Raw genomic sequence first — 57251 nt, forward strand, 5'->3', positions numbered from 1 at the left:
CCTACGGACTGACCTTCGCCGGACTGCTGCTCTTTGGCGGACGCCTCGCGGACCGCTGCGGCGGGCGGCGCGCCCTCACCGCAGGCCTGGTCCTCTTCGCCGCCGCCTCGGCCGCCGCCCCGCTCGCCCCCGGCATCGGGGCACTGCTCGCAGCGCGCTTCGCGCAGGGCGCGGGGGCGGCTCTGATCGCGCCCGCCGCCATGGCCGTGCTGCGCGCCGCCTTCCCCTCCCCCACCGCCTACGGCAGGGCGATGGCCACCTGGGGCGGGCTCTCGGTACTCGGCGCGACCGCAGGCAATCTGCTCTCGGGCGTCATCTCAGCGCTGCTGTCCTGGCGTTGGACCTTCGCCGTACCACTCGTGGTGGCCCTCGCAGCCCTCGCCCTCACGCCCCGGCTGCTGCCGAACACCACGCCGAGCCGGGGCAGGACCCTCGACCTGCCGGGTGCTCTGCTCGCCACCGCCGGGATCACCCTCGCCAGTTACGGGCTCGTCGTCACCGATACCCACCCCTGGTCGTCGGTCGGCGTCTTCGTGCCGCTGCTCTGCGGGGCCGCGCTGCTGGCCGCGTTCTGGTACGCCGAGCGCCGCGCCCGCGACCCGCTGCTGCCGCCCCGCTTCCTGCTCGACCGGCGGCGGGTCCTCGCTCTCGCGGCCATCGCACTGAGCGCTTGCGGAACCGCGATGGCCTTCGTGGTTCTCTCGCTCCACCTCCAGCAGGCGCGCGACTGGTCACAGCTGCAGACCTCGGCGGCGTTCGTACCGTTCGCTGTTGCGCTGATCGCCTCGGGCCGCGCGGCAGGACCGCTCATCGGCCGGTACGGGGCCCGAACCGTCACAGCCGCCGGGCTCGGCACCGGCGCGGCCGGGCTCGCCCTCCTCGCGCTCACCGGGATCGACGCACACATCTCCTACAGGTATGGACTGCTGCCGGGCCTCGTGCTGCTGCCGGCCGGCACGGCGGCCTCCTTCGCGGGAGCCGCCGTGCTCGCCATCGAAGGCGTGCCGCAGCAGCAGACCGGGCTCGCGGGCGGCGTGCTGAACACCGCGATGGAATTCGGCCCGACCGTCCTGTTCGCGATCCTGCTCACGCTCGGCAGCGATGCCTCGTCCCTGGCCGCAACAGGGGCCGCTCTCGCCGCCGTCGCCCTCCTGAATCACCGCACCAAGTAATCCATCACTCAAGGGAGCCGCCGAAATGAACCGCTTCACCGGCAAGACCGTCCTCGTCACCGGCGCAGGCTCCGGCCTCGGCCGCGCAATCGCGCTCGCGTTCGCAGCCGAGGGCGCATCCGTGGTCGCCGCCGGGCGCACCGCGGCCACACTGAACGAGACTGTCGGCCTCATCGAGGCCGAAGGCGGCACGGCCGCCGCCGTCACCGCCGATGTCACCGACTCCGGCCAGCTCCAGAACCTGGTACGCGAGAGCGTTACCCGCTTCGGTGGACTGGACATCGCGGTCAACAACGCCGGGATACTCCGCGGCACCGTGGCCGTCGGAGAGGTGAGCGAGGAGGACTGGGACGCGGTGCTGCGGACCAATGTCACCGGCGTCTGGCTGGCCATGAAGCACGAGATCGCCCACATGAAGGACAACGGTGGCGGCGCCATCGTCAATATCTCCTCCAACCTGGGCGCACACCTGCGGATCCCTCACGTTGCCGCGTACATCACCTCCAAGGCAGCGGTCTCTGCGCTGACCCGTGCCGCCGCTCTCGACCACATCCACCAGGGCATCCGCATCAACGCGGTCAGCCCCGGCGCCTCCGCCGCTCCCATGTCGCTGCGGCCAGGCGAGACCGAGGCCGACCGTGCCGAGCGAGTGAAGACAGAAAACCCGCTCGGCCGGGTCGCGGAGGCAGAAGAAGTGGCAGCCGCGGTGCTCTACCTCGCCTCGCCCGCGGCCGGCGCGGTGGTCGGCGCCGACCTGGTCATCGACAGTGGATCCTCGGCCTGACGGTTCGTAGGCTTCGGCGACACCCTTCCCCAGCACGGAACTTCGCCACGACGGGCTGGAACGCGAGCCACATCCCGCCCAGAGCGGCCGCACTGCCGTGCCGCCGGCGCCAACAGCGGCATCGACTCTGCGGAGCACGGAACTGGCCCGTCGTGGCCCTCGGATGGTCCTCGCCTGCCGCAGCGAGGCCCGTGGCAAGGCGGCCGAGGCACGATTGAAGGGTGGAATCCCGGTCTCCAAGGCACACTTCGTGCGTCTCGACCTCACAGCACGGACCTGACCTCAATACCGGACTTCGCGGCCTTGACGCTGCCGGACACTCGCCGACCGTCACCGTCCATGACCGACGCGGGGTCTCTCGTGCCGCGGTCGGCTCGGTTCCTCCGCGTCGAGTCGACGTCCAGGTGCGGGTCGAACGCTGGCGGTGCGGTGTTCGCCGCGGTCGACCCGACGCATTCGGCTCGCTGGTGGGCCGGGCACTGCGCCCAGACCGCAGCCCGTGCGGCTGAGCCCAGGACGACGCAGAGGACCCCGGCGATCAAGCTGCCGTGGGCCCTCTGTTGTCCAACCTTCGATCCGCAGGCTACTGGCGGGTTACTTGTCGGTTGGTCCGCCGCTCGTCAACGGCACCCCCTTCCGCCCGCATCCCGCTCCATCGGCACGTTCAATCGGCAGGGGCGGCACGGGCGTTGACCCGTCCCAGGAGCACCAGCAGAATGAGCCCGCACGCGCTTGAGAGCGCTCTCAGAACTCGACTCCGGGCATGCCCTCAGGCCCGCACTTCCAAGGGAGACCCATGACCGGCAGCATCGGCAGTCCCGGCAGTCCCGGCAGCCCCGGTAGTCCTGGCAGTCCCGGTATGACCGGCGGCCCCCGCAGACAGGGTGCCCCGGCGTTCGGCCGCCGGGCGCTCCTCGGCGCCGGTCTCGGGACGGCGGCGGCGCTCACCGTCGTCGGCTCGGGTCCGGCCCACGCGGCGCCCCGGGCGGCCGAGGCCTCGGCCCGGCGGCGCGGGCACGCCTTCCTCGCCGCCGCCATGGACGCCTACCCCGACCACGGCGACCTCCGGCTGACCCAGAGCTACACCGACCAGGCGGGCCTGTTCAGCACGGCGTTCACCTACGACAACGCCCTCGCGATCCTCGCCCACCTCGCCGTGCGCACGGAGGACGGACGGGCCAGGGCGGTGGCGCTCGGGGACGCGCTGATCCACGCCCAGGAGCACGACCCGGCGTACGACGACGGCCGGCTGCGCCAGGCGTACAACGTCGGGCCGTACGTCTACTACGACGGCGTACCGCAGCCGGACGGGTTCGTCCGGGCGGACGGGACGGCCAACGTCGGCACGCAGTTCGGCTTCACGGGGACGGCCGTCGGGGACATGGCCTGGGCGGGGATCGCGCTGAGCGCGCTGGCCCGGCGGACCGGGGCGCGGCGCTTCCTCGCCGCGGCGGTGCGGATCGGGCAGTGGATCGAGCGGACCGGCCGTACGGACGAGCCCCTCGGCGGCTACAAGTTCGGTGTGAACGGGGCGAACGAGAAGCTGCCGTTCACCTCGACCGAACACAACACCGACCTGGTCTGCCTGTTCGGACGGCTCGCCCGGCTCACCGGCGACCGGGTGTGGTGGGAGCGCCGCGCGCGGGCCGAGGCCTTCGTGAAGCGGATGTGGGAGCCGTCGGAGGGCTCGTCGGGCGGCGGCTTCTTCTACACCGGCACCAACGACGGGGTGACCGTCAACAAGTCGCCGATCCCCGAGGACACCCAGACCTGGACCCACCTCGCCCTCGACGCGAACCGCTACTCGGACCGCTACTCCCGCTCCCTGGACTGGGCGGCCGCGGAACTCGCCGTCCTCGACCACGCCGAGCGGCGCAACAGCACGGTCCCCGCAGGACAGTCGTACGAGGGCGTCACCTTCAGCTCCGCCAGTCTCCTCGCGAACGAGGACGCGCCCATCGCCGAGTTCCAGCCCAAGCCGAACCGCAACGGCGTCTGGTTCGAGGGCACCGCCCACCTCGCGCTCGCCCTGCGCGACCGGGGCGCGCGCGGCGACGAGTCCCGCGCCCGGCGCCTCCTCGCCTCCCTCGAACGCGCCCAGGACCACCTCGGCACCGCCCAGACCGTCGGCGGCCGGCCCCTCCCCGCCCGCTCCGGCATCGTCTCGGCCAGCAGCCCCCTCGACACGGGCTTCGGCTTCGGCTACTACCCCTACCGGCACACGGGCGCCACGGCCTGGTACCTGATGGCGGCGGTCCGCGCGAACCCACTGCGGGCCTGATACCTGCGTCCGCACCGGGACCTGGAGCGCTGACCAGTGCTCCAGGCACGGGAGTTGACACGTCCCGTCACCGTGGGAGAGGGCGTGTGACGCCGGCGGTCAGCCCTCTCCGCGCCTCGCCGTGCGCTCCCGGTGTCCCGCCCGGTCGGGCCGTCCCGCGTACGACGGCGGCTGCGGCACCACGCCGAACCACAGCTCGGGCGCCCACCGGCGCAGGGCCTGCTCGTAGGGCCTGTGGGCGTGGGGGAGGCGGATGCGGTAGCGCAGGCGGGGCAGTCCGGGCCGGAGCGGTTCCGTGTCACGGACGAACTGCCACAGCAGCGGGTCGTCGCGGTCGATCTCGTCCCGGGGGCACAGTTCGACGGTGGAGATCTGGTGCGTCCAGTAGACACCCACTCCGGCGAGCGAGTCCCAGCGGATCAGCGCGATCTCCTTGCCCCGGATCCACCAGAATCCCGTCGCGTCGAAGGCTGCCACCCATCGGCGGGTCCGCCAGGCGGAGACGACCGGAACGGCGAACAGCAGCGCCATCAGGAGGAACAACACGGGGCCCCAGAAGGCGAACAGGCCGTCGCTGTCGCGGCCGTACACCGCCTCGACCACGCCGAGCCCACCCGAGACGAGCGTCACCGGCACGAACAACAGGCTCCAGAGAAACCGCCGCCGACCGTACCGCACGACCGTCGCGTCGACAGCCGGCTCTGCCCCAGAGATCATGGGGCGGGACCCTAGCCGAGGAACAACACCCCCACCAGAGCCGCGACTGCCCCGGTCCGCTCGCACCTGTCCACCGGAGTCGTCCTCGGCCTCCCGTCACCTCAGCCGGGCGACGCGGTGCCGCCGTCGAGGAAGTCGTCACCTCAGTCCGGCGTGGTCCAGCCGTCGGCGAAGTCGCAGAGGCGGGTCATGCCCGTGAGCTCCCGGTCGGAGGCGTACGCGGGGCGGTCCGACTCGTGGACGACGGTGTCCACCCAGCGTTGGTAGGGGCCGCCGGGCGCGGCGAAGGGCGCCGCGTGGGTCGTGCCCAGACGACTGTCGACGTACAGGAGGGCCCCCATGGCCACGGGCTGGTCGTAGCGGAGGTCGGTGCGGGGCAGATAACGGTTCAGGTAGGCGGCGAGGATCTCCGCGTCCTCGTCGGTGCCGAAACGGGCCAGGGCGAAGCAGTAGCCCAGGCCCGCGTACACCGTCTCGCTGGCCAGCAGCAGTTCACCGAGGCGGGGGCGGTAGGAGGTCCGCCGGGATATGCCGATCAGCCACGCGGCGGTGAGACGGGGCCGCCAGCCCTCGAAGAGCAGGGCGTCCAGGTCGGCGTCCGGGATGGACGCGGCGTCGGCGAGCAGAGGGTGCAGGAACCGCCTCCGGGTGGCCCCCTCGAACCGCAGGAACCGGCCGCTCAGCAGTTCCCCGTAACGGCCGATGCTCCGCCGGTCGGCGCGCGGCTGGACGTACCGCTTGACAGCGTTCCACCGGACCGCCTCCTCCGGCGTCATGACCGGCACGCGCCACACCCGCGACCCGCGCAGCTCTCTCCGCCATCTCCGCTCCACCATGCCGGAAGCGTAGATCCAGGCAGCCGGCTCCGGAGAAGGCCGTGAACGCGGTGAGGGCCGTGCGGACCGTCGCAGGGCGGAAACGGTCGCGCAGAGCGGAAACGGCCGAGAATGACCGGCGTCGGCGGGGGCCTGATCCGTAATCAAGTGCGCGGGGGACAAATGGAGTCGGTGGAGTGGCGCGGGCCGCGCGGCGGGACGGCGAAGGGCCTGAACAGCGAAGTCGAGGAGTCGATGCGAAGTCTCCGGCGTGAACGACTAGCATCCCGGCCGTAAACAGTCGGTGGAGGACGGGAACCGGGTCGACGGTCGTCGGCCGCGCCGGTCGTCGTCGGCGGTCCGTGGACGGAATGGGGTTGGTGTCGTGGTGGAGGCCGGGCCTCGGGTCGCTGTCGCCGTGGTGACGATGGGCAATCGGCCCGCGGAGGTGGACGCGTTGCTCGCCTCCGTGGCCAAGCAGGACGTCGCGCCCGAGCGGATCGTCGTCGTCGGGAACGGGTGCCCCCTCCCCGAGTTCGCCGAACGGCTCCAACTGCCCGGCGAGGTCACCCTCATCGAGGTGGACGAGAACCTCGGCTGCCCCGGCGGCCGGAACGTCGCCCTGGAGCGGCTGCGGGCCTTCGGTGACGTCGACGTCGTCGTCGAACTGGACGACGACGGGCTGCTCGTCGACGCCGATGTGCTGCGCCGCGTACGGGACTTGTACGCCGCCGACCCGCGCCTCGGCATCGTCGGGTTCCGGATCGCCGACGAGCACGGCGAGACCCAGCGGCGGCACGTACCGAGGGTCGGCGCGAAGGACCCGATGCGCGGCGGTCCGGTCACCGGGTTCCTCGGCGGCGGGCACGCCCTCTCCATGACCATGCTCGGTGAGACGGGCGACTGGGCCGCCGAGTTCTTCTTCGCGCACGAGGAGACCGACCTGGCCTGGCGGGCGCTCGACGCCGGCTGGACCGTGCTGTACGCCCCCGAACTGCTGCTCCAGCACCCGAAGACCTCACCCGCGCGGCACGCCATCTACTACCGCGTCAACGCCCGCAACCGCGTCTGGCTCGCCCGCCGCCGCCTCCCGCTCCCGCTCATCCCCGTGCACCTGGGGGTCTGGGTCCTCATCACCCTGCTGCGCACGCGCTCGGCGGGCGGCCTGAAGGCGTGGTTCGGCGGCTTCGTGGAGGGTTGGCGCGAGTCGGGCGGCGAGCGCCGGCCCATGAGCTGGCGGACCGTCTGGCGCCTGACGCGGCTCGGCCGTCCGCCGATTCTGTAGGGCGGAACCGCCCGTCGATCCCGTGGCGCACAGCCGCCCGTCGATCCCGTAGGGCCGCCCCACGCCACATCCCGCACACACGAGTGCCCCGGTCGTTCACCCCCGCCGACCGGGGCACAGCGCTTTGTGCGGTTCCCGGATCCGGCGACGGCGGCGGCACTCCCCCGAGCTACGCGTCTCACGCGTGCGCCGTCGTCGCCGGATCCGATGAAGTGATCACATCAGGTCCCGCCAACGGATCGCTAACATGAGCCCAACGGTTCCACGAGGAGCCGTACGGGAGGCGGCGGCAGGTCGCCGTGGGGTGGGCCCGGAACGACGGTGCGGAAAGGCAGCGGACGGGTTCTATGCGGGACGGGCTGCGGTTCGGACTGCTCGGTCCGCCGGTTCTGTACGGGGCCGGGGGCGCGGATGACACCGAAGTCGCCGGGGACGCCGCGGGTTCCGGTGGCGGCCGTGCGGCCGGTGGCTCCGGTGGCGGCGTACGGTCCGTCGGCAGCGGCAAGATGCGAGCCCTGTTCGTCGCACTGCTGCTCGAACCTGGGCGGGTCGTCTCCGTCGACACCCTGAAGGACGTGCTGTGGGACGCGGCGCCACCGCCCTCCGCGCAGGCCTCCCTGCAGAACCATGTGACCCGGCTGCGCAGGTTGTTGGACGACCCCGAGCGGTTGCGCGCGATCCCGCCCGGTTATCTGCTGCGGGTGGACGAGGGCGAGTTGGACGTCCGCGTCTTCGAGAGCCACGCCCGTGCCGCCCGCACCGCCCACGCCGAGCGCGACTGGGCCCGGACCGTACGCGAGTCCACCGCCGCGCTCGCCCTCTGGCGGGGGAAACCGCTCGGCGGTCTGCCGGTCGAGGAGTTCCGCGCCCAGGCCTTCGTCCAACGCCTGGAGGAGGCACGGCTGTTGCTCCTGGAGCGACGGTACGACGCCGAACTCCACCTCGCGGCCGACAGGGCGGGACCCGGCGGGGCGGGACCCGGCAGGGCGGAGGCGGAACCCGCCGGGGCGCACGCGCTCGGCGCGCTCGCCCCCGAACTCGCCGCCCTCGTGGCCGAGCACCCCCTGCGCGAGGCCTTCCACCGGCTCCTCATGCTCGTCCTGCACCGCACGGGCCGCCAGGCCGAGGCCCTCGCCGTGCACCGCGACCTCCGAGCCCGCCTCCTCGACGAACTCGGCGTGGAGCCGGGCCACGCCGTACGTGACGCCCACGTGGAGATCCTGCGCGAACAGCCCGCCGAGCCCCGCCCGACCCCACCCGACCCCCCTGCCGAGGAACCCCCGCCCCGCCCGGCCCAACTCCCGCCACCCCCGGCCTATTTCACAGGCAGGACAGAGGTACTGGCGGAGCTGCGCCAGGAGTTGGCCGGGGGCGCATGTGACGAGACCTGCGCCCCCACCCCGCCAGGGGCGCGGGGAACTGCGCGACCAGCCACAACGAGCCCGCATCCGCCGACGCGCAGTCTCCCCCGAGCCCAGAGGCGCCCCGCTTCGCCGACGGCAGTCATCAGCGGCATGGCCGGCGTGGGCAAGAGCGCCCTCGCCCTCCACCTCGCCCACGAACTCTCCGAACACTTCCCCGACGGCCAGCTGTACATCAACCTCCACGGCGCCACCCCGGGCATGACCCCCCTCACCCCGGCCCAGGCCCTCGCCGCCCTGCTCCGAGACCTCGGCACCGCCCCCCGCCGCATCCCCGAACACCCGGACGCGGCGGCCGCGTTACTCCGCTCGACCCTCGCCCCCACCCGGACCCTGATGGTCCTGGACGACGCCGCGAACGCCGCCCAGGTGCGCCCCCTGCTCCCGGCGGGCCCCGGCTGCGCGGTCATCGTGACGAGCCGTTCGCCGCTCACCGCGCTGGACGGCGCCCACCGCTTCCCGCTCGCCCCGCTGTCGGACGACGAGAGCGCGGCCCTGCTGCGGGCCGCCTCGGGCCGCGCGGCGGGTCTGGACGCCGCGCACCCCCTCGTCGAACTCACCGGCCGCCTCCCGCTCGCCCTCCGCGTCGTCGCGGCCCGCCTCGCGGCCCGGCGCGCTCTCACCCCGGACGCGCTGGCAGGCCAACTGGCCGCCACGGAAGGGCGGTTGCAGCACCTCGAATATGACGACCTGAGCGTCCGCCGCTCCCTCGCCGTCGCCCACGAGGCCCTGCACGCCTCCGACCGCGAGGCCGACCGCGACGCCGCCCACGCCCTCCGCCGCATCGGCGCCCTCGACCTGCCCGCCTACGGCGCACCCCTCCTCGCCCGCCTCACCGGCACCGACGAGTCCCGCGCCGAGGCCGCCCTCGACCGCCTCGTCGACGTGGCCCTCCTGGAGGAGACGACGTATGGCCGGTACGTCCCCCACGACCTCGTACGTCACTTCGCCCGTGAACTCGCCGACTCGGCCACCGCCACCGAGACCGCCGCGGCCGTGGAGCAGGCCCTGCGCTGGTACACCGGTCGCGCCCGGCAGAGCCTGCTGGTGATGCTGCCACCGGGGTACGAGCGCGACGAACGCCTCCGCACGAGGCCGGAGACGTCCGAGCCGGCGGGCGCGGCCCCGGCTGCGGAATCCCCCGAGGAACGCCCGCCCACGGAACCGCCCTTCACCTCCGCCGAGGAGGCCTTCGCCTGGGGCGACCGCGAACTCCCCACCATCGTCGCCCTGGTGGAACGCTGCGCCCGCGACCACGGCGACGGCCGCACCGCAGGCACGGCCGGGACGGGCGCGGCGGCACTCGTCCCCACCCTGGTCCGCCACCTCTTCCCCTATCTGCACCGGGGCGGCCGGCTCGCCGAGCTGGACGTGCTCGGACGGCACGCGCTGAACGTGGCGCGGTCCCTCGGCGAAGACGAGGCGGAGGCGTTCGCCCTCACCGACCGCGCGGGGCTGCACTTCATGTCCGGCCGGGCCTCGGAGGCGCTCGCCCTCAACGACGAGGGCCTGAAGCTGTGGCGCCGCCTCGGAGTGGTGTCGTGCGTACGGCGCTGCCTGAACAACCGGGGGCTCGTACTGGAGAGCCTCGGCCGGTACGAGGAGAGCGAGGAGACGCTCCGGCAGAGCCTGGAGCTCTCCCGGCAACTCGGTGACCCCTACGGCGAGGCGGTGACCTTCAGTCACCTCGGCAACCTGTACAAGCACACCGACGCGCGCGCCGCCATCGCCCACCACGAACGGAGCCTGGCGCTGGGCGAGATCGCTGACAGTCTCGTCGTACGGCACACCGCGCACTGCAACATCGGCTACGCCCACCTCCGCCTCGGCGAACCGGCCGCCGCCGTACGCAACTTCGAGCAGAGCCTGCGCATCCTCGGCGACGACGAGGACTGGCAGGGCGAGTCCAAGTCCCGGCTCGGCCTGGTACGGGCCCTGCGCGAACTCGGCCACCCGGACCGCGCGGCCCAGGAGTGCGCCGTCCTCCTCGACCTCGCCGAGCGCCGCGCCGACCAGTACGCCGTGGGCCTGGCCCGGCACCAGCGGGGGCTGCTGCTGCGGGCCGGGGGCCGTATGGAGGAGGCGTACCGCGAATGGGAGCGCGCACAGTCGATCCTGGAGGGCACGGACTCGACGGTGGCGGTGGAGCTGAGAGAACTGCTGAAGGACCGCGCTGTATAAGGGGCGCGGGGAGTGGTTGACCAGCCCGGGCGCGGCGGATCACCAGGGCACGGTCCTGCCCGGAGCGCGGCATGGTGATCGCACCGCATCCGGCAGGACCGTGCCTGACTGTGCACGGGTCGGCTTATTTACCGACTACGCCATGTGGTTCTGTTCTCTACCACTCGACTGTGGCGGTTCGCGTACTGCCGTTCTTCGCATCCGCCGGAAGGATGTAGCCACGGCCGGTCCACCTGTCCGTGTCGGGGTCCCAGCGGGTGGGGAAGGTGCTGATCTTCACGTTCTGGCCGGTCTTCCACCACCAACTGACGGTGTGGCAGCCGCCGTTCGCCTTGATGGTGTCACCCTCGTAGTAGCTCGTCCATGCGTTGTCCTGGTTCAGCCCCTCGATCTGGTACACGCGGTCCCGGTCCGTCGCGTTGCAGACCTTGACCTTGACCGACGGGTACGTCGCGGCCTGGGCCGTTCCGGACAGGGCCAGGCCGGTGATGCTGACAGTGGTAAGAGCGACTGCCGAAATCGTGCGCAATATCTTCGCCATTTGATTACACGCCTCTCTCCTGGATATATCCAGGATCGTTTTCTGTGGGGGTGGCGGCGTTATGTGGGCCAGATAAACAGGGGTAGGTGCTGCTGAATGGCCCACTCATGGGCTCCCTCGGTGTTATCGAGGAAGTGAGGAAAACAATTGCGCATTGATACTTGAAGTGTCAAATGATCACTTGGCCTTCGCTGACGAGCCGTCATGTACCCTTCAGGGCCTGGACTTTCGTCGTTCTCGCGGTCGGTCCGGCGCAGCCGGTCGGGTCCTGTCGGCCATGATGGTGACTCGCACTGGACCAGCAGGTTCACGCGAAGGCACGGCTCCCGGTGGTCATGGAGTATCGAGTTCGCCGATCACCACAAACGTACGAGCGCGGGGAACGGCGCGACCGGTTCCCTGCAACCCGCGCCCATGAGCCGGTACCGCTGTTCCTCGGTCGATCGTGCTCACTTCGCCTCCGCATAACACTCCACCACCGCCGTGGTGAACGGAAACCGCACCGGCGTCTCCCCGAACGTCAGCCGTCCCGACAGTAGCGACGCCTCCCGGATCGCCGCCACGACCGCCTCCGCCTCCTGAGCCGGGCAGTGCACGATCACCTCGTCGTGCTGGAAGAAGACCAGCTCCGCGGCCATGCCGTCGAGGGCGCGGCGGAGGGCGGCGAGGAGGAGCAGGGTCCAGTCGGCGGCGCTGCCCTGGACGACGAAATTGCGGGCGAAGCGGCCTCGGGCGCGGGAGTTGGTGGAGGCGTACCCCGGCACCCACTCACTCCCCTGTCCCTGTCCCTGTCCCTGTTCCGAGGGTCCGAGGTCGCTGTCGGCCTGGGGGAGGCCCGCCTCCTCGCCCGCCGCATCCGAAGCCCCGGCCGCCGGTGGACACGTACGCCCGAGCCAGGTCCGTACGAGCCGGCCCTCCTCGCCCGCGCGGGCCGCGTCGTCGACGTACCGCACGGCGCGGGGGAACCGTCGGCGCAGCGCGGCGAGGTTCTTGAGGCCGTCCCCGGAGGTCTGCCCGTACACGGCACCCAACACGGCGAGCTTGGCCTGCGCCCGGTCCCCGGAGAAGGCGCGGTCGGAGACGGCCTGGTAGAGGTCGGTCGCGCGGCCCGCGACCTCCATGAGCCCGGGATCGCGGGAGATGGCGGCCAGCACTCTCGGCTCCATCTGGTCGGCGTCGGCGACGACGAGCCGCCAGCCGGGGTCGGCGACGCAGGCGCGGCGGATCACCTTGGGGATCTGGAGCGCGCCCCCGCCGTTGGTGACCCACCGCCCGGTGACGGTGCCGTGCGCGAGGAACTCGGGCCGGAACCGCCCGTCCCGCACCCAGTCCTGCAGCCAGGACCAGCCGTGGGCGACCCAGATCCGGTACAGCCGCTTGTATGCGAGGAGGGGTTTCACGGCAGGGTGATCAAGGGTCTCGATCTCCCAGCGGCGGGTGGAGCCGATCCGGATCCCGGCCTGCCCGAAGGCCTTGACGACATCGGCGGGCAGATCGGGCCGCACCCGCCGCCCGAAGGCGTTCGACACCTCCTCGGCGAGCTCCGCGAGGCGACGTGGTTCGCCCCCGCCCGGGTACCGCTCGCCGAGCATCTCGTGCAGCACCTCCCGGTGCACATCGGCCCGCCACGGCAACCCCGCCCTGTTCATCTCGGCGGCGACGAGCATCCCGGCCGACTCGGCGGCGGTCAGCAGCCGCATCCGGTCCGGGTGGGCGGTGGCGTCGTGCCGTCGCTGCTGGTCCGCGTACACCTCGACGAGGTCGGTGAGGGGGACGTGGACGGGGCGGGGTTCGAAGAGGGAGGGCTGGGCACCGGGGTCGGCGGAGCGGAGGGGCGGATCCGGCGGGACGGGTGCGTTGCGCAGACGGGCGAGAGCGGCGGCGGCGGACCGGGGTTCCCCGAGACGCCCCTCGTGCCCCAGGAGCAGGCTCTCGGCGTCCTCGATGTCGTAGCACCGCTCCACGCGGATGCCCTCGGCGAGCAGACGGGGGTAGATCTCGGTGGTGGCCCGCCACACCCACCGACCGACGTCCGGCTGCCGCCGTCGCACAGCCTCCGCCGGATCCGCCTCCCAGGTCACCGGCCCCGCGAGCACGCCGTCGGCCCCGAGGGGGGCGACCTCCACGCCACCGTCCTCGGTCGTCGCGAGCGCCCACCGGTCGGTCATGGGTGCGAGTGTGGCAGGGGGGTCTGACAATGACCGGGAGCGGCGGGCGGGCCCGGCGGTGGGCCGGCCGTCGTGGACGAGCGAGCACCCCGACAGCACGGGCACACACGTCTGTCGGGGGTGCTGCTGGGCCCCGGACGGGGACCGGCTACGCCCGGCCCACGATGTGGGCGTTGCCGCGCGAGGTCTGAACAGGCTGGCGGCACTCCGGCGCGGCCGGGGGCGCCGGGTGCCCGTCGAGGGCGCGGCACAGGGCAGCGTGCAGATGCTCGGCGTCGACCAGGGACAGCATCAGCTCCACCTCCGTCGCATCGCATCCATTCCGCTCCTGGCCGCCCGGGCATCGACGAACGGCGGTTGACTTACTGGGGCTGACAGAGGCGGACGGCTCCCAGAATCACCTGCCCTGTGCATCATGGCGACCGATTCTTCTGCGACGCGTAGCGACCGGAGCTGCCTTCAAACGGTTTGAACCGACCGGACCCGGAGTTCGGTATTTCAGTGCAAGGGCCGCACCGCCGCAGGAACATGAGTAGTCGTCAACTGCGGCTAGAAGTCAGCGGATTGCGTCGGTCGGCGGCGTGTAGTGTCCCGTTGCGTGCTGGCTGAACGACGACACCAACTCATTTTGCGGGCCCTCCGTTCTGGCGGCACCGCCTCCGTGGCCGACCTCGCCGAGCAGCTTGATGCCAGCGGAGCGACAATCCGCCGTGACCTCCTCAAGCTGGAGGCGGACGGACTGCTCACTCGTGTCCATGGTGGAGCGGTCATCGACGAGGAGCGAGCTCCCTTCAACGAGGCCGCCGAGATGCTGGTGGCGGAGAAGGACGCCATTGCCGCCCGAGCGGCCGCAATGATCGAGGACGGTCAGTCGATCATTCTCGACAGCGGCACAACGGTTCACCGGCTGGCACTGCAACTGCACGGTCGCCGACTTACCGTGATCACCAACAACCTCGCCGTGTATGACGAACTCATCGATGACGAGAACATCGACCTGATGCTGCTCGGGGGCATGGTCATCCGTGAGTCACGCATGCTGGACGGTTTCATGACGGAGGACAACCTCCGCCAAGTTCACGTCGACTGGCTGTTCATGGGCGCTTGTGGCCTCCGCCCCGGGGGCCAGATCATGGACACCACAGTGGCCGAGGTGCCAGCCCGACGCGCCATGATTGCCGCCGGCGACAGGGTGGTGCTCCTGGCCGACAAGAGCAAGTTCCCCGGAACCGGCATGGTGAAGATCTGCGGACCCGAGGACCTGGATGCGCTCATCACCAACGCATCTGAAGACGATGCGACCTGTATGGCCCTGCGTGAGGCCGGTGTGAGGGTGATCCTGACAGGTGAGACCACAGGCAGCGACTAACAAATCGACTTGTGCTGCCGGCAGACGATGAGGCAGCGGGCGAGCTCAAGGAACGTTTTGTGTATTTGGGCTCGCCGTTCCCATCGGATCCGCAGGCGCCCGGAAGCCGCCCCGCCATGCGAAACTCCGCTCTACGCCCCCTGCCAGCACGAGTCCTTCAGCCTCGACTCACACCATAGGCTTGACCAGGCAATTCAGAATGAAACGATCTCAGTAGGTGCCAAGGCGAGATTCCGCACAGCACCTTGCTGACAAGGGCTCAGTGACCCCGTCCCTCTTCCAGCGCCCGCAGCGCATCCGCCACGTCCGCCTCCGTGGCCTCCTTGGTCACGCCAAGGCCGCTCAGCACGCCCTCCCCGTTCTCGAACTCCAGCAGGGCGAGCAGGATGTGTTCCGTGCCGATGTAGTTGTGGCCGAGGCGGAGGGCCTCGCGGAAGGTGAGTTCGAGGACCTTCTTGGCTTCGGAGCCGTAGGGGATGAGCTCGGGCACCTCGGCGGAGGCCGGCGGCAGGACGGCTGTGGCGGCTTCCCGTACGGCCTCGGGGGAGACGCCCTGCGCGACGATCGCCTTGGCCCCGAGCCCCTCCGGTTCGGCGAGCAGGCCGAGGACGAGGTGGGCGGGCAGCCCCTCGACGGCGCCGGCGGCCTTGCCCTCGTTGTGCGCGGCCGTGACCACGTTCCGGGCGCGCGGGGTGAAGCGGCTGAACCCCTGGCTGGGGTCGAGATCGCCCTCGCCCTTCGGCACGAACCGCTTCTGCGCCGCCTGCCGCGTCACCCCCATGCTCTTGCCGATCTCCGTCCAGGACGCGCCCGAACGCCGGGCCTGGTCCACGAAGTGGCCGATCAGGTGGTCGGCCACTTCGCCGAGGTGGTCCGCGGCGATCACCGCGTCCTGGAGCTGGTCGAGCGGTTCCGGGTGGACCTTCTTGATGGCGTCGATGAGTTCGTCGAGACGGATGGACGCGGTGATGCGCGGGTTCGTCGTCATGTGTCAACCGTAGGTTGACGGTGGAGGGGTGTCAACCTGAAGTTGACACTTGGCGGGCGTCCGGCTCCGCCCTCACTTCGGCGAGGTCGCCAGCCGCACCGCCAGCCCCGCGAACACCGTCCCGGTGAAGATGTTCAGCCCCCGTGCCACCCGGCGACTGCGGCGCAGCACCCGCGTGAGGCGACCGGCGACGAGCCCGACCGAGCCGTCCCACAGGAAGCCCATCACCACGATGGTGCAGCCGAGCAGCAGGAGTTGGCCGGGTACGTGGCCGAGGGAGGGGTCCACGAACTGCGGCAGGAACGCCACGTTGAAGAGGATCACCTTGGGGTTGAGGAGATTGGTGACGGCGCCCTGCCAGAAGGCCCGCCGCAGCCCGGCGCCCGCACGGCCGTCCGCCGCCGTTCCGGAGCCGGCGCCGCCGTCGTCCCCCGGCACCGACCGGTCCCGGAACGCCTTCACCGCGAGGTACAGCAGATACGCGGCCCCCAGCCACCGCAGCACGTAGTAGAGCACCGGCAGCGCCTCGAACAGCACCGAGAGCCCCAGCGCCGCCGCCACGGTGTGCACCAGCATCGCGCTCGCCACGCCCGCCGCCGCCATCACCCCGACCGCCGGCCCGCCCCGCCCCCCGACAGCCACGATGAACATCATGTCGGGCCCCGGCGTCACACAGAGCGCGAACGCCGCCACCAGAAACGCCACGTAAAGAGATCCGTCAACCATGAGGCCATGCTTGACAGTTCGGGCAGGGGAGGGCGACCCCGTTCCACCCACTGGGACATGGCACGCAGGCTGAACAACGGGGCCCCGCAAGGGGCGCGGGTGTTGCCCGGCGTTGAAGATGCCGACGAAGGCGACGTTCACGATGCCCATGGACTCTGACGGCGACGCCCCACCGTTGGGTGTTCAGGTGGGGCCGTCGTCGGCAAGGTGTCGTTTTCATCGGCGAAATGCCGGTGGTTCACCATCTGTATTCGGTACTCAAGATCAGGCCGTCATCCGCCGGATGTCGTCGGTGATGCTCTCCAACGGCGCCGTGTTGCGGATGGAGGCGAGCCAGTCCCACAGCTCCAGAGCGTGGTAGAGGCGGTAGAGGCCGACCCGCTCGCTCCAGTCGGCGGGCAGCGTGCCGTAGCCGTCGCAGAGCGCTTCGCGCTTGTCCTGGTCGTCGTGGACGGAGTAGTAGTCGGTCTTGGCCACGTCCATCAGCGGGTCCGCGGCGATCGCGTTCTCCACGTCGATGAAGCCGCTGACCTGCCATCCGCCGCCTTCCTCGGCGACCAGGACGTTGCCCTCGTGGAAGTCGTTGTGGCACAACACGGCATGTCGGCACGCGCCGAGCAGGTCGGCCTGCCGAGCGACCTTCGCTTCGATGGCCGTCGCGAGTGCTGCATCGCCCCCGTGATCGGCGTACTCCCTGAGCTTCTTGTGGAACTGCCTTGTCATATAGGCGGTGTTCGTCGGCTCGGGATCCAAAACCCGCGTGGTGAGGTATCCGTAGGCGCCCTGCGGGATCTGGTGGACCGCAGCCATGCAGCCCCCGATCTGGCGGTAGATCTCCCGCAGCGATGCCCTGTCGAGGGCGTGGCTGACGGCGGACAACGGCTGGCCCCTGAGCATCGTCATCACCGTGTAGCAGCGCCCGAGCGCGTTGTCGGCGTCCCCATGGTGCAACACGGCCGGCACCGGCCCGACACCGTGCTGCTGAAGCAGCTGGTAGACGTAGATCTCCTTCTCCTGTTTCCAGCGCCATTGATCGTCATAGATCTTGATTACGACCGGCTCGGCCGCCCCGACGAACCGGATCTCGAAGATCGTGCTCAGCTCCCCACCAGTACGCAGAACGACCTCCCCGACGGGCGCAGTGGGAAGGACGGGATGCAGGAGTTCCTCGGCCATCGCCGGCGGCAGCGCTGTTGTAGCGGACATGCTGAAACCGTAGACGCCAGAGCGACAGGATCAGACGAAGGCCGCCCCTACGTCCGGCGAACGCGCAGGTGAGCGACCTAGTTCGAGAATCATTTCGACCTCAGACCATAAAAACCAAGGTGAGGTGCACGAGTGGGAGTTCGGCGGGCGGCGGTGACGGCGGGACCGACACCGAGAAGGACGGCTGAGGCCAGGCGCCCCGCGTCAGTATTCGGCGGCGGTGATGTCACCGACGGGGATGCAACTGACATCCGAGATTCCCCGCTCGCACAGTGTGGCGCCCTCCAGGTTCGCCTTCTCCGACACGATCTGCCAGGCCCAGTGGTAGTACACGGTGTTCGGCTGGAGGGTGCCGAACACCGAGTCGATACCCTTCGCTCCCTCGCCGCCGTAAAGCATCTGGTCCTCGGTCATGTACGGCGTTGCGCCGTCGAGTACGCCCCCGATGTGCGAATCAAGCTCGTCCTTGAGGCTCGGATAGTCGATCGCCAGCGCCGCGTAGGGCGCGTGAATGCTGCGGTTGCGGGGCTCGGCCTCCACGCGCAGGAGCAGGGTGAGCGCCATCGTGCCGGCCGGCGGAGGAGTGCCTGGGACGTTCACCGCGGTCTCGGCTTTGAGGATCTGGACGGTGTACGTGTACTTGCCGTCCACGTGCAGCACGGGCTCGCGCGCCGAAGGCATCTTCTTCGGTTCGGGTTGGGCGGTCGCGTTCTTGCCCGGCGAGGGGGTCCCTGACGCTGCCGGCGACTCGTCTCCTCCGGCTTCGGCCGTGTCCGCCGTGTCGCCGTTGCCGCACGCCGACAGTGCGGTCATGACGACGACAGCGGCACACGCCCACCGCCTGGGCGCGCGGATCCGTCGGCCATCCCTCATTGAGCTACTCCCCCGGTTACCACACATGAGAAAATCCAGTAACTAGGCGATCACCTTAGGGGATGGCCATGACAACGCGGGCGTCCGGGCCTCAGCCCTTGCGGCCGGTCGCGGCGACGGTGATGCCCAGGCCGATCATGGTGAGGCTGCCGACGCCGCCGACCGGGGGAGAGCCGCCGGGGTGAGCGGGCGAACCAGTCCCGGGCGGTGGCCCCATCAGCCAGGCGTGGGCGGCCGCGATGGAGTTCTTCGAATGGGTGAACCGGGCGCCGCTCGGGAAAGCGGGGGAGACCAGAGGCGACGCGGGCCGGAGTCAGCTCGGGTCTCGGGCTCGGGACCTTGATCGCAGCCGGCAGCATCCAGGACAACTATGGCGGCGCCATCTTCGCCGTCGTGACCTGTGCGGTCGTCTCGCTTGTCCTGCACGTCAGGTCCAGCCGTACCCAGGGGCGTTGAGCGCGGTACTCGATACTCCAGAACCCCACCGCTCGTAGCTGACGAGACGCGGCGGGCGGGACGGGATCGGGTCCGGTGTCGACCAGCAGCATCGTGAAGTACACGCGAACGTGCTCAGCCTGCTGCTCGAACCGCCGCAGCCAGCCCCGCACCGTCTCCACCGGCCGTCCCAACACCGCGGCGATCGTCCTCGCACCTGCACCAGACGCCTTCGCCACCCGAACCCGCACTCGCCCCCCCGACACGCACACCCACCCCGGTTGACGCCCCTCACCTCACCGCCGCCCCACCGCCCCGGCGACCGCGACCACGGCCACGACCCCGCACACCCCCACGCACGCCCCGGCCACCTCCCACGGCACAGCCACCCCCACCGGCGCCGACACCATCCCCAACGCACCCACGACCCCCGCCAGGTTCACCGCGGTGACCGCCACTCCCAGCACCACTCCCACCAGGACCGCGACCAGCGCCTCACCCACCACGACCACCCGCACCTGCCCGCGAGTGGCCCCGGCCAGCCGTAGCGACCGCAGCTCCGCACCCCGCGCCGACGTGGCCATCAACAGCGTCCCGGCCAGCGCGATCCCCGCGTACACGAGGGCGATGCCCAGCACCACGAGGAACCCCAGCCGGGTGTGCGCCCTGGTGCCGGGCCGGTTCGCCGCGAGCCACTCCTCGGCCGACCGCACCGTCCCGCCGGCCCCCGCCGCCGCCCCCTCCAGCGCCGCCGCGACCCCCGCCCGGTCCGCCCCGCTCCCCACCCGCACCTCGACCCGGTCCACCACCGCCCCGCCGGCGTTCGCGGCCGTCACATACGCCCCGTTGTCCCCGGTGCCCCGCGCGAGCACCGCCACGATCCGCAGCCGTACCGGACGCCCGTCCCCGAGCCACACGCGCACGCTCTGCCCGACCTCATGCCGTTCCCACTCCTCGTTCACGACGATCGACCGGTCGTCGAGCTCCCGCACGTCACCGGCGACCACCGGCAGCCGCGCCACCGACGCGAAGGCCGCCACATCCGCCACGGCCCGCGCGTCCGACCGCACGAGCGCGCTCCCCTCCTCCACCACATACACGGCGGTCGAAGCCGACCCGGCCACAGTCGCCGTCGCCCCGGTGCCCCTGGCCACGTCGGTCCGCAACCCCCCACCCGGTTCACCCGTGACCACGAAGTCCGCCCGGGTCCGTGCCTCCGCCTCCGCCCCCTTCGCCCGTGCCACGGTCCCCGCGGCCCCCAGCAGCGAACCGGCCAGCGCGACGGTCACCAGCACGGGCGCGGCGACGGCGGCGGTACGGCGTACGGACGTGGCCGCGTTCTCCCGGATCAGCAGCCCCGCGGCCCCGGGCAGCACCGCCCCCACCAGCCGTACGACCGGCCGGACGAGCAGCGGTGCGAGCGCGGCCGCCGCCGTGATCAGCAGCATGGGCTGGGTGGTGTACGTCTTCCGCTTCAGCAGTTCGGCGGGGTCGGTCCCCACCTTCCAGGCCAGCAATCCCAGTCCACCCGCCAGCAGGACAGCACCGATCACCCGGCGCGACAGCGGCAGCACCCCCGTGTCCACGGACGCCTCGCGCAACGCCTCCACGGGCCCGATCCGCCCGGCCCGCCGCGCGGCCACCCAGGCCCCCGCGAGCGCGACCGACACCCCCGTCCAGAAGGCCACGTGGTACGGCCACACCACCGCACCCGGCACCGCGAACCACGTCGGCGCGACCCCGCCGTCCACCAACGCCCGTACCAGCACGGGCGCCCCCCACGCCCCCAGCGCACACCCGGCGCCGGACGCCACGACCCCGACCGCCAGAGCCTCCCCGAGCAGCAGCCGCCGTACCTGGCCCGGTGTCGCCCCCGCCATCCGCAACAGCCCGAACTCCCGCCTCCGCAGCGCCACCACGAACGCGAACGTCGACGCCGTCACGAACACCGACACGAACGTGGTGACCCCGCCCGCCGTCCCCAGCAGCGAGTTGACGGCGACCAGCGCCTCCGCGTCCCGCTCGTACGACGGATCCACCCGCCGCCGCGCGTCACCCGTCAGCACCCGCGCCCGATCCCCGACCACCGCCCGTACGTCGGCGACGGCCGCGTCCACCCCGGCCGCGTCCACCCCGGCCGCGTCCACCCCGGCCGCGTCCACCCCGGCCGCGTCCACCCCGACCGCGTCCACCCCGACCGCGTCCACCCCGGCCGCGTCCACCCCGGCCGCCCGGATCTCCTCCTGCGACCCCATCGTCACCGGCCCCAGCTTCCGCAGCTCGGCGAGCAGTCGTTCGTCCACAGGGTGTGGATACGCCAGCTTCTGTGACACCCGGGCCGTGCCCGGCCCCCGCCGCACCTCCACCGTGAGCCTGTCCAGGCCCGCCACCACGACGGGGGAGGAGCCGAAACGCTCCGGCGCACGCGCGGGCGGGTCGAGCGTCGCCGCGAGCCCGAGCCCCATGGCGGTCATCACCCCGACCCCCAACGCCACCGCGACGAACGATCCGATCAGCGCCGCCCACCGCGTACGCAACGACGCCAGGGTCAGCACGTCACACCCCCGACCGCCCCGTCCCCGACCGCCCCGGCGATTTCCCGAACCGCGCCCCGGGCCGCCCCCGCGACCCCGTCGCCCGGCGCCGCGGCCCTCCGCTCCAGCCCCGCCATGTACGCCGCCACCCTCTCCACGGACGGACGGGTCACCTCCCCGCTCACCCGCCCGTCGACCAGGAACACCACCCGGTCCGCGTACGACGCGGCCACCGGATCGTGCGTGACCATGACCGTGGTCTGGCCCTCCCGGTCCACCAACTCCCGGAGCAGCCTCAGCACTTCACGGCTGGTCGTGGTGTCGAGCGCCCCGGTGGGCTCGTCGCCGAAGAGGACCGCCGGGCGGGTGATCAGCGCCCTGGCCAGGGCGACCCGCTGCTGTTGTCCGCCGGACAGCTGGGCCGGCCGGTGTCCGGCCCGCTCCGCCAGCCCCACCCGGGCCAGGGCCTCGCGCACCGCTCCACGCGCGGGCCGCCGCCGGGCGAGCCGCAGCGGCAGGGCGACGTTCTGCGCGGCGGTGAGGGAGGGGAGCAGGTTGAAGGCCTGGAACACGAAACCGATCCGCTCCCGGCGCAGCAGCGTCAGCCGCCGCTCGCTCAGCCCGGCCAGCTCCACCCCGTCGACCCGCACCGTCCCGCCCGACGGCCGGTCCAGCCCCGCCGCACACTGCAGCAGCGTCGACTTCCCCGACCCCGACGGCCCCATCACCGCCGTGAAGGTCCCGGCCCCGAGGTCGAGGTCCACCCCGTCGAGGGCGACGACCTCCCCGTACGACCGCCGCAGGCCGCGTACGCGTACGGCCGCGAACCCCGTCTCTTCCGCCCCTGCCGAGGCCCTGTCCGTCCCTGTCGTGGTCATGCCCCAAGCGAACCGTCCGAGCCCCGCCCGCACACGACCCCTGGGGGGCGTCCTCGGGGTAGGGCCGGCCCTACCCCCGCCCCCGTCCACCGCCTTGGACGACCGCCCCCGTCCACCGCCTGGGCCGTCCCCGTCCACCGCCTTGGGCGACCGCCCCCCTCCACCACCCCCACGCCATGACACGATCGAACACGTGAGTACGACCAGCACGGTGGACCGCGCCTTCGAGGCGGCCCTCTACGCCGACACCGACGCCGCCCTCGACACCGGCGCCTCCCTGCTCGCCGCCGACCCGGCGGCGGACGTGGAACTCGCCCGGCGCGGACGGGAGTTCGTCGCCGGGGCCTGGCGGCGCGGCTGGCAGCCCGCCGACGTCGTACGGTTCGTGCGGCGCGAGCTGGAGGACGAGCACCTACGACTCCTCGCGCGGCTCGTCGTCGAGGAGCACGAGCAGGAGCACGAGCAGGGGCCCGAGGCGGGCAAACGACAGCCACCGCCCGGCCCCCGCTGGGCCGCCCAGCTCGACGAGGTCAGGGAACTCGCCGCGCACCCCACCCGCGCGGACCGTTTCTCGCACGCCACCGCGGCCCTGGAGCTGTACCGCCTCCTCCTGCGCCTCCCCACCCTCGAACCCCTGGACCGCCCGCAGTCGACCGGCGGCGCACAGAACTCGCCCCACCCCGAATCCCGCATGCTCAGCCGGATCCGCGCGCTCCTCGCCAAGGCGGAGGCGACCGGTTTCCCGGAGGAGGCGGAGGCCCTCAGCGCGAAGGCGCAGGAGCTGATGGCGCGGCACAGCATCGACGAGGCGCTGATAGCGGCCCGCGCGCACAGCAAGAACGCGCCCGGCGCGTGCCGGATCGGTGTCGAACCGCCGTACGAGACGGCCAAGGCGGTGCTCCTGGACGCGGTCGCCCGGGCCAACCGCTGCGAGGCCGTCTGGAACGAGGACCTCGGCTTCTCCACGGTCGTCGGTTTCGAGGCCGACCTGGAGGCGGTCGAGCTGCTGCACACCTCGCTCCTCGTCCAGGCCACCACCGCCCTGACGAAGGCGGAGGCCGCCCAGCGCAAGGGCGGCCGCAAGCGGACCAAGACCTTCCGGCAGTCCTTCCTGGCCGCCTACGCCCACCGCATCGGCGACCGGCTGGCGGCGGTCGCCGAGGCCCAGGTCGCCGAGGCGGAGGCCGAGAGCGCGGGCACGGGCGGGGCGGGCGCCCCGGAACAGGACCTGCTGCCCGTGCTCGCCGCCCGCGATGTCGCCGTCCGCGAGCAGGTCACCCGTATGTTCCCGGACACGGTCACCACCCGCGTCCGGGGCGTCAGCGACCTGGCCGGCTGGCGGCAGGGGGCGGAGGCGGCCGACCGTGCCCAGGTCGGGGCGCGGCCCCGGCTGCCGTCATGACCCGTACGCGGCGGTTCAGTCGCCCGCCGGCAGGAACGGCCCCACCGTCGCGTCCAGCGTGCTCTCGGACTTCACCGCGACCTCGGGGTCCGGCCACTTGAAGCTGCTGACCTTGCTGTCTCCGGGCAGGGTGAGCCTCAGCTCGTCCACCGCGGCGCTCTTCTCCGAGTCCCCGGCGACCCCGTGCACGTAGGTGATGGTGAAGGTCATCGCCTGACCGGCCTCCAGCGTCACCTCGGTGTCCGGGGACGCGCCCTCCTGCGGCTGGAGCGCCCAGGACCTGCCGCCGGCGACCAGGTCGACCCCGGCGAGGCCTTTCAGCGTGCAGGCGGCGTCGCCCTTGTTGGTGACGGTGACCGGCACGCCGCCCTCGTCGCCGGCGGCCGGGGCGGCGCTGCTGGGCCCGACCTCGAACCCGGCCTGCGCGGCCGTACAGGCGCTCCCCTTCGCGCTCTCGGGGGTGGCGGCACTGGTCTTGCCGTCGTCACCTCCGTCACCCCCGTCACCCCCGCCGCAGGCGGTGAGTGCGAGGGCCGCGAGGAGGGCGGCGGCGATGGCGGTCGGAGCGGTGCGCATGGGGATCCCGGTGGAGTTCGTGGCTGTCACAGCACAGCCGGTGGTGGTGTGAACGTGCGGACGGGCCGCGAAACCCGGAGGTTCCGCGGCCCGTCCGACACATGATCTACGATCCGCGGCTCGCCGTACGCCCGATCTACGACCCGGCGCTCGCCGTGGGCAGATCCGTCGGCAGCCCCGACGGCATGGACCCCTCCGCCTTCTGGAACGTCTCCTCGCCGACGCCGCCCTCCCACGTGATCGTGAGGGACTTGGCGCTCACCTTGTCCACCATGCCCTCGGTGCGGTCGTCGCTGCCGTCCTGGCACGTGAGGCTGATCATCTGCATGTTCGCCGCGTCGGAGACCTTGCCGCCGCACACGGATTTGCCCACGAAGACGGCGACCTCGGCGCCGTTGACGAACAGGGCGACCGGCTTGCCGCCGGTCGTGGCCAGCCAGCTGCCCTGCAGTTCGGTCTCGGCGCCGGAGGAGTCCGAGGAGTCCCCGGAGCCGCCGCCGTCCGCGCTGTCTGTCGGCGTCGGGGCGGTCGACGACTCCTTGGCGTCGGAGTCGCCGCCGTCACCGCTGCACCCGGTCAGCACGAGCGCGGCCGCGAGCCCGGCCGCCGCCGCCGCGACGCGCACGCGCCGGCGGGCGGAGGAGGCCCTGGTCACGGGCTGTGCCGTAGTCGCCGTACTCGCCGTAGTCACTGGAGGTCTCCCAAAGCTGTGGCCGGATCCGGTCGCCGCGGCGACAGCGGCAAGCTACCAGGAGCGGCTCTGCGGCAGATGGCCGGGAACTGTGAGGACTCCGAGGACGACGAACGCGGCGACGGCCGGGCGCCAGTCGCACGCGGCGACGTCCCGCGACCGGTCGCACGCGGCGACGTCCCGCGAGCGACGTCCCGCGACCCGTCGCAAGCCACGACGCCCCGCCACCCGTCGCAAGCCACGACGCCCGCCACCACGGCACCCGACCGCTCCGCCCCTACCAGGACGACTTGCGCACCCCCGGCAGGAACCCCGCATGTGCCTGCTCCCGCAGGCTCACCCGGGACAGCCCGAACGTCCGGAAGTACCCCCGGGGCCGGCCGTCCACCTGGTCCCGGTTGCGGACGCGGGTCGCGCTGGCGTCGCGCGGCTGTGCGCGCAGCTCCCGCCGGGCGGCGTCGCGTTCGGCCTCCGTGGCGGACGGCCGCCGGATGATCTCCTTCAGCTCGGCCCGCCGCTCGGCGTACCGCGTGACGATCTCCCGCCGCTTCTCGTTCTTCGCGATCTTGCTCTTCTTCGCCATCAGACCCGGACCCCCCGGGCGCGGATCCGCGCGACCGCGGCCTCGACGCCGATGACGTCCACGGTCTTGATCCCCTTGGTGCTCAGCCGCAGCCGCACGTGGCGGTTCTCGCTGGGCAGCCAGTAGCGCTTGGACTGGATGTTCGGGTCGAAGCGGCGGGACGTTCGCCGGTGGGAGTGCGAGATGCGGTTGCCGAAGCCGGGCCGGGCGCCGGTCAGCATGCAGTGGGCGGACAAGGTGATGCACCTCTCTCGATCAGGTGATGCAAATGGAATTCATTTTCAGTAAGGTATCAGCATGGCACGCAACGAACTCCGCCCGGTCATCAAACTCCGGTCCACGGCCGGCACCGGCTACACCTACGTCACCCGCAAGAACCGCCGGAACGACCCGGACCGGCTGACGCTGCGCAAGTTCGACCCGAGGGCCGGCCGCCACGTCGACTTCCGAGAGGAGCGCTGACCGACGATGAAGAAGGACATCCACCCGTCGTACGGGCCCGTCGTCTTCCGAGACCGCGCCGCGAACCACACCTTCCTCACCCGCTCGACGATGACGAGCGAGAAGACGATCGAGTGGGAGGACGGCAACACCTACCCCGTGGTCGACGTCGAGATCTCGAACGTCAGCCACCCCTTCTACACGGGCACCGCGCGCGTGCTGGACACGGCGGGGCGCGTGGAGAAGTTCGAGAAGCGGTACGGCGCCGGGAAGAAGCGAGGCTGACCGACGTGACCCAGCTGTCTGTCGCGATCGTCGGCGGGCTGCACGCCGACGCCCGGCGGGCCGCCGTCGAGGCGCTGCTCGCCGGGGTCGCGGGCAGCGTCGCGCTGCACCACGACCTCTCCACCGCCGCCGACGGCCCCGACGCCATGGTCGTCCGGACCGTCCGGGACGCGGCGGGCCTCATCTCCACCGGTGAGACCCCGCTCGTCAACGACTGCGCCTGCTGCGCCCTCCGCGAGGACCTCGTCCCCGAACTGGAGCGCCTGGCCGACGCGGGCCTCACCCGCCTCGCCGTGGTCGAACTCTGGGACTCGGTGGAACCGAAGGCGATGGCGGAGGTGGTCGCGTCCGGCGGCCTCCGCCTCACCTCGGTGATCACGGCCGTCGACCCGGCCCTGCTGCTGCCCTACCTCGGCAACGGCGACGACCTCGCCGAGCGGGGCCTCGCCGCCGCCACCACCGACCAGCGCACCGTCGCCGACACCTTCGCCCGCCAACTCGAATACGCCCCGGTCCTGGCCGTCCTGGACTCGGAGGAGGCGGACGACGAGGACAGGGCCCTACTGGCCCAACTCCACCCGACGGCACAGAGGGTGCCCATCGGCGGCCGGTGGCGTGCCCCTGAAGTGGCCGGAGGCCCTGAAAGGGGCGCGGGGCAGCATCGATCTGCGGCTCCGCCGCGGGGCGCGACCAGCCACGACGAACCCGCACCCGGCAGCCCACGGCACTCCGCACGGCGCCCCCCGGCCCTGATCACCGCGGCGCTCGCCGGCTTCGACGTGGACGCGGCCGCCGCCGCCCAGCACCCCGCCTGCGCCCTCCTGCCCACCGACGCCGACGAATCCGGCGTCACCACCCTCGTCTGGCGCCGCCACCGCCCCTTCCACCCGGAGAGGCTGTACGCGGCGCTCGAAGACCTCTGCTGCGCGGCGGCCCGCAGCCGCGGCAGGTTCTGGCTGGCCGAGCGCCCCGACACCCTGCTGCACTGGGACGCGGCCGGCGGCGCCCTGTGCGTGGAGTCGGTCGGCCCCTGGCTCGCCTCGCTCCCGGACGCCGCCTGGGACATGGTGCCGCCGGTCCGCCGGGCCGCAGCCGCCCTCGACTGGCACCCGGAACACGGCGACCGCTGCCAGCACCTCGTCTTCACCTCCCCGGGCCTGGACCGCGACGGACTCGAACAGCTCCTGGAGTCCTGCCTGCTCACCGACGCCGAGTACGCCGCCGGCCGCACCGCCTGGGAACGGCTGCCGCGCCCCTTCGACACCTTCCTGGAGGTCTGAACCGCCATGCCCCGCAAGCCGGAGCGCAAGCCCGCCAAGTCCCGCCCCAACCCGCTGGACCAGGCCGGGATCACCTACATCGACTACAAGGACACCGACCTCCTGCGGCGTTTCCTCTCCGACCGGGGCAAGATCCGCAGCCGCCGTGTCACCCGCGTCACCGCCCAGCAGCAGCGCCGACTCGCCCGCGCCATCAAGAACGCCCGCGACATGGCGCTCCTCCCGTACTCCACCCGCTGACACCACACCCCGAACCTCCGAACCACCACCCCCACCCGGCCCCCGGGGAGGCTCCACGACCTCCCCGGGGGCACTCGTTTCCCGCCATCCTGCACACGGCCGCCCCACCCCCTGAACCGCGCGCACCCGCCCCCCGTAGGGAGGGACAGGGGGTCATGAATCAGGACGACATGAGCCGCCTGCGCCGCCGATGGAACAGGAATGCCCCGACATGCGTCTCTCCAGTGCTGTAACCGTGGGGCCACCCCTCGTGCACGTGCATCTGCCCGTGCATGCGCAGGTGCATCCGCTCATGCGTCAGCACATGAACAAAGCTATGATCCGGGGCAGTTGACCACCGCATCACTGGCATCACTGGCCACACCAGTGCCCATGCGCATCACGCGCATCACTGCACCACCCGGGGAGCGACCTGTGGACCACGACGTGTACGGCGTGGATGACGTGTACAACGGCATGGCCGCGACGGAGCTGACCGAGCTCCACGCGGTGGCCTGGCAGAAGAGCCGGCACAGCAACTCGCAGGGCAACTGCGTGGAGTTCGCCCGGCTGCCCGGCGGTGAGGTGGCGGTACGCAACTCCCGCTTCCCCGACGGTCCGGCGCTCGTCTACACCCGCGCCGAGATCGAGGCGATGCTCCTGGGCATCAAGGACGGTGAGTTCGACCACCTGGTCGGATGACGCCCGCCCGGCGGCGGGAGGCCGGCGGACCCGACGATGTGACACGCGTAGAACCGCGGCGCCGAAAAGCGCCGCGGTTCGTCAGTGGGCGGAGGGCAGGCCCGGCCCCGGCGGCACCTGGAACAGCGCCCAGACCACCTTGCCGCTGAGCGCGCCGCCCAGCGGATGCCAGCCCCAGCTGTCCGCGAACGAGTCGACCAGGAACAGCCCCCGCCCCGACTCCGCCGAGAAGTCCTCGGAGTCGCCCGTGACCGGGCTGTCGTGACTGGGGTCGCGCACCGCGCACACCAGCCGCTCGGTCCAGCGCATCAGGTGCAGCCGGACGGGCGGGTCCTGGGCCGGGCGGAGCCCGTTGCTCGTGGGCAGGCCGTGTCGCAGGGCGTTGGTGACGAGTTCCGAGACCACGAGACAGACGTCGTCGAAACGGTCGTCCAGCCGCCACTGGCCGAGCGTGCCCCGGGTGAACTGCCGTGCCTCGCGCACCGCTTCGTAGCGGGGCGGCAGCGCACAGGACGCGGCGTTGGACACGGTCGCGGGATCAAGTGGCGGAAGTCCCTGCCGTAAGGGTTCGAGCATGGTCGATCCATTCGTCCCCATGCGAGGCACTCCCGGGTGTTCGCGGTCGTTGCGATGCAGCGGTGGCGCGGGACCATGGTTTCTGATGCGTACAGCAGATGCAAGGGCAGATGCACGTGCACGCGCCCGAAATGGACCTGACCATACCGCTTGCTCAACATTTCTTCTGTCGCTCTGCTCCCCTCTCTCCCCTGCCTCGTCCGTCTCAGATGTTGAAGGCTTTCCATTTCTGTAACCGGGCGAGTGCGGATCGGAGTGGTTTAGTGGCAGACTGCGGCCCTTGAAGAGTTGGGGAGGCTGGACGAACGTGGGTGCCGGTGAATCGAGCGGGTCGGTGGTGAGGCGGATGCTGCTGGGCTCGCATCTCAGGCGGCTGCGCGAGTCGCAGGGGATCACCCGGGAGAAGGCCGGGTACTCGATCCGCTCCTCCGAGTCGAAGATCAGTCGGATGGAACTCGGCCGGGTCAGCTTCAAGACCCGTGACGTGGAGGACCTGTTGACCCTCTACGGCGTCACCGACGACGCGGAACGCACCTCGCTGCTCTCCCTGGCGAAGGAGGCCAATGTCGCCGGCTGGTGGCACAGCTACTCCGACGTCCTGCCCAGCTGGTTCCCCACCTACGTCGGCCTCGAAGCGGCGGCCCATCTCATCCGCAGCTACGAAGTCCAGTTCGTGCACGGCCTGTTGCAGACCGAGGCGTACGCCCACGCGGTCGTCGCCCGGGGCATGAAGGGCGCGAGCGAGGCGGAGATCGACAAGCGGGTGGCCCTGCGCATGGAGCGCCAGAAGTACCTGGTGGCCGAGAGCGCCCCCGAGTTCCACTGCGTCCTCGACGAGGCGGCGCTGCGCCGGCCGTACGGCGACCGGGAAGTGATGCGGGGTCAGCTCCAGCATCTGATCGACCTCTCGGAGCGCCCGAACGTGACGATCCAGGTCATGCCGTTCAGCTTCGGCGGCCACGCGGGCGAGAGCGGCGCCTTCACCGTGCTGAGCTTCCCCGAGTCCGACCTCACCGACGTCGTCTACCTCGAACAGCTCACCAGCGCGCTCTACCTGGACAAGGGCGAGGACATCGCCCAGTACGAGCGGGCGATCAAGCAGCTCCAGGACGACAGCCCGTCCCCGGCCGAGAGCCGGGACCTGCTGCGCGGGCTGCTGCAGCTCTCCTGAGGCCCGACGGAGGCCCACCGGCTTCCCTGAGACTCTTCACAGAGTCTCCCAAGTAGCTCTCCAACTCCCTTTACCCACCAGTACGATGACGAGTGATCAATCTTGATCGATGCCGACTGATTGAGGATCACATGTCGTCCTACTTCACCGACCTGGCCCAGCAGTACATCGGCGGCGAGTGGCGCCCGGGCTCAGGCTCCTGGGACATCATCGACTTCAACCCGTACGACGACGCGAAGCTCGCGTCGATCACGATCGCCACGGTCGATGAAGTGGACGAGGCCTACCAGGCCGCCCAGGCGGCCCAGAAGGAATGGGCCGAGGTCAACCCTTACGCGCGGCGCGCGGTCTTCGAGAAGGCCCTCCAGGTCATCGAGGAGCGCGAGCAGGAGATCACCGAGGTGATCATCGCCGAACTCGGCGGTACGCACCTGAAGGCCGGGTTCGAACTGCACCTCGCCAAGGAGTTCCTGCGCGAATCGATTCAGCTGGCGCTTCGCCCCGAGGGCAGAATCCTTCCGTCGCCGGTCGACGGCAAGGAGAACCGCCTCTACCGCGTGCCGGTCGGTGTCGTGGGCGTCATCAGCCCCTTCAACTTCCCCTTCCTGCTGTCCATCAAGTCGGTCGCCCCGGCCCTCGCCCTCGGCAACGGCGTCGTGCTGAAGCCGCACCAGAACACCCCCATCGCCGGCGGCACCCTGGTCGCGAAGGTCTTCGAGGAGGCCGGCCTGCCCGGCGGGCTGCTCAACGTCGTCGTCACCGACATCGCCGAGATAGGCGACGCCTTCATCGAGCACCCCGTCCCCAAGGTCATCTCCTTCACCGGCTCCGACAAGGTCGGCCGCCATGTCGCCACCGTCGCCGCCCAGAACTTCAAGCGCACGATCCTCGAACTGGGCGGCAACAGCGCGCTGGTGGTCCTGGACGACGCGGACATCGACTACGCCGTCGACGCGGCCGTCTTCTCGCGCTACGTCCACCAGGGCCAGGTCTGCATGGCCGCCAACCGCGTCCTGGTGGACCGCTCGATCCAGGCCGAGTTCACCGAGAAGTTCGTGACCAAGGTGAAGTCCCTGAAGGTCGGCGACCCGAGCGACCCGCAGACGGTCATCGGCCCCGTCATCAACTCCTCCCAGGCGGACTCCCTCAAGTCCGTCGTCGAGCAGGCCCTCGCCGAGGGCGCCACGGCCCTCGTGCACGGCGCCACGACCGCCAACCTGGTCGAGCCGTCCGTCCTCACCGACGTCCCCGCCGACTCCGCCCTCCTGAGGCAGGAGGTCTTCGGCCCGGTCGCCTTCCTCATCCCCTTCGACGGCGAGGAGGAGGCCGTCCGCATCGTCAACGACACCCCGTACGGCCTCAGCGGCGCCGTCCACACCGGTGACATCGAGCGGGGCGTGAACTTCGCCAAGCAGATCGACACCGGCATGTTCCACGTCAACGACGGCACCGTCCACGACGAGCCCCTCGTCCCCTTCGGCGGCGAGAAGCACTCCGGCATCGGCCGCCTCAACGGCGAGACCACGGTGGACGCCTTCACCACCCAGAAGTGGATCTCGGTCCAGCACAAGCGGAGCTTCTTCCCGTTCTAGTGAGGCGGCACTGGTCTCCCGCTCGCGCGGTTCCTCTCCGACGGGTCCTTGCGGACAGAACCTGACCGCAAGGGCCCGTAGCTTCGTCGGTGTCAGAGGGGCTCTTCCGAAGCCCTCGGTCCGACGAAAGGCAGACGGTCATGGTCACGCACGTGAGCGCGGAGGCGAAGGGCGACGAGCGAGGGGCGCTGCTCGCCTTCGTGGCCGAACAGCGCGGTGGCGTCCGCCGCGCGCTGCTCGGACTGACCGACGAGCAGGCCTCCAGCCGGCCGAGCGCCAGCGAACTCTCCCTGGCCGGGTTGCTCAAGCACGTCGCCGAGGTCGAGCAGGGGTGGATCGCCCGGGCCAAGGGCGAGCCCCCGACGACGCACCGGGACGAGTCGAACTGGCACGAGTGCTTCACCCTCGTGGGCGACGAGACCGTGGAGTCGCAGCTCGCCTACTACGAGAAGGTGGCCGCCGAAACGGAGGCGTTCATCCGCACGGTGCCCAGCCTCGACGACACCTTCGAACTGCCGAAGACGTCCTGGAACCCGAAGGACGAGTGGCTCTCGATGCGCTGGCTGTGCCTGCACCTGATCCGCGAGACAGCCCGGCACGCCGGTCACGCCGACATCATCCGCGAATCGCTGGACGGCGCCACCGCCTTCGAGCTGGTGGCGAAGGAGCAGGGCGCGAGCTGGGGGTGACCCCGCGTGGTTCTACGCTGGGCCCATGTCAGCGATCCGTCTTCTCGTGCTGGGCGCGGTGCGCCAGCACGGGCGGGCCCACGGCTACCAGGTGCGCAACGACCTGGAGTACTGGGGCGCGCACGAGTGGTCCAACGCCAAGCCCGGCTCGATCTACCACGCCCTGAAGCAGATGGCGAAACAGGGACTGCTGGTCGCGCACGAGATCGCCCCCTCCACCGCGGGCGGACCGCCCCGCACCGAGTACGAGATCACGGAGAAGGGCACCGAGGAGTACCTCAGGCTCGTGCGCGAGTCCCTCACCGCCTACGACCAGAAGCCGGACATCCTCTCCGCGGCACTCGGCACCATGGTCGACCTCGGCCGGGAGGAGGTGCTCGGACTCCTGGAGGAGCGCGTGCGCTCCATCGAGCAGTGGCGCGGGGCCGTCACCGAGTACTACACCCCCGAGGACGGCCCCGGTCAGCTCGGCCACATCGGCGAGATCATGAATTTCTGGATCCACTCCGCCGACACGGGCGCCGAGTGGACCCGCGGCCTCATGGACCGCATCCGGGGCGGCGCCTACACCTTCGCGGGAGAGGGCGAGCCGTTCGTCGGAGTCCTGGTGGAGGGCCAGGAGAACCCGTACGCGACGGGGGAACGGCATCCGGAGGACGACCACTAATCAAGTTTGACCACTGGGCTTCGAAGGGTTACTTTGAGTATGTAGTCAACTTTGACTAATGATCTCGACCCCTGGGGAGGTCCCGCAATGACGGATTCGGCGATCACTGTCGAAGGGGCACGCAAGAAGTACGGCGGCAGGAGCGGAAAGGTCGCCCTCGACGGGCTCGACCTCCGGGTGGCCGGCTGAGCAAGTAGCGCCCCTGAAAGACACGGCCCCGCGCCGGCACCCGCCAACGGACCCGCACCCGCCCGATCCAGGCCGCTCCCTAGTGATGGAACCCCGTCGCCGTCCCCTTCTCCCGGATCAACGGTCCGGACTGCCGCCGAAGTTCGGGCAGCAACTGCCCGAGATCCTCCAGGAAGAGTGCCGCGAGATCGGACGTGAACCCGTTGCGGCACACCACCCGGAGCACGGACAGATCCTCCCGGTTCTCCGGAAACGTGTACGCCGGTACCAGCCACCCCTTCTCCCGCATCCGCCGGGCCACGTCGAAGACGTCGTACGCGCCGACGCCCTCCTCCGTCGTGAAGGCGAACACCGGCAACTCGTCCCCTCGTGTGAGCAGCCGGAAGTCCCCGAACTTCCCGACCTGTTCCGCGAGCCCCACCGCCACGTCCCGTGTCGACTGCTGCACCGCCCGGTATCCCTCACGCCCGAGCCGCAGGAAGGTGTAGTACTGCGCGACCACCTGGGCCCCGGGCCGCGAGAAGTTCAGCGCGAACGTGGGCATGTCGCCGCCCAGGTAGTTCACCCGGAAGACCAGTTCCTCCGGCAACTCCGCGGCGGACCGCCACAGCGCCCAGCCGACCCCCGGATACACCAGCCCGTACTTGTGCCCGGAGGTGTTGATGGACGCCACCCGAGGCAGCCGGAAGTCCCACACCAGCTCCTCGTCGAGGAAGGGCGCGACCATCGCGCCGGACGCGCCGTCGACATGGACGGGCACATCCACGCCCGTACGTTCCTGAAGGTCGTCGAGCACCGCGCACAACTCCGCGATCGGCTCGTAGGACCCGTCGAAGGTGGACCCGAGAACGCCCACGACCCCGATGGTGTTCTCGTCGCACAGCGCCGCGGCCGCCGCCGGATCGAGATGAAACCGGTCGCCCTCCATGGGCACCTGCCGGGCCTCGACCTCCCAGAAGTTGCAGAACTTGTCCCAGCAGACCTGGACGTTGACCCCCATGACGAGGTTGGGCCGGGCGTCCGCCGAGGGGTACCGGTCGGCGTTCCGCTTGGCCCACCGCCGTTTCAGGGCCATCCCGGCGAGCATGCAGGCCTCGCTCGAACCGGTGGTCGAGCAGCCGACGGCGGCGCTCGGATCGGGCGCGTTCCACAGATCGGCGAGCATCGCCACGCACCGCCGCTCCAGCTCGGCCGTACGCGGGTACTCGTCCTTGTCGATCATGTTCTTGTCCCGGCACTCGGCCATCAGGACCCCGGCCTCGGGCTCCATCCAGGTGGTGACGAAGGTGGCGAGGTTCAGCCGCGAGTTGCCGTCCAGCATGAGCTCGTCGTGGACGACCTGATACGCCGTGAAGGGGGCCAGTGGAGCGTCCGGGAGCCGGTGCTTGGGCGGGGCCTCGGTCATGCCGCCGACCGGGTTGGCCTGGCCGTAGAAGGGGTTCACGGCGAGGCGGTGCCCGTCGTTCCGGGGGTGCCCGTCGTCCTGCGAGGCGTCGCTGTCCCATCGGTGCAGTGGCATGTCTTCGACGGTAGGTCCGCCGCCGGGGACGCGCACCTCGCACGGACGCCGCGCCCCTGAAAGATCGGGCCCTGCTTCTGAGGGGCGCAGGGGAACCGCGCGACCAGCCCCCACGCACCCGAACCCGCCGCCCCACCGACCCCCCACCCCCTCAGGCGTTCAAAGACTTGCACCTCACGCGACGTGAGGCCCCAGCCTGGAACCCGTACCGAGAAAGGGAGCGGAAGCATGGGCTACACCGTGGGACAGGTCGCGGGCTTCGCCGGGATCACGGTGCGCACGCTGCACCACTACGACGAGATCGGCCTCCTCGTACCGAGCGAGCGCACCGGCGCGGGCCACCGCCGCTACGGCGACGGCGACCTCGACCGGCTCCAGCGGATCCTGTTCTACCGGGAGCTCGGCTTCCCCCTCGACGAGGTCGCGACCCTGCTCGACGACCCGGAAGCGGACCCGCGGACGCACCTGCGCCGCCAGCACGAGCTGCTGACCGCCCGGATCGAGAAGCTGCAGAAGATGGCCGCGGCCGTGGAGCACGCCATGGAGGCAAGCAAGATGGGCATCAACCTCACCCCCGAGGAACGGTTCGAGGTCTTCGGCGACAAGGACCCCGAGCAGTACGCCGAGGAGGCGGAACAGCGCTGGGGCGGCACGGAGGCGTACGCCGAGTCGCAGCGCCGCGCCGCCTCGTACACCAAGGTCGACTGGAAGCGCATGCAGGACGAGGTGGCCGACTGGGGCGCGCGCTACGACGCCCTGATGGCCGCCGGCGAGCAGCCGACCGGCGAGGCGGCCATGAACATGGCCGAGGAACACCGGCAGCACATCGGCACGTGGTTCTACGACTGCTCGTACGAGATGCACCAGGGCCTCGGTGAGATGTACGTCTCCGACGAGCGCTTCAAGGCGTTCTACGACTCCACGCGCCCCGGTCTCGCCGAGCATCTGCGGGACGCGATCGTCGCGAACGCGGCCCGGCGGCGCCCCTGACCGCACGGCTGACCACACAGCTTGGTCTCAGGGCGGGCACAGGGCACTCTGGAGGAGCCGGTGGAACCTAGTGGGGTGACCGTGCGTTGATAGCTTTGGTCACCCCTATGGGTCCCACCGTCGTGGGTCCTCACCCACAGGCACCCACGTTCTCTCACCCCCCAGGAGCCCGGAACCGTGACGACGATCGCCCTCGGACCGAGCTGGTTGGATCCGGACTATCTGCTCGACTCGTTCGGCATCTGGGGCCTGCTCCTGATCGTGTTCGCCGAGTCCGGCCTCCTCATCGGCTTCTTCCTGCCGGGTGACTCGCTGCTCTTCACGGCGGGCATGCTGATCACCGCCAAGACGCTGGACTTCCCGCTGTGGCTGGCCATCGTCCTGATCTGCGTCTCCGCGATCCTGGGCGACCAGGCGGGCTACATGTTCGGCAAGAAGGTCGGGCCCGCGCTCTTCAAACGGCCCGACTCCCGCCTGTTCAAGCAGGAGAACGTCACCAAGGCCCACGAGTTCTTCGAGAAGCACGGCCCGAAGTCCCTGATCCTGGCCCGCTTCGTGCCCATCGTGCGGACGTTCACGCCGATCATCGCCGGCGTCAGCGGCATGCGGTACCGCACGTTCCTCATCTTCAACGTCGTCGGCGGCATCCTCTGGGGCGCGGGCGTCACCCTCCTGGGTTCCTGGCTCGGCCAGATCGAGTTCGTCAAGACCAACATCGAGGCGATGCTGCTCCTCATCGTCTTCATCTCGGTGCTGCCGATCATCGTCGAACTCCTCAAGGCGAGGAAGGCGAAGAAGAACCAGCCCCAGCAGTCCCACCCCCAGCAGTCCCAGCAGCCCCCCGCCGCCCCGGTCATGGACGACGCCACGACCCAACTCCGCCGCGTCCCCCCGGCCGACCCCCAGCCGCAGCCGTACGACCCCCACCAGGGCTACGACAACCAGGGCTACGACCAGCAGGGCTACGACAACCAGGGTTACGGCAACCAGCAGGGCTACCAGCAGCAGGGCCACCAGGACTACGGCTACCAGCAGCCCCCGCAGCAGCCGTACGCCCAGCAGTACCCCCAGGGCAACCAATACCCCCCGAACCAGAACCAGCAGGGCTACCAGGGCCAGGGCCAGGACTACCCGCAGTACTGACCCAGCGGGCCACGCACCCGCGCTCCCGTCACCCGGGGGCGCGGGTGCTTTTGTTTTTGGGGGGCGCGGGGCTGTATCGGTGTGCGGCTCCGCCGCGTGGGCGCGGGCAACCACGACGTACCCTCACCCGCCAACGCACCCGCCAACGCACTCGTACCCCCGAGCTGTCAGGCGCTCAGAACCCCCTGGTCCGCTTCGCGGCCTTCCGCCCCGCCCGCGCGGCGCCGGGCAGGAACAGCCGGAACACCTCGGACCCGAGGTTCACCCCGATCGCGATGGCCATGGCCAACGCCGCCGCCTTCGTCAGTGACACCAGCCCCGCGTCCACATTGTTCTGCGCGAACCCCAACAGCCCGAAATACGTGGCCGATCCCGGCAGCAGGGGCCCGATCGCCGCGGTCGTATAGGGCAACGCGGAAGCGAACCGATACCGCGACAACAACTGCCCGAACAGCCCCACCACCCCCGCGGCCACGGCCGTGGACGCCACCGGCGAGATACCGCCCGCTTCGTGCATGGCCCCGTACACGGCCCAGGCGACACCCCCGTTCAGGGTCACCGCCAGCACGGTGGATCGTTCCTGCTGAAGCAGCAGCGCGAAGGTCAACGACAGCAGCATCGACGCCCCGAGCTGCAACAGCGGCCGGTCCGCGCTGCCGAGCGCCGCGTCCGGGTTCAGCTCGGCGCCCAGCTTCACACCGAAGTACAGGACGAGCAGCACCCCCACCACGATGCCCACGAAGAGGTACATGACCTCCAGCAGCCGGGCGGAGGCGGTGATGTAGTAGCCGGTCAGCCCGTCCTGCACACCCGCGACCAGCGCCCGCCCGGGCAGCAGCGCGAAGAGCCCACCGGTGATGACGGCGGACGCCTCCACGTCCACCTGCACCAGGGTCAGCGCCAACCCGATCGCCGCCGGGGGCATCGCCGCCACCAGGAACTGGTAGAACTCCGGCAGCCCCCGCCCCGAGCACACCCAGGCCAGCCGGTCGCCGAGCATCGCGCCCAGCGCCGCGGCGACGAAGACGACGACCCCACCGCCGACCAGCACGGACGCGGCCCCCGCGAGCAGCCCGCTCGCCGTGGTCAGCGCCCAGCCGGGATACGGATGCCGATTACGCCGTATCTCCGCGAGCCGCCGGTAGGCCTCTTCCAGCGAGGTCGTGCTCTCCGAGTCGCTGAGGTCGTCCACCAGCTGGAAGACGGCGGCGAGCCGGGTGTAGTCGGTGGCCCGGCGCCGTACGATCCGGGACGCCGTCACCGGGTCGTCCACCAGCGACGGCTGGTAGGTGATCGACAGCTGGGTGAAGGTGACGGTCGGCTCACAGCGGTCGAGGCCGAAGGAGCGGCAGACGGCGAACATCGCCGCCTCCACGTCCTCCGCGCCCTCGCCGCCCGCGAGCAGCAATTCGCCGATACGCAGGGTGAGGTCGAGCACCCGGGGCACGGCGGGCCCCGTCTCGCCCTCCACGCGCGTCGGCGCCTCCGGGGCGGGACGCTCCGCCACCGGCATCCGCAGCATCGTCCGCATCCGGTCCTGCCAGGGCACGTCCTTGGTCAGGCTGACGACCGGGATCCCGCTGGCCGGTGTGAACGCGACCGGCGCGTGTCGCGCGCTGTAGGTCCGCGGCAGACTGAACGCGGACCCCTCCTGCTCCGTCGCCACCGGCTCGGGCGGCGCCAGCCCCTCCGGCAGGGCGAACTCGGAGGTCGCCTGCGCCTCGGACTCCGCCCCGGTGGCCGGTACGTCCAGTCCGGCCGGGATCGCGAACTCCGAGGTCACCGACGCATCGCCGTCGATCCCCAGAACGACGCCCACCGGCACGAACGCACTGCCTGCCTCATCCGACACCGGCTTGCGGTCCTCCTCCGGCCCGTGGGCCTCGGGTTCCGTCACTCCCACTCCGCCGCGCTCCCAGTACGACACCTCAGGTACGCCTCAGTATGCGCACCGACACTTACCTGTACGCGAACGGGCCACGCACCCCACCAAGGGGGTACGCGGCCCGTTCGCGAGACAACCGACAAGGCAGCCGGGGTCAGTGACCGCCCTGCTCCTTGAAGCGCAGGTACGACTTCTCGACCTCGGCCTCGGCCTCGGTGCGGCCGACCCAGTCGGCGCCCTCGACGGACTTGCCGGGCTCCAGGTCCTTGTAGACCTCGAAGAAGTGCTGGATCTCCAGGCGGTCGAACTCCGAGACGTGGTGGATGTCACGCAGGTGCTCCACACGCGGGTCGGTCGCCGGGACACACAGCAGCTTGTCGTCGCCGCCGGCCTCGTCCGTCATCCGGAACATGCCGATCGCACGGCACTTGATGAGACAGCCCGGGAAGGTCGGCTCGTCCAGGATGACCAGCGCGTCCAACGGGTCGCCGTCCTCGCCGAGGGTGTTCTCGACGAAGCCGTAGTCGGTCGGGTAGGCGGTCGAGGTGAAGAGTCGACGGTCCAGGCGGATCCGACCGGTCTCGTGGTCCACCTCGTACTTGTTCCGCGAACCCTTCGGAATCTCGATCGTGACGTCGAACTCCACCGGTGGCTCCTCCATGATCAACACATAGTTCTGGTGGTTAAGTGTCCCTCACGCAGGTGGGTGATCGCGAAAGGGGCTGGTGGTCGTGCGGGAGCCGAAGGTCTGGCGGGCCGCGAGACCGCATGTGGTGCGGGTGGTGCGAGGCGTGAAACCGGGGGTCGCGCGCGTCACGCGCGCCGTGAAGCCCGGTGCCGCGCGCGTCGCGCAGGTGGTGAAACCCGGCGCCGTACGCGTCACGAGCGCCGTCACGGCACGCTCTTCGCAGCTCACGGGGAGCACGAAGAAGCTCACGACCCTCCAGTTCACCGCCGGCGCGGCCACCCTGGGGCTGGTGCTCTCGGCCGGGGCGGTGGCCGCCGCCGGACCTTGGGACTCCTCCGGTCAGCGTACGGCCGAGCGCGACTGGGCGGCATCGCGGGACAGCCAGGGTGGCGCAGATCACGGACGTGATCCCGGCGCGGCGGCGGGGGCGCCCAAACCGGCGCCGAGCGCCCCCTCCGTGCTCGCCGGCCTCGGCGGCACCTCCGGCGCGGGCTCCGCCCCCGAGTCCGCCGCATTGTCGGCCGCCCTGGACCCGTTCCTGAACTCCCCGGTCCTGGGCCCCCGCCGCGCGGCCGCCGTCGTGGACGTCGAGACCGGCGAGCAGCTGTACTCCCAGAACGCGGACGACGCGCTGACCCCCGCCTCCACCACCAAGATCGCCACGGCCGTCGCGGCCCTCTCGGCGACCGGCGCCGACCACCGCATCGAGACCCGCACGGTCCTGGAGCCCGACTCCGCCGAGGTCGTCCTGGTCGGCGGCGGCGACCCCACCCTCACCGCCCGCGAGGACACGGGCGGCCACGCGAGCCTGCGCACCCTCGCCGACAGGACGGCCGCCGCCCTCCGGAAGCGTCACCTGAACGAGATCACCCTCACCTACGACACCTCCCTCTACGAAGGCCCCGAACAGCACACCATCGGCGTGAACGGCAACCTCGCCCTCGTCGTCCCCCTGATGGCCGACGAGGCCCGCCTCGACGACTCGTCCAGCGGCAGCGCGGACCGCGCCCCGGACCCGGCGGCGGACGCGACCGCGAAGTTCGCCCGCCTCCTGGAGGAGCGAGGCATCAAGGCGAAGACCGAGGGCTCCGCCCCGGCCCCGAAGAACGCCGAGGAACTCGCCGAGGTCGCCTCCCCACCCCTGTCGACCCTGGTCGAGCGCATGCTCACCCACAGCGACAACGACATCGCCGAGGCCCTGGCCCGCCAGGTCGCGCTCGCGACGGGCGAGCAGCCGAGCTTCGAGGGCGGCGCGGCGGCCATCAAGAAGGAACTGAAGAAGCTCGAACTGCCCCTCGAAGGCGTCGAGTTCGCGGACGGCAGCGGCCTCAGCCGAGGCAACCGGCTCACCCCCGCCCTCCTCACCACCCTCCTCGCCGAGTCCGCCGCCCCCTCCCACCCCGAGCTCCGCCCCGTCCTCACGGGCCTCCCGGTGGCCGGCTTCACCGGTACCCTCCGCACCCGCTACCCCTCCGACGCCACCGGCACCGGCGTCGTCCGCGCCAAGACCGGCACCCTGAGCAACGTGAACACCCTCGCCGGCACGGTCGTGGACGCCGACGGCCGCCTCCTCGCCTTCGCCTTCCTGGCCACGGAGACGGCACTGGAGAACACGGAGCCGGCCAAGAAGGCCCTGTCCGACGCGACCTCGGCCCTGGCGACGTGCGGCTGCCGCTGAAGGGGGAAGCGGGCCGGGGAAAAGCAAAAGGGGCGCAGCCCCTGCTTTTCAGGGGCGCGGGGCTGTGTCGACATGCGGCTCCGCCGCGTGGGCGCGAGCAACCACGACGCACCCGCAGGCGAAGCGCGACCGGTACCACCCCTCACCGTCGTGGCCTGCCCCAAGCGGCAGCGCTCACGTACGGTTGACAACATGACTCGTATCGGTGGTGCCGAGATGGTCGACTGGAATCTCGCGGTGGCGACCGCGACCCGGCTCGTGCGGCCGGGCCCCGAGGTGAGCCGCGACGAGGCCAGGGCCATCGTCGCCGAGCTCCGCCGACACGCGAAGGCGTCGGAGCAGCACGTCCGCGCCTTCACCCGGATGCTGCCCGACACGGGCGACGACACCCCTGTCCTCGTCGTCGACCGGCCCGGCTGGGTCCGGGCCAACGTGGCCGGCTTCCGCGAACTGCTGAAGCCCTTGCTGGACAAGATGCAGGAACGTCGCGGCAACACCCCGGGCGGGGCCGTGCTGGGCGCGGTCGGCGGCAAGGTCACCGGCGTGGAGCTGGGCATGCTCCTGTCGTTCCTCGCCTCCCGGGTCCTCGGCCAGTACGAGACGTTCGCCCCGGCGACCCGCGAACTCCCGGCCGGGGAGAACGGCGGCGGCCGACTGCTCCTCGTCGCACCGAACATCGTGCACGTGGAGCGCGAACTCGACGTACAGCCCCACGACTTCCGCCTCTGGGTCTGTCTGCACGAGGAGACGCACCGGACGCAGTTCACGGCGGTCCCCTGGCTGCGGGACCACCTGGAGGGTGAAATCCAGTCGTTCTTGGGGGAGACCGAGGTCGACCCCACGACCTTCCTGGAGCGCGTCCGGGAGGCCGCCCAGTCACTCGCGGGTGGCCGGCCCGAGGGAGAGGTCGGCGACGACGGTCACTCGATCGTGGAGTTGGTGCAGACCCCCGCCCAGCGCGAGATCCTCGGCCGGCTGACCGCCGTCATGTCCCTCCTGGAGGGCCACGCCGACTTCGTGATGGACGGGGTCGGCCCGGCGGTCGTGCCCTCGGTCGCCGAGATCCGCGAGAAGTTCCAGCAGCGCCGCGCGAAGGGGGCCTCGCGCCTGGACCAGGCCCTGCGCAAGCTGCTGGGTCTGGACGCCAAACTCCGGCAGTACAGGGACGGTGAGCGGTTCGTACGGGCGGTCGTCGAACAGGTCGGCATGGACGGTTTCAACCGTGTGTGGACCTCCCCGAACACCCTGCCGACCAAGGCGGAGATCGCCAAACCGGCGGACTGGGTCGCGCGGGTGCATCGCAAGGCGGAGTCGTGAGCCGCGCGCGAGCGTGGTGAACGAATCCGGCCGACGGCAGGCAAACGCCCCTCCAATCACCCGTCCGAGGGACCGTGAGCGAGGGGTAGGCGTGCAATGCTCGGGGAACGGCCCGGTTCTGTCACCATCTACACACTCTGAGTGACCGAGCTCGGGCTCACCCCCCGACAATTTCATGAAGGGAACCGGACATGGGTCCCCACCCCGCGGTCGCGGCGATACGCCTGGCGGTCCGCCGCGTACTCCACGACCTCCTCACCGAACACCACACGAACACCACCCTTCACGCGCCCGCCCACGCGCCCGCCCGTGCGACCTCCGGCGCGCCCTCGGGCACGGGCGCACAACCGGTGCCCGCGCCCTCCGCGGCCGTATCCCCCGTGGCCATGTCCGTCGGGGTCGGGCCCGGCGTTTCCGCGCGCCCGGGTGCCGCGCGCCGGGGCCCCGCCGCACCCGAGCAGCCGCTCGTGCTCGTGGCGTGCTCCGGCGGCGCCGACTCCATGGCGCTCGCCTCCGCCCTCGCCTTCGAGGCACCCAAGCTCGGCGTCCGCGCCGGTGGCATCACCGTCGACCACGGTCTGCAGCCCGGCTCCGACCTGCGCGCCGAGGAAGTCGCGCTGCGCCTTCGGGAACTCGGCCTGGACCCGGTCGATTCCGTGGCCGTGACCGTCGGCCGCGACGGCGGCCCCGAGGCCGCCGCCCGCGACGCCCGCTACGCCGCCCTGGACGCCGCGCTGACACGCCACGGCGGCACCGCCGTCCTGCTCGGCCACACCCGTGACGACCAAGCCGAAACCGTCCTGCTCGGTCTCGCCCGCGGCTCAGGCATCCGCTCCCTGTCCGGGATGGCCGCGGTCTCGGGGGCCGACGGCCGCTACCGCCGCCCCTTCCTCCAGCTCGACCGGCAGACCGCCCGCAAGGCCTGCATGGTCCAGTCGCTGTCCGTCTGGGACGACCCGCACAACGCCGATCCCGCCTACACGCGGTCCCGGCTCCGGCACGAGGGCCTGCCCGCCCTGGAGAAGGCGCTCGGCAAGGGCGTCGTCGAGGCCCTCGCCCGTACGGCCCAGCTCTCCCGCGACGACGCCGACGCCCTCGACTCCTGGGCCCGCCAGGCCGAGGCTTCCGTCCGGGACGCGGCGGGCCTGCTGGAGTGCGCGAAGCTCTACGCCCTGCCGCCCGCCGTACGCCGCCGGATCCTGCGCCGGGCCGCCATCGAGGCCGGTGCCCCGGCCGGTTCCCTCTTCGCCCGGCACATCGAGGAGGTCGACCGTCTCATCACCGGCTGGCGCGGTCAGGGGGCCATCAATCTCCCCGGCCGGGTCGTCGCCCAGCGGCAGGGTGGCAGACTGGTGATTCGGCAAGGCTGAAACCGGACGCCGAAGGGGCCCCTCACACGGGCCCCCGACCCCCTCGTGCGGGACGGGCGTCCGGGAGCGGCCCTGGGACGACCGACCGAAAGTGATGCGGGTGGACGCGAAAGACATGGGTGCCGACCTCAAAGAGGTACTCATCACCAAGGAAGAGATCGACGCGAAGCTGGTCGAGCTGGCCGCGAAGATCGACGCGGAGTACGCGGGCAAGGACCTGCTCATCGTCGGAGTCCTCAAGGGCGCGGTGATGGTCATGGCGGACCTCGCCCGGGCGCTGTCCACCCCGGTCACCATGGACTGGATGGCCGTCTCCTCCTACGGAGCGGGCACCCAGTCCTCGGGTGTGGTGCGGATCCTCAAGGACCTCGACACCGACATCAAGGGCAAGCACGTCCTGATCGTCGAGGACATCATCGACTCGGGCCTGACCCTGTCCTGGCTGATCTCCAACCTCGGCTCCCGTGAGCCCGAGTCCCTGAAGATCTGCACCCTGCTGCGCAAGCCGGACGCCGCCAAGGTCGCCATCGACGTGGAGTGGGTCGGCTTCGACATCCCCAACGAGTTCGTCGTCGGCTACGGCCTCGACTACGCCGAGAAGTACCGCAACCTCCCGTTCGTCGGTACGCTCGCGCCCCACGTCTACGGCGGCTGAACCAACCCCCGTAAGACGCTCGGGAACCCCAGCGGGTTTCGCGCCGTTGGAGCATGCGTGGGCGGGATTGCCAACAGTCCCCTGCGGCTTCGGGTGACAAAGCTGGGGTACCGTCCGAAGAACAGTCTTTTATCAAACTCACTATGGCAGGAGGGACGGGGCGGCACCGCTCCGTATGGATGGACGTGAAGCGATACTTCCGTGGGCCAGTCATGTGGATCGTGCTGGCCGTCCTTGCCGTGGTCGTGTTGATGCAGGTCGTCGGCTCGTCCGGCGGCTACAAGACGGTGGACACCGGCCAGGTGGTCCAGGCGATCAATGACAACAAGGTCAAAGAAGCCAAGCTGACCACCGGCGAAGAGTCGACCATCAAGGTTCAGCTCAAGGACGGCCAGAAGATCGAGGGCAGCTCGAAGATCCAAGCGAGCTATATCGGCGACCAGGGCTACACCCTCGCCAACACCCTGCAGGACAAGTTCCAGAACAAGCAGATCCCCGACGGCTACACGGTCTCCCCGACCAAGCAGAACGCTTTCGTCGGCATCCTGCTGTCTCTGCTCCCCTTCGTCCTCATCGTCGTCGTGTTCCTGTTCCTGATGAACCAGATGCAGGGCGGCGGCTCCCGGGTCATGAACTTCGGGAAGTCCAAGGCCAAGCTCATCACCAAGGACACCCCGAAGACGACGTTCTCGGACGTCGCGGGCGCGGACGAGGCCGTCGAGGAGCTCCACGAGATCAAGGAGTTCCTGCAGGAGCCCGCCAAGTTCCAGGCCGTCGGCGCCAAGATCCCCAAGGGTGTGCTGCTCTACGGCCCGCCCGGCACGGGCAAGACGCTGCTGGCGCGCGCCGTCGCCGGCGAGGCGGGCGTCCCCTTCTATTCGATCTCCGGTTCCGACTTCGTCGAGATGTTCGTCGGTGTCGGTGCCTCCCGGGTCCGTGACCTCTTCGAGCAGGCCAAGGCGAACGCCCCGGCGATCGTCTTCGTCGACGAGATCGACGCGGTCGGCCGCCACCGCGGCGCCGGCCTCGGCGGTGGTCACGACGAGCGCGAGCAGACGCTGAACCAGCTGCTCGTCGAGATGGACGGCTTCGACGTCAAGGGCGGTGTGATCCTCATCGCCGCGACGAACCGCCCGGACATCCTCGACCCGGCGCTGCTGCGCCCGGGCCGCTTCGACCGTCAGATCGCCGTCGACCGCCCGGACATGCAGGGCCGTCTGGAGATCCTCAAGGTCCACCAGAAGGGCAAGCCGGTCGCGCCCGACGTCGACCTCGGGGCCGTCGCCCGCCGCACCCCCGGTATGACGGGTGCCGATCTCTCCAACGTCCTGAACGAGGCCGCGCTCCTCACGGCCCGCAGCGACAAGAAGCTGATCGACAACCACATGCTGGACGAGGCGATCGACCGCGTGATCGCGGGCCCGCAGAAGCGGACCCGGATCATGTCGGACAAGGAGAAGAAGATCACCGCGTACCACGAGGGCGGTCACGCCCTGGTCGCGGCGGCCTCGCCGAACTCCGACCCGGTCCACAAGATCACGATTCTGTCCCGGGGCCGCGCCCTCGGGTACACGATGGTCCTGCCGGACGAGGACAAGTACTCGACCACTCGTAACGAGATGCTCGACCAGCTCGGGTACATGATGGGTGGCCGCGCCGCCGAGGAACTGGTCTTCCACGACCCGACCACCGGCGCCGCGAACGACATCGAGAAGGCCACCGGTCTGGCCCGCGCGATGGTCACCCAGTACGGCATGACCGAGCGTCTCGGTGCCATCAAGTTCGGCGGCGACAACACGGAGCCGTTCCTCGGACGTGAGATGGCTCACCAGCGCGACTACTCGGAAGAGGTCGCCGCGCTGGTGGACGAGGAAGTCAAGAAGCTCATCGAGAACGCGCACAACGAGGCCTGGGAGATCCTGGTCGAGAACCGCGACGTCCTCGACAACCTGGTGCTTCAGCTGCTGGAGAAGGAGACGCTGGGCAAGGAGGAGATCGCCGAGATCTTCGCCACCATCGTCAAGCGTCCGCCCCGGCCCGCCTGGACCGGCTCCTCCCGCCGTACCCCCTCCACCCGTCCGCCGGTGCTCTCCCCCAGGGAGCTCGCACTGACGAACGGCGCCAACGGCGCGGCGCCGGCGATCACCGCCAAGGCGCCCGTCGAGGCGACCCCGGAGGAGAGTCCGGAGAGCTGACGCCCCACCGATGAGATCCGGCCACCGGGAGCCCCTGGCTCCCGGCCCGGCCGCCTCATCAGGCCCGAGATGGATGCCGCGCCCCCCTGGATCTAGCCTGGGGGGCGCGGCATTTTCGTATGGCCGAAAGATGAGACGCGTAACCCGTACGCGTCGCAGGCTCAGGAGCGAGGCACGACATGACCGACCCCGTGACGCTGGACGGCGAGGGCCGCATCGGCGAGTTCGACGAGAAGCGTGCCGAGAACGCTGTGCGCGAGCTGCTGATCGCGGTCGGGGAAGATCCCGACCGGGAGGGGCTCAGGGAGACGCCGGCGCGGGTGGCGCGGGCGTACCGGGAGATCTTCGCGGGGCTGTGGCAGCGGCCGGAGGACGTGCTGACCACGACGTTCGACCTCGGTCACGACGAGATGGTGCTCGTGAAGGACATCGAGGTGTACAGCACCTGTGAACATCATCTGGTCCCGTTCCGGGGCGTCGCCCATGTCGGGTACATCCCGTCCACCACCGGCAAGATCACCGGACTGTCGAAGCTGGCGCGGCTCGTGGACGTGTACGCCCGGCGCCCGCAGGTGCAGGAGCGGATGACGACGCAGATCGCCGACTCGCTGATGGAGATCCTGGAGCCGCGCGGGGTGATCGTGGTCGTGGAGTGCGAGCACATGTGCATGTCGATGCGGGGCATCCGCAAGCCCGGCGCGAAGACCATAACGTCGGCGGTGCGCGGCCAGCTCCGGGACGCGGCGACCCGGAACGAGGCGATGAGCCTCATCATGGCCCACTGACCGGCCCGTCGCCCCGGGAGCGGCGGATCGCTCCCACCGCCGGGGGCCTAGGCTTGACGCATGAGCAAGCAGAACCGGCGCGGCCAGGTGGGCGGAATGCCCCGGTGGGACCGTTGTGCGGTCATGGGCGTCGTCAACGTCACCCCGGACTCCTTCTCCGACGGCGGCCGCTGGTTCGACACCACGGCGGCGGTCAAACACGGCCTGGACATGGTCGGGGAGGGCGCGGACCTGGTGGACGTCGGCGGTGAGTCGACCCGCCCCGGTGCCGCCCGCGTCGACGAGGCCGAGGAGCTCAAGCGCGTCATCCCCGTCGTGCGGGGGCTGGCTTCCGAGGGTGTCACCGTCTCCGTGGACACCATGCGCGCCTCCGTCGCCGAGCAGGCCCTCGCGGCCGGCGCCGCCCTCGTCAACGACGTCAGCGGCGGCCTCGCCGACCCCGCGATGATCCCGGTGGTCGCCGACGCGGGCGCCCCCTTCGTGGTGATGCACTGGCGCGGCTTCCTGGAGGGCGGCAACGTCAGGGGCGTCTACGAGGACGTCGTCGCCGAGGTGCTGGACGAACTGCACGCGCGCGTGGAGGCCGTTCTGGCGGGCGGCGTCGCGGCGGACCGCGTCGTCGTCGACCCGGGCCTCGGGTTCTCCAAGGACGCCGAGCACGACCTCACCCTCCTCGCCCACCTCGACCGGCTGCACGGCCTCGGCCACCCGCTGCTGGTCGCCGCCTCCCGCAAGCGGTTCCTCGGCCGGGTGCTGGCGGGCTCGGAGGGCTCACCGCCGCCCGCACGCGAACGGGACGCCGCCACGGCCGCCGTGTCGGCCCTGGCCGCTCAGCAGGGCGCCTGGGCGGTCCGGGTGCACGAGGTCCGTGCCACCGCCGACGCGGTTCGCGTGACCCGCGCGATCGAAGGGGCCCGGGAGCGGTGAGCGCTCCCCACACCGATGTCGAACAGGTCGAACTCGCCAACCGGGCCTTCTACGAGGCCATGGAGCAGGGCGACTTCGAGACGCTCTCCTCGCTCTGGCTGACCCCGGCCGACGTGGGCGTGGACGAGGAGTACCACGACCCCGCCGAGACCGGCGTGATCTCCTGCGTGCACCCCGGCTGGCCGGTCCTCACCGGGCGCGGCGAGGTGCTGCGGTCGTACGCGTTGATCATGGCGAACACGGAGTACATCCAGTTCTTCCTCACCGACGTGCATGTGTCGGTCACCGGGGACACCGCGCTCGTCACCTGCACCGAGAACATCCTCAGCGGGGGCCCGGCGCCGGACGGCAGTGACGAGCTGGGGCCGCTCGTGGGGCAGCTGGTGGTCGCCACGAATGTGTTCCGCCGCACATCCGACGGCTGGAAGCTGTGGTCGCACCACGGTTCCCCGGTACTGACCGAATCCGATGACGACGAGGGCGACGCGTCACCTTCCTGAGTGGGTGGGCGGTCCCCAAGGGCCAAGGCGTGATTGGGAACACGGGGTCGCGGGTATGGGCGGCTTCCGACCTGTGAGCCGCCGTGTTCCCTGCGGGAAACGCTCGGTGAACCCTGCCCGTACAAGGGTGGGGCCGAGCCTCCGTGGGGGAGCGCTGTCCGTGCCCGCAGGTAGATTCGAAGGTGGCCGGTGTGCCGACCGCATACGGACGACATCGGCCGTCACCGACGATTGCAGGAGTGATTCGCGTGGATCGTGTCGCGCTGCGCGGCCTCAGGGCCCGTGGGTATCACGGGGTGTTCCCGGGTGAGCGCGAGGAGGGCCAGACCTTCGTCGTGGACCTCGTCCTCGGGCTGGACACCCGGCCGGCCGCGGCCGACGACGACCTGGCGAAGACCGTGCACTACGGGATCGTGGCGGAGGAGGTCGTCGCCATCGTCGCGGGCGAGCCGGTGAACCTCATCGAGACGCTGGCCGAGCGCATCGCCCGGGCGTGTCTGCGGCATGAGGTGGTCCAGGAGGTCGAGGTCACCGTCCACAAGCCGAACGCGCCGATCACGGTCCCCTTCGACGACACGACCGTCACCATCACCCGGAGCCGAGTATGACCGCGTTCTTCACCGAGGGTCAGAGCGACCCGACCGTACAGCCGGTGCCGGCCTCCGTCGTGCAGAAGGTGGACGAGGCCGACACGACCCTGCACAACCCCCGCCGGGCGGTGATCTCCCTCGGCTCGAACCTGGGCAACCGGCTGGAGAACCTCCAGGGCGCCATCGACGCGCTGGAGGACACGCCCGGCGTCCGCATCAAGGCCGTGTCGCCGGTGTACGAGACCGAGCCGTGGGGGGTGGCGCCGGGCAGCCAGCCGTCGTACTACAACGCGGTCGTCGTCCTGAAGACCACCCTGCCGCCGTCCTCGTTGCTGGAGCGGGCCCAGGCGGTCGAGGAGGCCTTCCACCGGGTGCGGGACGAGCGCTGGGGGCCGCGCACGCTGGACGTCGACATCGTGGCGTACGCGGACGTGGTCTCCGACGACCCGGCGCTGATCCTGCCGCACCCGCGCGCGCACGAGCGGGCGTTCGTCCTCGCCCCGTGGCACGACGTGGAGCCGGAGGCCCGGCTCGCCGGCCGGGGCCCGGTCGCCCTGCTCCTCGACGGCGTCACCCGTGAAGGTGTGTCGCCCCGCGCCGACCTGGAACTCCACCTGCCCGAGTAGTCGTTAAGGTCTACCGGGTCGGGATCATCCCGACGCCGTCGGGATCACCGGCCGGGCCGACCACCCGGCGCCCGTGGTTCCCGGCGTCCGTGGACCATCGGGCTCGTCGAAGGGGCATCGTGAAAGAGCTGCGCATCAGGACGCTGGCCGCGGTGTTCGTCGTGGCGGGAGTGCTGTCCTGGGCCGGGGCCCGGCTGTGGAACTCGGTGGGCACCCTGCCGAGCGTCCCGCTGGCCGCCCCCATCGTGCTCGCCCTGATCGCCGCCGTCCTGACGGCCACCGCGCTGTCCATCCGCAACCGCCTCAAGGCCCAGCGGGAGCGGCGGCCGGAGGCCAAGGGCGTCGACCCCCTGATGGCCGCCCGCGCGGTCGTCTTCGGCCAGGCCAGCGCCCTCGTCGCCGCCCTCGTCTCCGGCATGTACGGCGGCGTCGGTGTCTTCCTCCTGGAGTCCCTGGAGAACCCGGCCCGCCGCGACCAGGCCATCTACGCCGGCTTCTCCGTCCTCGCGGGCATCGCCGTCATAGTGGCCGCCTTCTTCCTGGAGCGCGTCTGCAAGCTCCCGGAGGACGACGACACCAACGGCGGGGCGGCACGGGCGATGTGACGCCCGCGCCCCGTAAAGGGGCGCGGGGAACTGCGCGACCAGCCACGTCCGGCCCGCACTGTTCGTACGGGCGTCCCCCGCGTCCTACGGTGTCCCCCGCGGAGCGTTACGCGGCGTTGCCCGCGGAGCGCACCGCGTGCGCGCACGGCGCCGGGGCCTTCGCACGGCGGCGCAGGACGCGGGGCAGCGCGAGGGTGACGAAGCCCTCGGCCTGCATCGCCGCGAGGCCGATGCGGGGCAGGTCGCGGGAGGTCGCGTAGACGACGAAGCGCGGCTCCCACCGCGGGCGGAACTTCGCGTTGAACTTGTACAGCGACTCGATCTGGAACCAGCGGGAGAGGAAGACCAGCAGCCCGCGCCAGGCGCGCAGCACCGGTCCCGCGCCGATCTTCTCGCCGCGCGCCAGGGCCGAGCGGAACATCGCGAAGTTCAGGGACACCTGCTTCACGCCCAGGCGGGGAGCGGCCTGGAGGGCCGCGACGATGAGGAGTTCGTTCATACCGGGGTCCGCGGCGCGGTCGCGGCGCATCAGGTCCAGGGAGGCGCCGTCGGGGCCCCAGGGCACGAAGTGGAGCACGGCCTTCAGGTCGCCGTACGGGCCCGGGACCTCGTCGGCCTTGTGGGCGGTGGCGATGAGGCAGTCGCCGTCGGCCGGGTCGCCGACGCGGCCGAGCGCCATGGAGAAGCCGCGCTCGGTGTCGGTGCCGCGCCAGTCCTCGGCGGCGCGCCGGATCCGGTCCAGCTCCGCCTCGCCGAGGTCACGGACGCGCCGTACCCGGGTCTCGTAACCGAGCCGCTCGATGCGCTTCACCATCTGGCGCACGTTGCGCATCGCGCGCCCGGCGAGGGAGAAATCCGAGACGTCCACCACCGCCTCGTCGCCCAGTTCCAGGGCGTCGAGGCCGGTCTCCCGGGTCCAGACCTCCGCGCCCGTCTCCGAGCAGCCCATGACGGCCGGGGTCCAGGAGTGGGCCTTCGCCTCGTCCATGAAGCGCTCGATCGCGCCGGGCCAGGCCTCGACGTCGCCGATCGGGTCGCCGCTGGCGAGCATCACACCGGAGACGACGCGGTACGTCACCGCCGCCTTGCCGCTCGGGGAGAAGACGACGGCCTTGTCGCGGCGGAGCGCGAAGTGGCCGAGGGAGTCGCGGCCGCCGTGCTTGTCGAGCAGGGCGCGCAGCCGTACCTCGTCGTCGTCGGTGAGGCGGGCCGCCGGGTGTTCGGGGCGGAAGGCCAGGTAGACCGTGGTGATGGCGGTCAGCAGACCGAGGGCGCCGAGGGAGAAGGCCACCGTCCAGGACGTGTTGCCGGCGTAGTCGACCGGGCCCTCGAAGCCGAACAGGCCGTAGATGACGTGTTCGAGCCGGTCGGCGAGGCTCGGGTCGCCGACCATGCGCCCGGGGTGGGCGCTGACGACGAGCAGGCCGAGCATGATCGAACCGGCGCCCATCAGGACGAAGTTGGCGAGGGCGCGCCAGCGGCTGGTCGGGTCGGGCAGGGCGCGGAACTCGTCACGGTGGCGCAGCAGCAGGACGAGCAGCGCCAGCGAGACGAGGACGCCGACGACCGAGTGACGGTACGTGAACTGGGCGATCGCCCCGGCCGGGAGCAGGATCACGGCCGCGCGCCAGGCCCGCCGTTTTCGCCGGCGCAGGCCGTGGGCGAGGAGGAGCAGCAGGACGCCGGCGCTCAGGGAGAGGGCCGCCGCGAACGGTCCGAGCGCGCCGGGGAGCACCTCGGCCAGCGCGTGCATACGACTGTTCCGGAAGCGGGGGAACACGCCCGCGGCGATGTCCACGAGCCCGACGAGCGTGCAGGCCCTGGCGACCAGGGCGGGTACCGCCTCGGGGCGCGGCCCGCGCAGCGCGCCGCGCACGACGCCGTATCCGCGCCGACCGGCGTTCGAGTGGAGTCGGCCCGACCGGACCGGAACCCCACCCGACATTTCCCCATCTGTCCTGACAGACATCGCATCCCGTGGTTCTGCGAGAGAGCTTGGATCCGGTGCCTTTTCCGGCATCCGGCGACATTGCGCCCTCTAGGACGGTGACTTGAGGGCGGAGGTTCACTCTCCATCGGAAAGCTGAACCAAAGGACAAGGAAAGACAAGGAAAGAAAGGGCGGCGGGGGACAACCCGATGGGTCTTACGAGTAACAAGGTGCTGGCGTTGGTGGTGTTGTCCGCCGTGCTGCTGTTCATCGGCACGGTGTGGCTGTGGCCGAGGCTGGCACGTCGCGGCTGGCGGGCGGTCGGCGGCCGGATCGTGGTCCTGCTGGCCACGCAGGTCGCCGTCTTCGCGTCGGTCGGCCTCGCCGCGAACCAGGCCTTCGGGTTCTACGCCAGCTGGGCCGACCTCCTCGGCCGGGAGAACGGCCAGGGCGTGGTCGTCGACCACGACGGCGCCGACACCGGCGGGCCGTTGCGGGTCGTCGACACCCAGCAGGTGAACGTGGCCGGCGGCGCCCGCCCCACCATCGGCGGCCAGATCCAGAAGGTCGAGATCGTCGGCCGTACGACACGGATCGCGAGCCCGGCGTACGTGTATCTGCCGCCGGAGTACTTCCAGCCCGAGTACCGCACCCGCACCTTCCCCGCGGCCGTCGTCCTCACCGGCTACCCGGGCACGGCCGAGGCGCTCGTCAAGGGCCTCCACTTTCCGCAGACGGCACACAAGTTGGCCCGCGACGGCAAGGCGCAGCCGATGATCCTGGTCATGCTGCGGCCGACCGTGGCGCCGCCGCGCGACACCGAGTGCGTGGACGTCCCGGGCGGGCCGCGGACCGAGTCGTTCTTCGCCGAGGACCTGCCGGACGCCGTGGGTCACCACTACCGGGTCGGGAAGAAGCCCGGGAGCTGGGGGATCATCGGCGACTCGACCGGCGGCTACTGTGCGCTGAAACTCGCCATGCACCACCCCCGGGTGTACGCCGCCGGCGCGGGCCTCTCGCCGTACTACAAGGCGCCGCTCGACGCCACGACCGGCGATCTCTTCCAGGGGAACAGGACGCTGCGGAACGAGGCGGACCTCTTCTGGTATCTGAGGCACCGGCCGGCGCCGGACACCTCTCTGCTGGTCACCAGCAGCAAACAGGGGGAGACCAACTACAGGAACACGCTCGAGTTCATCGAGTTGGCGAAAGAGAAGCGGCCGACCCGGATCTCGTCGATCATCCTCGACAGCGGCGGGCACAACTTCAACACGTGGCGGCGCGAGATCCCGGCGACTCTGCAGTGGATCAGCGGGCGGTTGAGCGACCGGTGAGTGCGGGTGGCGAGGGCGACCGCCGAGTGTGAGCGGAGTGCGACCGCTGAGTGCCGACGGTGCGTGCCGTCCGTGCGTGCCGTCCGTGCGTGCCGTCCGTGCTGCCCGTGCGTGCGACTGCTGAGGGGTCTGTCGGCGGCGCGGCAATTCGTGGAATTCCCCCGTCTGGGGAAAGAGGCAGATGTGGCCAAGGCGTATCTGGATTCCCTCGGCTTGATCCAGTAGAGGAGTCGCCGGTGGGTGCCTTGGTGCCCTGGCCGTGAGGGAGCTTGTGAGGGCTTGTGAGAGGTGAGAGGGGCGGCTGAGTTTTTACGGCCCGGGGCACCATCATTCGCCTACGCGCGGTAAGTTTCTGGCCATGCCACGTGGACGTCACCGCCATTCACCACCTCTGCACAGGCTGCTGCCCCCCACGGCGATCGCAGGCGTCTCGCTCGTCTGCGCCCTCGGGCCCTGGGTGTTCACCGAGCCGTCGGTGCTCCGGGTCACCGCCGCCCTCGCCGCGGCGACCGCGGCCGTGGGCGCGGCGGTCATGCGCCGCTGGGACGTGGAGGCAGGCAAACGCGTCGCCGACCTCACGCGTGCGCGGGCGAGCGACGAGTGGCGTCACGAGGAGAAGGTCGCCGAGGTGGAGACCGACCTCGAGGAGTCGCGCGAGCTGCGCACCAAGCTGGAGCACAAGCTCCGGGCCAAGCGTGCGGAACTGGCCAACCTCCGCAACGAGCACGCCGCGCTGCTGCGCCGCTACGCCACCGCCGAGACCGAGCGGGCCAGCGCCCTGGAGGGCCGCCGCCTGCTGGAGATCGAGGCGACCGTTCCCGAGGGGGCGCGGGAGTTGGAGGCGGCCGGTTCGGACGCGGGTGCGGGTGCGGGTGCGGGTGACGGCGAGGGTGACGAGGCCACCGCGGTGGCCCAGGCTTCGCCGGTGCCGCCGCAGGGGGTTCCCTCACCGGGGGCGCCCTGGGCTTCGTGGGAGACGGCTTCCAAGGCTGCGGCCGAGGCGGCGAAGGCGGGGAAGACGGGGAAGGGCGAAGCCGGGGGTGCCTCGGCCGACGCCGACGCCGATGCCGACGCCGATGCCGATCCCGACGCCGACGGGGGTGCTTCTGCCGAGGGTGACGTCGACGGTGGTGCCTCGGCCGAGGCCGAGGGCTCCGGGGCGAAGGGGTCGGCCTCTTCGGTGTTCTCGCCGGCCGGTTCCTCGCTCTTCCTGCGCGCGAACTCGGCGTTGGACCGGATCATCACCCAGCGGGGCTCGGTGGAGGGTTCGAGGGAGACCGGGGCCGGGGCTGCGAGCGAGGGTGCGGCCGAGGCCGGTGGCGACGGGGTGGTCGCCCAGGCCGAGGCCGAGGCCGAGGCTGAGCCCGGGGCTGACGGTGAGTTCGCGGCTGGATCCGAGACGGAGACGGAGACGGAGACGGAGACCGAGACGGAGACCGAGACCGAGATCGGGATCGGGATCGGGACCGCGTCGGGGTTTGTGCCCGAGCCCGAGCCCGAGTTCGGGGTTGCGGACGAGGCCGGTGCTGGTGCCGATGCCGTAGTCGAGTCCGAAGTGGCCGGTGCCGAGGAAGCGAGCGTGTCCTCGGACTCCGAGGTCGAGGGCGAGTTCGCCGACGACTTCGCAGACGGCTCCGGTGACGACCCCGTGGACGACGCCGTCGACGTACAGGTCGATCAGGTCGATGAGCCGGGCGAGACGTCCGTCGCCGAGCCGGACTCCGCCGAGTCCGCCGAGGCGACCGCCAAGGGCCAGGCACCGAAGGGTGGTTCCCCCAAGGGCCCTTCTCCCAAGGGTGACCCGGACGGGCCGACGGACGGGGGCACTCGGCAGGGACGTTCCGCCGAGGCGGCGGAGGAGCCGGTTCCGGTGCTCACCGCCGAGGAGGACGACGCGCTGGGGAAGTCTGTGGCGGCCCGTGGTCATGAGCGCGCGGCCGCCGGTCCCGTACCCGCGGTCTCCGCTCCGACACGGTCGACGGGGGTGGGCGAGCTGACGCGGGTGGAGCCGTCGGGGCGCGCGGGGCACGTGCGGCAGGCGGAGCAGGCCGCTCCGGCGCCGATGCCCGCACTCCCGCCGGCGGGTCACTTCACGGTGCCCACGGCCGTGGCCGTGGTTCCTGCCGCGCCGCAGCGGCGGGCGGCCGTCGAGGGAGGGTTCGACTTCTTCGGTACGCAGAAGGGTGCGGACGCCCTGGAGGCCGTGCAGAACGAGGACCTCGCCGACGTGATCGGCCAGGAGGCCCTCGCGCTGCACAAGGCCGAGTCCGAGGCCCGGTTCAAGCGCCCCGACGAGGCATCCCGAGGCGTCGGCCAGGTCATCGACCTCACCGCCCACGACGAGACGGAACAGATCGACGTACAGGGCCTGCGCACGGCAGCGTCCTAGCCACGGGCGGCCGGTACAGCCGGCCGTCCCGGCCGTCCCGGCCACCGCGGGCAGTCGTGCCGCTGGGGCGATGGGGGCACCTCCCGCTCGAACGAAGCCGAGAGTGGGCGAGGGTGGGCGCGGCGGCACCCCGCAAGCGCCGGTGAGCGAAACCGCCCTCCGCCCAGCCGAAGCCGCCGGGCGCCCACGCCACCCCGACCACCGGGCGCCCACGCCACCCCGACCACCGGGCGCCCACGCCCCATCCCGGCCCCCGCACCGACGCAGCCCACCCCCCCGGCGCTACACCATCCACCGATCCGGCAGAGCCTCACGCCGCCCCGTCCGCGACCGTTCCGCCTGCGCACGCAGCAGCTCAGCCGCCTCCCCGGCGTCCCTCAGCCGCGCGGTCACGGTCTTGTTGGCGCCGGTGTCGACATGCACGTCGGCGAGACCCTTGGACCGCTGCCAGGGCCCCTGCGACAGCCGTACGCTCTGCACCTTCGCGTGCGGCACGAGATCGAGCCGGCGCCGCAGCAGCCCGTGCCGCGCCGCGAACACCGTGTCGCTGACGGCGAGCCCGTACCCCCGCCACCACAGCGGCACGCACCACCGCGCCCGCCCCGGCGGCCGTACGAGAGCCGCCGCGTCCGGCACGGCCACCCCCGGCAGCACACGCGCTATCACCGACTCGGCCACCTCGCGCGGCG

The 57251-nt window shown here is 71.2% G+C and carries 53 protein-coding genes and 3 pseudogenes (2 of these 56 only partly in view); 32 read left to right on the forward strand and 24 right to left on the reverse strand.

Annotated elements, in window-relative coordinates:
• The 3 genes from OG272_RS28295 to OG272_RS28305 form a co-directional block, all read left to right on the forward strand.
• Nucleotides 1-1172, forward strand: the 3' portion of a protein-coding gene (locus OG272_RS28295; protein WP_327728370.1) for an MFS transporter. The gene continues 175 nt to the left of window position 1, outside the view; the window shows 1172 of its 1347 coding nt (coding positions 176-1347); its start codon lies off the left edge, out of view; the stop codon is at nt 1170-1172.
• 25 nt (nt 1173-1197) lie between these two features.
• Complete coding sequence (locus tag OG272_RS28300) at nt 1198-1956, forward strand: SDR family oxidoreductase (RefSeq protein WP_327728369.1); 759 nt, start codon at nt 1198-1200, stop codon at nt 1954-1956.
• Between the two features lie 796 nt (nt 1957-2752).
• Nucleotides 2753-4237: a Tat pathway signal sequence domain protein gene (locus tag OG272_RS28305; protein ID WP_405895156.1), complete on the forward strand. Its 1485-nt coding sequence runs from the start codon at nt 2753-2755 to the stop codon at nt 4235-4237.
• A 99-nt stretch (nt 4238-4336) separates the two neighbouring features.
• Here the strand turns inward: OG272_RS28305 and OG272_RS28310 are convergent, their stop codons facing one another.
• Both OG272_RS28310 and OG272_RS28315 read right to left on the reverse strand, forming a co-directional pair.
• Complete coding sequence (locus tag OG272_RS28310; RefSeq protein ID WP_327728368.1) at nt 4337-4954, reverse strand: hypothetical protein; 618 nt, start codon at nt 4952-4954, stop codon at nt 4337-4339.
• Between the two features lie 143 nt (nt 4955-5097).
• Nucleotides 5098-5790, reverse strand: a complete 693-nt coding sequence (locus tag OG272_RS28315) for a DUF6000 family protein (protein WP_327728367.1) — start codon at nt 5788-5790, stop codon at nt 5098-5100.
• A gap of 364 nt (nt 5791-6154) precedes the next feature.
• Between OG272_RS28315 and OG272_RS28320 the strand changes: the two genes are divergently transcribed.
• Entirely contained in the window at nt 6155-7054 is a 900-nt protein-coding gene (locus tag OG272_RS28320; protein ID WP_327728366.1) for a glycosyltransferase, read from the forward strand.
• A gap of 347 nt (nt 7055-7401) precedes the next feature.
• On the forward strand, nt 7402-10656 hold the full coding sequence (locus tag OG272_RS28325) for a BTAD domain-containing putative transcriptional regulator (protein WP_405895158.1): 3255 nt from the start codon (nt 7402-7404) through the stop codon (nt 10654-10656).
• A 157-nt stretch (nt 10657-10813) separates the two neighbouring features.
• Here the strand turns inward: OG272_RS28325 and OG272_RS28330 are convergent, their stop codons facing one another.
• The 3 genes from OG272_RS28330 to OG272_RS28340 form a co-directional block, all read right to left on the reverse strand.
• A complete protein-coding gene (locus tag OG272_RS28330; protein ID WP_326579473.1) occupies nt 10814-11197 on the reverse strand; it encodes a hypothetical protein in 384 nt (127 codons plus the stop codon).
• Nucleotides 11198-11646: 449 nt separating this feature from the next.
• Nucleotides 11647-13365 (reverse strand): bifunctional 3'-5' exonuclease/DNA polymerase, encoded by a 1719-nt coding sequence (locus OG272_RS28335; RefSeq protein WP_327728364.1) that lies wholly within the window; start codon nt 13363-13365, stop codon nt 11647-11649.
• Between the two features lie 148 nt (nt 13366-13513).
• The gene (locus OG272_RS28340; protein ID WP_327728363.1) at nt 13514-13657 is read right to left on the reverse strand and encodes a hypothetical protein; all 144 of its coding nucleotides are present in this window, start codon (nt 13655-13657) and stop codon (nt 13514-13516) included.
• A 306-nt stretch (nt 13658-13963) separates the two neighbouring features.
• Here OG272_RS28340 and OG272_RS28345 point away from each other — a divergent pair, with 306 nt between their 5' ends.
• Nucleotides 13964-14734 (forward strand): DeoR/GlpR family DNA-binding transcription regulator, encoded by a 771-nt coding sequence (locus OG272_RS28345; protein WP_327728362.1) that lies wholly within the window; start codon nt 13964-13966, stop codon nt 14732-14734.
• Here OG272_RS28345 and OG272_RS28350 read toward each other — a convergent pair.
• From OG272_RS28350 to OG272_RS28390, 9 genes and pseudogenes are all read right to left on the reverse strand, one after another.
• A pseudogene (locus OG272_RS28350) lies at nt 14731-14869 on the reverse strand (IS5/IS1182 family transposase); the annotation flags it as partial. The gene OG272_RS28345 and the pseudogene OG272_RS28350 overlap by 4 nt on opposite strands.
• A gap of 124 nt (nt 14870-14993) precedes the next feature.
• Nucleotides 14994-15722, reverse strand: a complete 729-nt coding sequence (locus tag OG272_RS28355; protein WP_327728361.1) for a Clp protease N-terminal domain-containing protein — start codon at nt 15720-15722, stop codon at nt 14994-14996.
• A gap of 72 nt (nt 15723-15794) precedes the next feature.
• Nucleotides 15795-16448, reverse strand: a complete 654-nt coding sequence (locus tag OG272_RS28360) for a LysE family translocator (protein ID WP_405895159.1) — start codon at nt 16446-16448, stop codon at nt 15795-15797.
• 264 nt (nt 16449-16712) lie between these two features.
• On the reverse strand, nt 16713-17654 hold the full coding sequence (locus OG272_RS28365; protein WP_405895160.1) for a phosphotransferase family protein: 942 nt from the start codon (nt 17652-17654) through the stop codon (nt 16713-16715).
• A gap of 204 nt (nt 17655-17858) precedes the next feature.
• A complete protein-coding gene (locus OG272_RS28370; RefSeq protein ID WP_326579442.1) occupies nt 17859-18467 on the reverse strand; it encodes a hypothetical protein in 609 nt (202 codons plus the stop codon).
• Nucleotides 18468-18618: 151 nt separating this feature from the next.
• Nucleotides 18619-18739 (reverse strand): annotated as a pseudogene (locus OG272_RS28375) (lysine transporter LysE); the annotation flags it as partial.
• Between the two features lie 156 nt (nt 18740-18895).
• Entirely contained in the window at nt 18896-19159 is a 264-nt protein-coding gene (locus tag OG272_RS28380) for a hypothetical protein (protein WP_326579440.1), read from the reverse strand.
• A gap of 99 nt (nt 19160-19258) precedes the next feature.
• Nucleotides 19259-21517, reverse strand: coding sequence for an FtsX-like permease family protein (locus OG272_RS28385; RefSeq protein ID WP_405895161.1), 2259 nt, complete (start codon nt 21515-21517; stop codon nt 19259-19261).
• Entirely contained in the window at nt 21511-22374 is an 864-nt protein-coding gene (locus OG272_RS28390) for an ABC transporter ATP-binding protein (RefSeq protein WP_327728357.1), read from the reverse strand. The genes OG272_RS28385 and OG272_RS28390 overlap by 7 nt, the downstream gene beginning before the upstream one ends.
• A gap of 193 nt (nt 22375-22567) precedes the next feature.
• Here OG272_RS28390 and OG272_RS28395 point away from each other — a divergent pair, with 193 nt between their 5' ends.
• On the forward strand, nt 22568-23776 hold the full coding sequence (locus tag OG272_RS28395) for a DUF2786 domain-containing protein (RefSeq protein ID WP_405895162.1): 1209 nt from the start codon (nt 22568-22570) through the stop codon (nt 23774-23776).
• Between the two features lie 15 nt (nt 23777-23791).
• On the opposite strand, the gene OG272_RS28400 is transcribed toward OG272_RS28395, so the two are convergent.
• The 4 genes from OG272_RS28400 to rpmB all read right to left on the reverse strand — a co-directional run bounded on the left by OG272_RS28400 (nt 23792) and on the right by rpmB (nt 25862).
• Nucleotides 23792-24352 (reverse strand): DUF4232 domain-containing protein, encoded by a 561-nt coding sequence (locus OG272_RS28400; protein ID WP_405895163.1) that lies wholly within the window; start codon nt 24350-24352, stop codon nt 23792-23794.
• A 136-nt stretch (nt 24353-24488) separates the two neighbouring features.
• Nucleotides 24489-25007: a hypothetical protein gene (locus OG272_RS28405; protein WP_327728354.1), complete on the reverse strand. Its 519-nt coding sequence runs from the start codon at nt 25005-25007 to the stop codon at nt 24489-24491.
• A gap of 313 nt (nt 25008-25320) precedes the next feature.
• Nucleotides 25321-25626, reverse strand: a complete 306-nt coding sequence (gene rpsN, locus OG272_RS28410; RefSeq protein ID WP_327728352.1) for a 30S ribosomal protein S14 — start codon at nt 25624-25626, stop codon at nt 25321-25323.
• Nucleotides 25626-25862: a 50S ribosomal protein L28 gene (gene rpmB, locus OG272_RS28415; protein ID WP_028796437.1), complete on the reverse strand. Its 237-nt coding sequence runs from the start codon at nt 25860-25862 to the stop codon at nt 25626-25628. The genes rpsN and rpmB overlap by 1 nt, the downstream gene beginning before the upstream one ends.
• Before the next feature lie 61 nt (nt 25863-25923).
• Between rpmB and rpmG the strand changes: the two genes are divergently transcribed.
• The 5 genes from rpmG to OG272_RS28440 all read left to right on the forward strand — a co-directional run bounded on the left by rpmG (nt 25924) and on the right by OG272_RS28440 (nt 28553).
• Entirely contained in the window at nt 25924-26088 is a 165-nt protein-coding gene (rpmG, locus tag OG272_RS28420; RefSeq protein ID WP_326579422.1) for a 50S ribosomal protein L33, read from the forward strand.
• A 6-nt stretch (nt 26089-26094) separates the two neighbouring features.
• On the forward strand, nt 26095-26352 hold the full coding sequence (locus OG272_RS28425; protein WP_033524682.1) for a type B 50S ribosomal protein L31: 258 nt from the start codon (nt 26095-26097) through the stop codon (nt 26350-26352).
• A 5-nt stretch (nt 26353-26357) separates the two neighbouring features.
• Complete coding sequence (locus OG272_RS28430) at nt 26358-27632, forward strand: CobW family GTP-binding protein (protein WP_405895164.1); 1275 nt, start codon at nt 26358-26360, stop codon at nt 27630-27632.
• Nucleotides 27633-27638: 6 nt separating this feature from the next.
• Complete coding sequence (rpsR, locus tag OG272_RS28435) at nt 27639-27872, forward strand: 30S ribosomal protein S18 (protein ID WP_326579417.1); 234 nt, start codon at nt 27639-27641, stop codon at nt 27870-27872.
• Between the two features lie 414 nt (nt 27873-28286).
• Nucleotides 28287-28553: a DUF397 domain-containing protein gene (locus OG272_RS28440; RefSeq protein WP_033524685.1), complete on the forward strand. Its 267-nt coding sequence runs from the start codon at nt 28287-28289 to the stop codon at nt 28551-28553.
• Nucleotides 28554-28634: 81 nt separating this feature from the next.
• On the opposite strand, the gene OG272_RS28445 is transcribed toward OG272_RS28440, so the two are convergent.
• Nucleotides 28635-29150: an ATP-binding protein gene (locus OG272_RS28445; RefSeq protein ID WP_326579412.1), complete on the reverse strand. Its 516-nt coding sequence runs from the start codon at nt 29148-29150 to the stop codon at nt 28635-28637.
• A 325-nt stretch (nt 29151-29475) separates the two neighbouring features.
• On the opposite strand from OG272_RS28445, the gene OG272_RS28450 reads away from it, so the two are divergent.
• From OG272_RS28450 to OG272_RS28470, 5 genes and pseudogenes are all read left to right on the forward strand, one after another.
• Nucleotides 29476-30300: a helix-turn-helix domain-containing protein gene (locus OG272_RS28450; RefSeq protein WP_405896087.1), complete on the forward strand. Its 825-nt coding sequence runs from the start codon at nt 29476-29478 to the stop codon at nt 30298-30300.
• A gap of 131 nt (nt 30301-30431) precedes the next feature.
• The gene (locus tag OG272_RS28455; protein WP_326579408.1) at nt 30432-31892 is read left to right on the forward strand and encodes an aldehyde dehydrogenase family protein; all 1461 of its coding nucleotides are present in this window, start codon (nt 30432-30434) and stop codon (nt 31890-31892) included.
• Between the two features lie 140 nt (nt 31893-32032).
• Nucleotides 32033-32581, forward strand: coding sequence for a DinB family protein (locus OG272_RS28460; protein ID WP_405895166.1), 549 nt, complete (start codon nt 32033-32035; stop codon nt 32579-32581).
• 25 nt (nt 32582-32606) lie between these two features.
• Nucleotides 32607-33248 (forward strand): PadR family transcriptional regulator, encoded by a 642-nt coding sequence (locus OG272_RS28465; protein WP_327728347.1) that lies wholly within the window; start codon nt 32607-32609, stop codon nt 33246-33248.
• Between the two features lie 87 nt (nt 33249-33335).
• Nucleotides 33336-33431 (forward strand): annotated as a pseudogene (locus OG272_RS28470) (daunorubicin/doxorubicin resistance ABC transporter ATP-binding protein DrrA); the annotation flags it as partial.
• A gap of 85 nt (nt 33432-33516) precedes the next feature.
• On the opposite strand, the gene OG272_RS28475 reads toward OG272_RS28470, so the two are convergent.
• A complete protein-coding gene (locus OG272_RS28475; protein ID WP_327728346.1) occupies nt 33517-34956 on the reverse strand; it encodes a glutamate decarboxylase in 1440 nt (479 codons plus the stop codon).
• A 228-nt stretch (nt 34957-35184) separates the two neighbouring features.
• On the opposite strand from OG272_RS28475, the gene OG272_RS28480 reads away from it, so the two are divergent.
• Complete coding sequence (locus tag OG272_RS28480; protein WP_405895167.1) at nt 35185-35946, forward strand: MerR family transcriptional regulator; 762 nt, start codon at nt 35185-35187, stop codon at nt 35944-35946.
• A 177-nt stretch (nt 35947-36123) separates the two neighbouring features.
• The gene (locus OG272_RS28485) at nt 36124-37089 is read left to right on the forward strand and encodes a DedA family protein (RefSeq protein ID WP_405895168.1); all 966 of its coding nucleotides are present in this window, start codon (nt 36124-36126) and stop codon (nt 37087-37089) included.
• 175 nt (nt 37090-37264) lie between these two features.
• On the opposite strand, the gene OG272_RS28490 is transcribed toward OG272_RS28485, so the two are convergent.
• Both OG272_RS28490 and OG272_RS28495 read right to left on the reverse strand, forming a co-directional pair.
• On the reverse strand, nt 37265-38992 hold the full coding sequence (locus tag OG272_RS28490) for a threonine/serine exporter family protein (protein ID WP_328223797.1): 1728 nt from the start codon (nt 38990-38992) through the stop codon (nt 37265-37267).
• 136 nt (nt 38993-39128) lie between these two features.
• Complete coding sequence (locus OG272_RS28495; RefSeq protein ID WP_020113767.1) at nt 39129-39620, reverse strand: inorganic diphosphatase; 492 nt, start codon at nt 39618-39620, stop codon at nt 39129-39131.
• Nucleotides 39621-39699: 79 nt separating this feature from the next.
• On the opposite strand from OG272_RS28495, the gene dacB reads away from it, so the two are divergent.
• The 11 genes from dacB to OG272_RS28550 all read left to right on the forward strand — a co-directional run bounded on the left by dacB (nt 39700) and on the right by OG272_RS28550 (nt 50910).
• The gene (gene dacB, locus OG272_RS28500) at nt 39700-41340 is read left to right on the forward strand and encodes a D-alanyl-D-alanine carboxypeptidase/D-alanyl-D-alanine-endopeptidase (RefSeq protein WP_327728342.1); all 1641 of its coding nucleotides are present in this window, start codon (nt 39700-39702) and stop codon (nt 41338-41340) included.
• Nucleotides 41341-41532: 192 nt separating this feature from the next.
• Nucleotides 41533-42657: a zinc-dependent metalloprotease gene (locus tag OG272_RS28505; protein ID WP_326579388.1), complete on the forward strand. Its 1125-nt coding sequence runs from the start codon at nt 41533-41535 to the stop codon at nt 42655-42657.
• A gap of 191 nt (nt 42658-42848) precedes the next feature.
• On the forward strand, nt 42849-44027 hold the full coding sequence (gene tilS / locus OG272_RS28510; protein ID WP_326579386.1) for a tRNA lysidine(34) synthetase TilS: 1179 nt from the start codon (nt 42849-42851) through the stop codon (nt 44025-44027).
• A gap of 94 nt (nt 44028-44121) precedes the next feature.
• Nucleotides 44122-44682, forward strand: coding sequence for a hypoxanthine phosphoribosyltransferase (gene hpt / locus OG272_RS28515; RefSeq protein ID WP_326585685.1), 561 nt, complete (start codon nt 44122-44124; stop codon nt 44680-44682).
• Nucleotides 44683-44861: 179 nt separating this feature from the next.
• Nucleotides 44862-46877: an ATP-dependent zinc metalloprotease FtsH gene (gene ftsH / locus OG272_RS28520; protein WP_326585684.1), complete on the forward strand. Its 2016-nt coding sequence runs from the start codon at nt 44862-44864 to the stop codon at nt 46875-46877.
• A gap of 179 nt (nt 46878-47056) precedes the next feature.
• Entirely contained in the window at nt 47057-47662 is a 606-nt protein-coding gene (folE, locus tag OG272_RS28525; protein WP_326579384.1) for a GTP cyclohydrolase I FolE, read from the forward strand.
• Between the two features lie 60 nt (nt 47663-47722).
• Nucleotides 47723-48589 (forward strand): dihydropteroate synthase, encoded by an 867-nt coding sequence (gene folP / locus OG272_RS28530; RefSeq protein WP_327728341.1) that lies wholly within the window; start codon nt 47723-47725, stop codon nt 48587-48589.
• Nucleotides 48586-49089, forward strand: coding sequence for a nuclear transport factor 2 family protein (locus OG272_RS28535; protein ID WP_326579381.1), 504 nt, complete (start codon nt 48586-48588; stop codon nt 49087-49089). The genes folP and OG272_RS28535 overlap by 4 nt, the downstream gene beginning before the upstream one ends.
• A gap of 248 nt (nt 49090-49337) precedes the next feature.
• Nucleotides 49338-49697: a dihydroneopterin aldolase gene (gene folB, locus OG272_RS28540; RefSeq protein WP_405895169.1), complete on the forward strand. Its 360-nt coding sequence runs from the start codon at nt 49338-49340 to the stop codon at nt 49695-49697.
• Nucleotides 49694-50305, forward strand: coding sequence for a 2-amino-4-hydroxy-6-hydroxymethyldihydropteridine diphosphokinase (gene folK / locus OG272_RS28545; protein WP_326579379.1), 612 nt, complete (start codon nt 49694-49696; stop codon nt 50303-50305). Before folB ends, folK begins: the two co-directional genes overlap by 4 nt.
• A gap of 119 nt (nt 50306-50424) precedes the next feature.
• Nucleotides 50425-50910: a DUF3180 domain-containing protein gene (locus tag OG272_RS28550; RefSeq protein ID WP_326579378.1), complete on the forward strand. Its 486-nt coding sequence runs from the start codon at nt 50425-50427 to the stop codon at nt 50908-50910.
• 106 nt (nt 50911-51016) lie between these two features.
• Here OG272_RS28550 and OG272_RS28555 read toward each other — a convergent pair whose 3' ends face one another.
• Complete coding sequence (locus tag OG272_RS28555; protein ID WP_327728340.1) at nt 51017-52855, reverse strand: phosphatidylglycerol lysyltransferase domain-containing protein; 1839 nt, start codon at nt 52853-52855, stop codon at nt 51017-51019.
• A 193-nt stretch (nt 52856-53048) separates the two neighbouring features.
• On the opposite strand from OG272_RS28555, the gene OG272_RS28560 reads away from it, so the two are divergent.
• Nucleotides 53049-54173: an alpha/beta hydrolase-fold protein gene (locus tag OG272_RS28560; RefSeq protein ID WP_327728339.1), complete on the forward strand. Its 1125-nt coding sequence runs from the start codon at nt 53049-53051 to the stop codon at nt 54171-54173.
• Nucleotides 54174-54531: 358 nt separating this feature from the next.
• A complete protein-coding gene (locus OG272_RS28565; RefSeq protein ID WP_405895170.1) occupies nt 54532-56562 on the forward strand; it encodes a hypothetical protein in 2031 nt (676 codons plus the stop codon).
• Nucleotides 56563-56844: 282 nt separating this feature from the next.
• Here OG272_RS28565 and OG272_RS28570 read toward each other — a convergent pair whose 3' ends face one another.
• Nucleotides 56845-57251 carry the 3' end of a PH domain-containing protein gene (locus tag OG272_RS28570; protein ID WP_405896088.1) on the reverse strand. Its footprint extends 883 nt past the window's final position, so 407 of the gene's 1290 nt are visible here — the last part of the coding sequence; its start codon lies off the right edge, out of view; its stop codon occupies nt 56845-56847.

Origin of the sequence: Streptomyces sp. NBC_00104, assembly GCF_045160825.1 — a bacterium.
GTDB lineage: Bacteria > Actinomycetota > Actinomycetes > Streptomycetales > Streptomycetaceae > Streptomyces.

What these genes read in the sequence shown, in the direction of transcription:
- rpmG (WP_326579422.1), top strand. Translation starts at nt 25,924, where the DNA reads ATGGCACGCAACGAACTCCGCCCGGTCATCAAACTCCGGTCCACGGCC.
- folP (WP_327728341.1), top strand. Translation starts at nt 47,723, where the DNA reads ATGAGCAAGCAGAACCGGCGCGGCCAGGTGGGCGGAATGCCCCGGTGG.
- OG272_RS28505 (WP_326579388.1), top strand. Translation starts at nt 41,533, where the DNA reads ATGACTCGTATCGGTGGTGCCGAGATGGTCGACTGGAATCTCGCGGTG.
- OG272_RS28325 (WP_405895158.1), top strand. Translation starts at nt 7,402, where the DNA reads ATGCGGGACGGGCTGCGGTTCGGACTGCTCGGTCCGCCGGTTCTGTAC.
- hpt (WP_326585685.1), top strand. Translation starts at nt 44,122, where the DNA reads ATGCGGGTGGACGCGAAAGACATGGGTGCCGACCTCAAAGAGGTACTC.
- OG272_RS28475 (WP_327728346.1), bottom strand. Translation starts at nt 34,956, where the DNA reads ATGCCACTGCACCGATGGGACAGCGACGCCTCGCAGGACGACGGGCAC.
- OG272_RS28365 (WP_405895160.1), bottom strand. Translation starts at nt 17,654, where the DNA reads ATGTCCGCTACAACAGCGCTGCCGCCGGCGATGGCCGAGGAACTCCTG.
- OG272_RS28370 (WP_326579442.1), bottom strand. Translation starts at nt 18,467, where the DNA reads ATGACCGCACTGTCGGCGTGCGGCAACGGCGACACGGCGGACACGGCC.
- OG272_RS28480 (WP_405895167.1), top strand. Translation starts at nt 35,185, where the DNA reads ATGGGCTACACCGTGGGACAGGTCGCGGGCTTCGCCGGGATCACGGTG.
- OG272_RS28360 (WP_405895159.1), bottom strand. Translation starts at nt 16,448, where the DNA reads ATGGTTGACGGATCTCTTTACGTGGCGTTTCTGGTGGCGGCGTTCGCG.
- OG272_RS28390 (WP_327728357.1), bottom strand. Translation starts at nt 22,374, where the DNA reads ATGACCACGACAGGGACGGACAGGGCCTCGGCAGGGGCGGAAGAGACG.
- OG272_RS28565 (WP_405895170.1), top strand. Translation starts at nt 54,532, where the DNA reads ATGCCACGTGGACGTCACCGCCATTCACCACCTCTGCACAGGCTGCTG.
- folE (WP_326579384.1), top strand. Translation starts at nt 47,057, where the DNA reads ATGACCGACCCCGTGACGCTGGACGGCGAGGGCCGCATCGGCGAGTTC.
- OG272_RS28560 (WP_327728339.1), top strand. Translation starts at nt 53,049, where the DNA reads ATGGGTCTTACGAGTAACAAGGTGCTGGCGTTGGTGGTGTTGTCCGCC.
- rpsR (WP_326579417.1), top strand. Translation starts at nt 27,639, where the DNA reads ATGCCCCGCAAGCCGGAGCGCAAGCCCGCCAAGTCCCGCCCCAACCCG.
- OG272_RS28450 (WP_405896087.1), top strand. Translation starts at nt 29,476, where the DNA reads ATGCTGCTGGGCTCGCATCTCAGGCGGCTGCGCGAGTCGCAGGGGATC.
- OG272_RS28355 (WP_327728361.1), bottom strand. Translation starts at nt 15,722, where the DNA reads ATGACGACGAACCCGCGCATCACCGCGTCCATCCGTCTCGACGAACTC.
- OG272_RS28465 (WP_327728347.1), top strand. Translation starts at nt 32,607, where the DNA reads ATGTCAGCGATCCGTCTTCTCGTGCTGGGCGCGGTGCGCCAGCACGGG.
- OG272_RS28335 (WP_327728364.1), bottom strand. Translation starts at nt 13,365, where the DNA reads ATGACCGACCGGTGGGCGCTCGCGACGACCGAGGACGGTGGCGTGGAG.
- OG272_RS28310 (WP_327728368.1), bottom strand. Translation starts at nt 4,954, where the DNA reads ATGATCTCTGGGGCAGAGCCGGCTGTCGACGCGACGGTCGTGCGGTAC.
- OG272_RS28305 (WP_405895156.1), top strand. Translation starts at nt 2,753, where the DNA reads ATGACCGGCAGCATCGGCAGTCCCGGCAGTCCCGGCAGCCCCGGTAGT.
- OG272_RS28425 (WP_033524682.1), top strand. Translation starts at nt 26,095, where the DNA reads ATGAAGAAGGACATCCACCCGTCGTACGGGCCCGTCGTCTTCCGAGAC.
- OG272_RS28300 (WP_327728369.1), top strand. Translation starts at nt 1,198, where the DNA reads ATGAACCGCTTCACCGGCAAGACCGTCCTCGTCACCGGCGCAGGCTCC.
- OG272_RS28555 (WP_327728340.1), bottom strand. Translation starts at nt 52,855, where the DNA reads ATGTCGGGTGGGGTTCCGGTCCGGTCGGGCCGACTCCACTCGAACGCC.
- ftsH (WP_326585684.1), top strand. Translation starts at nt 44,862, where the DNA reads ATGGACGTGAAGCGATACTTCCGTGGGCCAGTCATGTGGATCGTGCTG.
- OG272_RS28315 (WP_327728367.1), bottom strand. Translation starts at nt 5,790, where the DNA reads ATGGTGGAGCGGAGATGGCGGAGAGAGCTGCGCGGGTCGCGGGTGTGG.
- OG272_RS28455 (WP_326579408.1), top strand. Translation starts at nt 30,432, where the DNA reads ATGTCGTCCTACTTCACCGACCTGGCCCAGCAGTACATCGGCGGCGAG.
- OG272_RS28460 (WP_405895166.1), top strand. Translation starts at nt 32,033, where the DNA reads ATGGTCACGCACGTGAGCGCGGAGGCGAAGGGCGACGAGCGAGGGGCG.
- rpsN (WP_327728352.1), bottom strand. Translation starts at nt 25,626, where the DNA reads ATGGCGAAGAAGAGCAAGATCGCGAAGAACGAGAAGCGGCGGGAGATC.
- OG272_RS28330 (WP_326579473.1), bottom strand. Translation starts at nt 11,197, where the DNA reads ATGGCGAAGATATTGCGCACGATTTCGGCAGTCGCTCTTACCACTGTC.
- OG272_RS28340 (WP_327728363.1), bottom strand. Translation starts at nt 13,657, where the DNA reads ATGCTGTCCCTGGTCGACGCCGAGCATCTGCACGCTGCCCTGTGCCGC.
- tilS (WP_326579386.1), top strand. Translation starts at nt 42,849, where the DNA reads ATGGGTCCCCACCCCGCGGTCGCGGCGATACGCCTGGCGGTCCGCCGC.
- OG272_RS28400 (WP_405895163.1), bottom strand. Translation starts at nt 24,352, where the DNA reads ATGCGCACCGCTCCGACCGCCATCGCCGCCGCCCTCCTCGCGGCCCTC.
- folK (WP_326579379.1), top strand. Translation starts at nt 49,694, where the DNA reads ATGACCGCGTTCTTCACCGAGGGTCAGAGCGACCCGACCGTACAGCCG.
- OG272_RS28445 (WP_326579412.1), bottom strand. Translation starts at nt 29,150, where the DNA reads ATGGGGACGAATGGATCGACCATGCTCGAACCCTTACGGCAGGGACTT.